Raw genomic sequence first — 45,967 nt, 5'->3', positions numbered from 1 at the left:
CCACCCCCACCCCCCTTAGCGTCGGGTGCTTGTTTTTTTTTAAAAGAAACATCCTGACCACCCCCATTCCTCTGCGCGCCGCCCGCCACCTCTCCCCCGATCGACGGGGGAGAGGAAAGGCGCGAAGTTATGCGGGCTGGCTCCCTTCCTCTCCCTCCGGAGGGGGGAGAGGTGGCGCCGGGAAGCGGCGACGGAGTGGGGGAAGGCGCTGGTCAAACCCGCAGTCGCCGCAAGAATGGCACTACCCTGCGAGCCAGAAAACTTGGACAAGGTGACAATCAGGCCGAAGCTCTGCTTTGGCTTGAGTTGAAAGCCCGCAAACTTGGCGGCTACAAATTCACGCGACAGTTCTCTATCCGACCATACTTTGCAGACTTCGCCTGCCGCGAAAAATGGCTTGTCGTGGAAATCGACGGCCATCAACACGCCGACAGCTCCTATGACTGTCGCCGTGACGATTTCATGCGCGCGCAAGGCTATTCGATCCTGCGTGTTTGGAACCATGACGTCCTGAACCATCGCACTTCCGTCTGCGAAACCATCCTTGCCGCGCTTGATGGCAGGTTGGCCGAGAACGTCGCTGCGGCCGATCTCCGCTTTGTTTTCACCCCCGCCCATTCGATTCAATCTCTTAAAAAACGGACCTATCTCTCATGAAATCTCATGTAAAAGCGGTTGTCATTGGCGGCGGCGTCGTTGGCTGCTCGGTGCTCTACCATCTGGCCAAGGCCGGCTGGACCGACATCATGCTGATCGAGCGGTCCGAGCTCACCTCCGGCTCGTCCTGGCACGCAGCCGGCGGCTTCCACACGCTGAACGGCGATCCCAACGTCGCCAAACTGCAGGCCTATACGGTGCAGCTCTACAAGGAGATCGAGGAAATCTCCGGCCAGTCCTGCTCGCTGCATCTGACCGGCGGCGTGATGATGGCCGATACGCCCGAGCGCATGGATTTTCTGCGCCTGGCCCACGCCAAGGGCCGCTATCTCGGCATGGACACCGAGCTGATCACGCCCTCCGAAGCCAAGGCGATGTTCCCGCTGATGGACGAGACCAATTTCGTCGGCGCCATGTGGGATCCGGTCGAAGGCCATCTCGATCCCTCCGGCACGACGATCGCCTACTCCAAGGCGGCCAAGAAGCTGGGCGCCGAGATCGTGCTGCGCAACCGCGTCGTCGACTTGACGCAGGAAGTTGACGGCACCTGGAACGTCGTCACCGAACAGGGCACCGTCCACGCCGAGCATGTCGTCAACTGCGGCGGCCTGTGGGCGCGCGAGATCGGCCGCATGGTCGGCGTCGAACTGCCGGTGCTGGCCATGGAGCACATGTACCTGCTCACCGAGCCGATGCCCGAGGTCGAGGAATTCAACAAATCGACCGGCCGCGAGATGATCGGCGTGCTCGACTTCAAGGGCGAGATCTACACCCGCCAAGAGCGCAACGGCATCCTGCTCGGCACCTATGAAAAAGCCTGCAAACCCTGGTCGCCGGTCAATACGCCGTGGGATTTCGGCCATGAACTGCTGCCGCCCGACCTCGACCGCATCGCGCCGTCGCTGGAGATCGGCTTCAAGCATTTCCCCGGCATCGAGAAAGCCGGCATCAAGCAGATCATCAACGGCCCCTTCACCTTCGCGCTCGACGGAAATCCGCTGGTCGGGCCGGTGCAGGGCCTGACCAATTTCTGGTGCGCCTGCGCCGTCATGGCCGGCTTCAGCCAGGGCGGCGGCGTCGGCCTCGCGCTGTCCAACTGGATGGTGCATGGCGATCCCGGCTTCGACGTCTGGGGCATGGATGTCGCCCGCTTCGGCGAGTGGGCCGGCCTGCGCTACACCAACGCAAAGGTGCGCGAAAACTATTCGCGCCGCTTCTCCATCCGCTTCCCCAATGAAGAGCTGCCGGCTGCGCGCCCTGCACAAACCACCCCGCTCTATGACACGATGCTCGCCAACAACGCCGTCATGGGCGATAGCTGGGGCCTGGAGACCCCGCTGTGGTTCGCGCCGAAGGGCAAGGAGCCGAAGGACGTCGTCTCCTTCCACCGCTCCAACGATTTCGGTCCTATCGGCGAGGAAGTGCGCGCCACGCGCGAACGCGTCGGCGTCACCGAAATCGCCAACTTCGCCAAATACGAAGTGTCGGGACCTGCGGCTGAGGATTTCCTCAACCGGCTGATGACCAACCGCATGCCGAAGACCGGCCGCATCGTGCTGACGCCGATGATCAACGAGTTCGGCAAGCTGATCGGCGACTTCACCATCGCCAAGGCAGGCGAAGACAGATTTATGATCTGGGGCTCTTCCGCCGCGCAGAAATACCACATGCGCTGGTTCGAAAAGCACCTGCCGAAGGATGGTTCGGTGCGCATCCACCGCTTCGATCAGACGCTCGTCGGCCTGTCGATCGCCGGGCCGAAATCGCGCGACCTCTTGCAGAAGCTGGTCGATGTCGACATCTCGACCAAGGCGTTTCGCTTCATGGATTTCCGCGAAATGGCGGTCGGGGGCGCGCCCTGCATGGTCAACCGCATCACCTATACCGGTGATCTCGGCTATGAAATCTGGATGGCGCCGGCCTATGAGCGCCTGGTCTACAAGGCGATCAAGGACGCCGGCGAGGAGTTCGGCCTCGTCGATTTCGGCATGCGCGCTTTGCTCTCCATGCGCCTGGAGAAGAACTTCCCGACCTGGTACCGCGAGCTGCGGCCGATCTACGGCCCGTTCGAAGGCGGGATGGACCGCTTCATCAAGCTGGAGAAGAACGACTTCATCGGCCGCGAGGCCGCCGCCAAGGAACAGGCGGAAGGACCGAAACTGCGCCGTGTCTCCTTCATCATCGATGCGGCCGACGCCGATGTCATGGGCGACGAGCCGATCTGGGCCAAGGTCGGCAAGGACTATGGCACGGTGGAAAAGCCGCATGGCTATGGCGCGCCGCGCTTCGACATGGCGGGCAAGGAAGTGCGTGGCTCGAAGGCTGCCGAAGGCGCTTCCGCCGTGCGCGGCATCGTCGACCGCGACTGGCGCGTGGTCGGCTGGGTCACCTCGGGCGGTTATGCGCACTATGTGCAGAAGTCGATGGCGCAGGGCTATGTGCCGGCGGCACTCGCCGAGGACGAAAGTGCCGGACTGTTCGAGATCGAGATCCTCGGCCACCGGCGTCCGGCGCGCATCAATGTCGAGGCGCCCTTCGACCCCAGCGGCGAGAAGATGCGGACCTGAAAAGGCGACAGGGAGCGTGAGATCGTGTAAGGGGCCTTCGGCAGTTGGCCGCAGGCATTTTCCCTCGATGAGAAGACGATCCCCTTGCAGTATCTAGAGAAATGGACGGACTGGCTCGGCGAAGGCAAGGTCGGTCCCTTCAACGCCGCACTGGTCTGCGTCGCGGTCTATTGCGTCGTCCAGATCGTGGTGATGGCGCTGCTGTCCCATGTCGTAGGAACCGGTGTCGGCGTCGACGATTCCGAACAGCTGATGTACATGCACTACCTCTGGGCTGGCTATGGCGGCTCGCAGCCGCCGCTCTACACCTGGCTTGCCCGCCTCGTCGCCGCCGTGGTCGGAACGAACATCCTGGCGCTCAAGATCGTGAAGTACCTGCTGATCGGAGCGGCGCTGGCGTCGGTTTTCATCGCTGTCCGCCGCCTGGGCTATTCCAGCCGCGCTGGCGCCGCCGCATTGTTCGGCCTGCTGTTGTTTCCGCAGATGGTGTGGGAGATGCAGCACGCGCTCACCCACTCGATCGCCGCTTTCTGTTTTTCAGTGGTGCTGTTTCTTGCGCTCGTCGAACTGGTGCAGCGGCGTTCGCTGGCCACCTATGTGCTGTTTGGCGTGGCGATGGCCGCCGCCATCCTGTCGAAATACAACAACGCGATCTTTCTCGGCGCGCTGATGCTGTCCACCCTGTCGCTGCGCGAAACGCGCGGCGTCATCCTCAACCGCCGGTTTTCGATCAGCCTTGTCGTGGCGGTGCTGCTTTGCCTGCCGACGCTCTACTGGAACCTGACCTACACCGACCAGTTGCTGTCGCACAGCGGCGGCTTCGGCATGGGCAGAGGAGAAAGCGCCATACAAACCGCATTCTACGGAATGCGCGGACTGGGCAAGGCTATCCTGTATTTCGCCGTGTTGCCGGCCGGCATATTCGTCGCGGCTTTGCTCATCGCATGGAAAAAGCCAGCGCCCGCGCTGCAACCGGCGCCATGGACCGAGAAACTGGTGTGGCGCACCATCGCTTTTGCCCTGGCGATGACCATCGTGCTCGTCCTGGCGAGCGGGACGACGCAATTTCGCGATCGCTGGATGCTTCCCATCCTTGTGTTGCTGCCGGTCGCGCTGGCCTTGCGGATGGATGCCAGAGGCGACAAGGGAAGGAAGGTGCAGGACGTCGTCGTCTTTGTCGGCGCAACGCTTGCCATCCTCGTGCTGCCGGTGACCTGGTACACGCACCTCAATGGCGGCGACAGCCGTGGCAGCATCGTGCGTGTCGACTACCAGTCGCTCTATGGCCAGCTGACGGCAAACGGTCCGGTTCGCACGGCGATATCGAGCTGGCACTGGGTGGGAAATCTGCGTCTTGTCGATCCCGATCTGGTCGTGCTCGACGACGAGATGCCGGACTTAGGCCATTTGCTGATCGAGCCGGCGGTGCTCGTGATGGCCAATGACAAGGAACCTCCCGAGGGCATCCTGCGGGCCTTGAGCGAGGCCGGCTATGTCGCTGACGGCTCGCCGCAGCAGTTGGTCGTCCCGATGCTGTTCGACAGCGAGCCGCCCACCCGCACGCTGACGGTCACGCGGCTGAAGAAAGCGGCCGCGGGCGCAGCGCCACAGTAAGTCGGCAGGGAGGCGTCGGGTGGAGAAACAAGGGTTCGGCCGTCACCGCAAGATCATGCCGTTCGAGCCGGGCTCCGTCGAAGCCTTGCGCGACGCCTCGCGCCAGAAAGCGGCGTCGCTGAACCAGCATGTGCTGGGCTATGGCACGCTGGCTGAAACCGAATGGCAAGCGGCAGGCATCGCCGCGCCCGATCTTGCCGCGATGCGCAAATACCGGCTCGAGCGCCTCCGCGCCGAGTTGAAGCGCCGAAACTATGCCGGCGCGCTGCTCTACGACCCCGTCAACATCCGCTACGCCACCGATTCGACCAACATGCAACTATGGGTCGCGCACAATCCGACCCGCCACTGCTTCGTCGCCACTGAGGGACCCGTGGTGCTGTTCGACTATTTCTCCTGCGAGCATCTGTCGGATCATTCCGGCGTCGTTGACGAGGTGCGGCCGGCAGTGTCGTGGATGTATCTCTATGGCGGCGAGCTGACCGAGCACAAAGTCCGCCGCTGGGCGGCCGGCATCGCCGATCTGGTCAAGGAGCATGGCGGCGGCAACAGCCGCATTGCCGTCGACCACATCAACCCCGAAGGGGTCGAGGAACTCGCCCGCCTCGGCATTTCGATCGGCAATGGCGAAGCGGTGATGGAAAATTCGCGGCTGATCAAATCGCCGGACGAGATCCTCGCCATGCGCCGCGCCATCGTAGCTTGCGAAGCGGCGATGGGTGAAATGGAAAAGGCGCTGACGCCGGGCATTTCCGAAAACGAATTGTGGGCCGAACTGCACCGCGGCAACATTGCGCGCGGCGGCGAATGGATCGAAACCCGGCTGCTTGCCTCGGGGCCGCGCACCAATCCGTGGTTCCAGGAATGCTCGTCGCGGGTGATCGAGGAAGGCGACCTCGTCGCCTTCGACACCGACCTGATCGGTCCCTACGGCTTCTGCGCCGATCTCTCCCGCACCTGGCTTTGCGGTGACGCCAGGCCGTCGAACGAGCAGCGCGACCTGTTCCGCATCGCCGCCGACCAGATCGCCCACAACACGCAATTGATGCAGCCCGGCATATCCTTTCGCGACCTGGTCGAACGCTCCGTGGTGCCGCCGGGAGATTGCTTCCCGACACGCTACGGCGTGCTCTATCACGGCGTCGGCCTGGCCGACGAGTACCCGACCCTGCCGCATGCAAGCGACTGGACGCCGGACACGCCCGACGGCGCGCTGGAGCCGGGAATGGTGCTGTGCGTGGAAAGCTATATCGGCCGTCTCGGCGGCCATGAGGGCGTCAAGATCGAGGAACAGATCCTGATCACCGCGACCGGTAACGAGCAGCTTTCAACCTACAAGCTGGATGCGAGGCTGCTCGGCTGATCCGGCAAGCGCCTCGCGCAGAGCCTTGAGCGTCTTTTCCGGCGTCGTCCTGGCGGTGATGTAGGGCAGGCCTTTGCGCCTTGCCGTCCAGCCGACGACCTTCACGGCGTTTGCCGCAGGTTCGAAACGCTGCGCCAGCGCCCAGCTCTCACAGTCGATGGCAGCTATATCCGCCTTGCCCTCGGCGACCGCGACGATCGAGCCGCGATGGCCACCGCTTTCGCTGCGCGAGGAAAAGATATCCAGGCTTTCGCCGGCGGCCTGCAGATCGCGCGCCAGTGCAATGATGCCCGACATCGAATCGAGGCTGTTGTAGGTAAAACGCGTGCCGCGCATCAGATCGAGCGGCAGCGAGGCTTTGCCATCCGCGGGCGAGCGAACCTCCGGTCCCTCGCCCGTCCGCATCACCAGCGCGCTCGAATAGAGTTCGCCTTCGCCGCCCTCGTAAGCGTCGTAGCTCGGCTGGCCGACCACCTGCACATGCTTGCTCAGGCCGAGTTCCATAGGCCCCCAGCAGGTCTGCGCGAACAGCAGCGCCGGATGCAGCCAAAGCTGGTGATGGTCGAGTTCGTCCGGCGGCAGTGTCGCCGGATCGGGCGCGATCAGTCTGCCCTCGGCGTCGTGGATACCGCCCGGCACCGGCGGCAGGTCGCCATTGCGGCGCACGATTGTCTGCGGCCCATCGACGCCCTCGTGCCGAAAAGCATCGCGCAACGCTGCCCATTGCGCGTCGACCTCGCCGCGCACTTCGGGCCAGTCGTACATCGGCAATGCCGCAACCAAATCACTCATGCCGACACTCAATCATCATGGCTCGGGAAAAGATCGCAAAAACGCGGCGTCCAATCAGAATTGGCCGACACGGGTTCGGGAAGTCCGGGGATTATTCCTTCGGCGGCTCGGCCGGAACCGGCGCGCTGCCAAGCCCGTGGATGCTGCGCGCCCTGATGCGCGGCTTGAACGCCCTGCCCGGCTCGGGCTGGCGGCGCAGCACCGGGTGCACGATCGGCTCCTTGGCCTTGAAGGCGTAGGCTTTGATCAGTGCGAAATAGTTCGGATAGGCGTAGCCATTGTTCATCCGCAGCCACTCGTCGCGGCGGTCCGCAAACAGTTTTGGAAGTCTGTACCAGGCAACCGTCGGCGTCTTGTGGTGGACGAAGTGCAGATTGTTGTTGAGGAACAGGAACGACAGCGGCGAGCGCTCGATGATCACCGTGCGACCTTCAGGGTGCTCGGACCACTGATGTTCGGCGAAAGTCCGGACCGCGATCAGCGACTGGCCGAGCCAGACCGGCACCAGAATGTAGCGCCATACGGGAATGCCGAAGCCGAACTGCACGATCGGCACTACGATGGCGAGGCCGATCGCATGCAGCAGCCATGCCTTGCCGATCACCTTGTCGCCGGCAATCACATGCCTGGCGTCGTCGATGAAGAAACCGATGCAGGACAGCCAGGGGCCGAGGAAGAAACGGCCGGCCATGGTGTTGTTGATCTTGAGCAGGAATTTCATCGTCGGCGGCAGATCATCATGCACCCACAACGCCTGGTAATAGCTCTCGGGATCGTCGAGGGGATCGGTCAGGCGCTCGTCGGCGTGGTGGCGCAAATGAAGCGTCTTGAAGCGACGGAACGGCCAGACCAGGCCGATCGGCAGGAAGACGAAGGCTTCGTTGATGAGCGCGCTGCGCGTCGGATGGCCATGCAGCACTTCGTGCATGATCGACGACTGCAAGGCCAGGATGAAGCCGAGGAGAAAAAGAGCCAGGATCGGATAAGAGGGCCAGAGCAGGAGCCCGGCAGCGAGCCACATTCCGTAACAGAAGAAAGCGAGGACCACGGTCGGCCACTCGATGGCCGCTGAGTCGCGTCGCTTGATGCGCTTGCCTGTCATGCTATCGACCACTGTCCCTCAGTCGCCGGAATTGTTCCTGACAGCATAGTGTCAGGAGAAGCGATTCCGCTCAACGAGACAAAGTGTACAAAATGTTGCGATTGCGCATTTTTGACCGCAGATGTTATGCATTGTAAACAACCCTACGGATTCATTTACGCTGGAAGTGCTGATTCGACGGCTCTGGCGCAAAATTTTTCCTAAGAGAGTGCGGAGAACGAACAGTGGACAAACGGGACCTTTCGGCAATCTTCCGGGAGCGCCTGAAGCTGCTCCTGACACGGTCCGATCTCAACCAGTCAGCTTTCGCGTCAGCAGTCGGCATCGACCGGTCGGCGCTGTCGCAACTGATGTCCGGCGCCTCGACGCGCCTGCCACGCGCCGAAACGCTGCTCAACATCGCCGCCGAATTCAAGATCTCGCTGGACTGGCTGCTCGGCCTCTCCCAGGACGAAGGCGTCACCGGCGAAATCCGCGAAAGCCTGGAGATCGAAGAGGCGCCCGACGGCTTCGACCGCACGCTTTTGGCCAAATGGTTCGCCGAGGCCGCCGGCACCAAGATCCGCTATGTGCCGGCCGGCATTCCAGACCTCCTGCGCACACGCCAGTTGGTCGACTACGAAGCCAACATCACCAACCGCAGCCGTCTGGCGCAGGCCAGCGAGACGCAGTACCGCATCGAGTACAACCGGCGCCCTGAGACCGACATGGAGGTCTGCATGCCGCGCCATACGCTTGAGATCTTTGCCCGCGGCCTGGGCGTCTGGGACCGCTTTCCCGAGGCTGACCGCCGGCAGCAGCTTGCCCATATGGCGACGCTGCTTGACGATCTCTACCCCACCTTCCGCCTGTTCCTCTATGACGGCCGCATGCGCTATTCCATCCCGCTGACCATCTTCGGCCCTTATCGCGCCGCCATCTATGTCGGCGACATGTATGTCGTGCTGAATGCCACCCAGCCGGTACAGGCGCTGACCCAGCATTTCGACAATCTGATCCGGGCCGCCGACATCAACCCGCATGAGGCCGCCGCCTACGCGCGCAATCTGGCCGGCGCGTCATTTCCATCGGGTTCTGCCTGATCGCCAACGCCCCGGAAAGGAGCGCCGCGCGGCATTGCAGGTTGCAAACACATTGACTGGACATAAAGACTTCTTTATATCCTTATTCCATTCAAATATCTGAAAGTCGATCCGATGACCGCGAACAATCCCATCGATGCTCTGCTGGCCGAAAAGGGCGTGCTGCTCGCCGATGGTGCCACCGGCACCAATCTGTTCGCCATGGGTCTGGAGGCCGGCGAAGCGCCGGAGTTGCTGAACGAGACAGCGCCCGACACCATCACCAGCCTGCACCAGAATTTCGTCGACGCCGGCGCCGATATCATCCTCACCAACTCGTTCGGCGGCACCCGCCACCGGCTGAAGCTGCACCATGCGCAGGACCGTGTACGTGCGCTGAACAAGCGCGCCGCCGAGATTGCCCGCGCTGTCGCCGACAAGGCCGGCAGGAAAGTCATCGTCGCCGGCTCGGTCGGCCCGACCGGCGAGTTGCTGGTGCCGCTCGGCGCCATGACCTATGACGAAGCGGTCGAGGCTTTTGCCGAGCAGATCGAGGGTCTCAAGGAAGGCGGCGCCGAAGTCGCCTGGATCGAGACCATGTCTGCGCCGGACGAAATCCGCGCCGCGGCGGAAGCCGCCATTCGCGTCGGCCTGCCCTACACCTATACCGGTTCGTTCGACACTGCCGGCCGCACCATGATGGGCCTGCTGCCCAGGGATATCCACGGCGTCGTCGACGGACTTTCAGAGACGCCGCTCGGTGTCGGCGCCAATTGCGGTGTCGGCGCCTCCGACATCCTGGCCTCGCTGCTCGACATGACCGAGGCGAAGCCGGAAGCGACGGTGATCGTCAAGGGCAATTGCGGCATTCCCGAATTTCGTGGCACCGAGATCCATTATTCCGGCACGCCGGAGCTGATGGCCGACTATGTCCGGCTGGCTGTCGATGGCGGCGCGAAGATCATCGGCGGCTGCTGCGGCACCTCGTTCCAGCACCTTGCCGCCATGCGCAAGGCGCTCGACGCGCACACCAAATCCGAACGCCCGACCGTCGCGGGGATCGTCGAGCGCATCGGTCCGATGCGCAACAAGGTGGCGACGGAAAACACCGCCGAGACCAGCGAAGCCCGCCGCGAACGCCGCCGCAGCCGAGCCTGATATCGAACGGATGTCTCAAAGTGTCTGCGGTTTTGAGACAACAATAGGCATAAACAAAGGCCTAAAACGCCGGCGCGCTTTAGGCCTTATTCGCTGTTTTCAGCGTAACGCGATAGCGCCGTCGTGAAATCCAGGGCGGTGCTGTCGGCGCTTTCATTCATCGTCACCAGGTCACCCGACGACTGCGGATTGCCGATCTGCTCCAGCATGGCACGAAAGCGGTCATTGGTCAGCGCCGACTTTGCGGTATTCCGGGCTGCGTCGACATCATCCATGATGCGCCTGGATTCCGGCGACAGCGTTCCCGACGCCTGCGTGTGTCTCACCGCCGGCGTCGTGTTTCCAATGTTCATGATCTGCAATTCCGGCTCCCCAAGCCCAGTCCCGACCCCATGCAATAATAGCAGGGCATTGCGATCACGTTCCGGAAAAGCCGCGCAATTTAACGATCGGCCGAGCACTCGCTCGGATCCGAAAAAAGGCCGGCAGGGTTTCCCCCGCCGGCCTGCCTCACCCGCCCGTAGCCGGTTCCCCGTATCAGAACGACCCCCGTCTGAAAGGAACCGGCTGTATTGCCACTACCGGTCACCGCCCAGCGCCGAGGCAAGGCGCACAAGCGAAAGGAACTCGGACCTGTACCCAAACGGGTCGGCTCCTCGGGCGGCGGTGGCAATCTCCATGATCTTGTCGTAGCCGAACTTCGCGGTCGCATCCTCGTCGCGCAGCTTCTGGCCGAAGGCGGCGACAGCGACGGAGAAGCGCTGGTCGGTGCTGGCCTGGTCGAAGGACGCGACCTCGTTGGCCGACGTCACCGGCGTGGTGATCAGCTTCGAGACGTCTTCGTTCGGCAGCTTGTAGCGGATTTTCACGAAGGCATATTCGTCGGCATTGGCGACACCGCCATTGTTGACCGTCGCCTGGCCGTAGCGCAGCGGATCCATCTGCTCGCCGCCGCTGCCCTTCGGCGTGATCTCGTAGATGGCGGTCACCGAATGACCGGAGCCGATATCGCCGGCATCGACGCGATCATTGTTGAAGTCCTCGCGGTTCAAGGCGCGGGTTTCATAGCCGATCAGCCGGTACTCCGAGACCTTGTCTGGATTGAACTCGACCTGGATCTTGACGTCCTTGGCGATGGTGAACAGCGTCGAGGAGGCATCCTCGACCAGAACCTTCTCGGCCTCGGCCAGCGTGTCGATATAGGCGGCGGTGCCGTTGCCGTTCTGGGCGATGGTCTGCATCATCTGGTCGTTCAGATTGCCGCGTCCAAAGCCGAACACCGACAGGAAGACGCCGGTCTTGCGCTCCTGCTCGATCAGCCGCTTCAGATCGTCGTCATCGGTCTGGCCGACATTGAAGTCGCCGTCCGTGGCCAGCATCACACGGTTGATGCCATCCTTGACGAAGGACTGCTGGGCAAGCTTGTAGGCTTCCTTGATGCCCGCCTCGCCGGCCGTCGAGCCGCCGGGCGACAGATTGTCGATGGCGTTGAGGATCTTGTCCTTCTCGGTAACCTTGGTCGGCATCAGCACGGTGCCGGCGTCACCGGCATAGGTGACGATCGTGATGGTGTCGTCCGCCTTGAGCTTGCTGACCAGCAGCCGGAAAGCCGACTTGAGCAGCGGCAGCTTGTCAGGCTCGTCCATCGAACCCGAGACGTCGATCAGGAACACCAGATTGGCCTTGGGTTGCTCGACCGGCTTGATGTCGAAGCCCTTGATGGCGACGTGCATCAGCTTGGTGTGCGCGTTCCACGGCGTCGGCATGACGCTGACGGTCGAATTGAACGGCGTCGAAGCCGAGTCCGGCCCCTTCCAGTCATAGGGGAAGTAATTGACCATCTCCTCGACGCGCACCGTGTCGGCCTGCGGCAGGTAGCCCTGCTTCAGCGAGCCGCGGACGAAGGAATAGGAAGCGGTGTCGACGTCGATCGAGAAGGTCGAGACCGGATCCTGAAGCGCTGCATGCACCGGATTGGTCTTGAAATCCTCGACGCGGTCGCGGTTTGGCTCCTGCGGCGCTATCTGGTCGGCCGGCATCGTCGAAGGCTGCGCCAGGTACTTGGATTCGGTCGCGCCGGCCATGCGGTCGACCCGCGCGCCGCCGGCCGGGGCAGCGGTGCCGTCAAGCGAAAACTCGCGGCTCTCAACCGGCGCCGGCTCGGCCAACACGCCGCGCCCCAGCGCATCCTGCTGCGCAGGGGCGACAGCAACGGTCGATTCGGGCTTCGGCGGCGCGGGCGGCGTAAGCGTCGTAGTGGTGTCGCGGCTTCGCACATCGGCGTCGGCCTTCTTGTCGCCTTCAGGCGCCTGCTTGTCTTTTACCGGCGCGTTGATCGCCGGCCCATTGGTTGCCGGCTTGTCGGCCAGCGTCTCAGTGATCTTCTCGTCGCTACCGAACGGCAACGGCTGTTCCCTCAGCATGTGGAAGGTGGCGTATCCGGCGATCGGCAGGGCGACGAGCCCGGCAATGGCTGGCGTGGCGATGAGTTTCTTTTGCATGATCTCGCTCCAGAGCTTTTGTGCTCGCTCTGTGAGACGAAGCCCGCCGACCGATCCTTGGGTGACGGCAGAAATATTTTCCTGATCATAAGCGCGCATGGCGGCTTCGAAGGCGCGTGTCTTCGCGCTCTCGCCCGGCGCCGGTACTGCTGCGTCGCGCAGCCTGTTGAGTTCGTTGTCGTCGACCATGGTCACACTTCCCCGGCTGAACGCATGAACGTCTTCAGCCGTTTCTTCGCTTCATGGATGTGCCAGGAAACCGTCGTCTCCGAGATTGCCATCGCCTCGGCGGCGGCCGCATGGCTCAAACCTTCGCCATAGACAAGAAGTACTGCATCGCGCTGCTTGTCCGGCAATTGCCGCACCGCTGCCCAGAGCGCCTCAGTGGGATCTTCAGGCTCGGCGGATGCCTCTCCCGAAATCATGCTGTAGGCGCCGAAAGCCTCGGTCTTGACGTTTTCGCGCGTCGTCTTGCGCATCATGTCGCGCGCCGCGTTCAGCGTCACGGAATAGAGCCATGTCGTAAACGCGCCGCCGCCGCGATAGTCGCGGATCGCCTTGCCGAGACGGACACAGACCTCCTGGGCGATGTCTTCGGCATCGGCCTTCTTTCCGCACCAGCGATAGGCGGCGCGATAGACGAAGTCGTAGTGCCGCTCCAGCAATTTGCCGAAGGCACCCCTGTCTCCGCCCTTCGCCCGCCCGATCAATTCGGCGTCGGAGGCTTCGCTTTCATCCAGCATCATCGCCATCATTTGCCTGTTGGACGAAGGCTAATGGCCAATCCTTGGGGTTATGGAAAGATTTTTTTCCGAGGCGACGGATGCACGCGCAACAGGTGCGCTGAGATTCAGGTCAGGCCGAGCCGAAAACGATGGATTTCGAGAACCGGAGCGGAGCGTACTTTTGGTACGCGAGCACCGGAAGCACAGAAAGCCGTCGTTTGCAGGCCGGCCTCACCTGAATATCAGCACACCTGGCCCGAGGCCCAGCCGGACGACCAAGCCCACTGAAAATTATAGCCGCCCAGCCAGCCCGTGACATCGACGACTTCGCCGATGAAAAACAGCCCCGGCACGAATTTCGCCTGCATCGTCTTCTGATCGAGCCCGTTGGTATCGACACCGCCAAGCGTGACTTCCGCCGTGCGGTAGCCCTCGGAGCCGGCCGGCTTGATGCGCCAGTCGTTGACGGCGGCTTCGACGGTTTTCATTTGCAAATCTGTCAAATCAGCGAGATTGCCATCGATCCCGCTACGCTCGGCGACCGCTTGCGCAAGGCGCTTCGGCAAATGGTTTGCCAGCACCGTCTGCACCGCTTGCCTGCCGTTGACGCGCCGGGCGGCGCGAAGCAGTTCCGCCACATCCATCCCCGGCAGCATGGCGATGCGGATCTCGTCGCCCTCGCGCCAGTAGGACGATATTTGCAGGATGGAAGGCCCGCTCAAGCCGCGATGCGTAAACAGCATCGCCTCCGAAAACCGCGTCTTGCCGCAGGCGACTTCGGCATCGACGGCATTGCCGGCCAAGGGCGCCAGCCGCTCCAGCGTTCTTGCGTCGAAGGTAAGCGGCACCAGCGCCGGCCGTGTTTCCACCACCGCAAGGCCGAATTGCGCAGCAAGCTCGTAGCCGAAACCGGACGCGCCCATTTTGGGGATCGACTTGCCCCCGCAAGCCACGACCAGAGAATTGCAGGCGACGCTGCCAGTGGAGAGCGTCAGCACAAAACCGTCCGCGGCCTTGCTGACGTTCCTCACCTCGGTCGACAGCGCAAGTTCCACGCCCCCATCCTGCATTTCGGAGACCAGCATGTCGATGATCAGCCGCGCCGAGCCATCGCAAAACAGCTGTCCCAGCGTCTTCTCGTGATAGGCGACGCCGTGGCGTTCGACGAACTCGATGAAATCGCGCTGCGTGTAGCGGCTGAGCGCCGAGATGCAGAAATGCGGATTGCCCGAGATGAAATTCTTCGGGCTCGCATGGATGTTGGTGAAATTGCAGCGGCCGCCGCCGGAGATGCGGATCTTCTCGCCGGGCTTTGCCGCGTGATCGAGCACCAGGACCGAGCGGCCGCGCTTGCCGGCCTCGATGGCGCACATCATTCCGGCCGCACCGGCGCCGATCACCACGACATCATAGGATTGCATCAGGCTGTTCGTTCCCGCTCGACTGGCGCTGTTTTAACAGGCCGCGCCAATCGTGCAGTCTCTACCCGTTCGTTGCGACTTCAGGCAACGCCTCGTTAGATCAGCGTCTCGGCGAACAGCGTCGTCAATCGCTTCCAATGACGTTCGGCGCCGGCCGCGTTGAACACGCTGTGATCCGACACGCACCAGCCATGCGCCATGCCGGCATAGTTTTCGATGACGTGGTCGACTTCCGCCACGCGCAGCGCCTCGGCCAGTCGCGCCGACTGCTCCGGCGGAAAGCTGCGGTCCACCCCAGACGTTCCGACATAGACCCGCGCCTTGATCATTGCAGCCTTGCGGTGCGGACTGTCGGCGGCATCGCTGGCCAGATTGCCGCCATGGAAGCTTGCCGCCGCCACGATGCGATCGGGATAGGTTGCAGCCGCATTCAAGGCCCGCGCCCCGCCCATGCAGTAACCGACGACACCGACCGGTCCGGTGACACCTTCAGCGGTAAGCGTGTCGAGGAACGCCCTGCTGTCGCGGATGGTCATGTCCTGTGTCGTGCCGTGGACCAACGCCGTCAGCGCGACCTTGGTCTCCTCGACGACGAAAGCGGTCTTGGGCTCGAACGGCCCGTAGGGTGCTTTGCGATAGAAAAGATCCGGCACCAGCACGGCATAGCCCTCGCCTGCCAGCCGTTCCGCCATTGCGTCGAGCGCCGGTCGCGGACCGAAAGCGTCCATATAGAGAATGATGCCGGCCCTGGACGAGGAAGCGGTCGCCGAGCGGAACAGCCCGGCTTTCGCCACGCCGTCCCCGGTCTTGATCTCAATGTCCTGCTTCGCCATGGCCCGCTCCGTTAAATGTCGTGCGATACATATAAGCAGGCACCGTCAGGGCAAGCCGTTCCCTGACAATCCCGTTCAACACTTTGTGCGGGCTTTCGACCCGGCTACAGGCCGGCAAACGCCGTCATGTGAAAGGCCTGAACCTCAGGCGGATAGCGATGGGCCGTGCCATACGGACAGGCGTTGCGGTCGAGGCAGCCGCCGTCGCGGCATGGTTCGCCCTTCGATCCCCGCACATGCGCCAGGCAAGCCTGATGAGCGAAACCATCCGCGGAATAGGCGTCAACCGGACAGGATTTCAGGCAAGGTTTTGCAACACAGGCGTCGCAAAGGTGAATCGCTTCGCGACGTTCAGGAAGCGCGATCTCATCCTCGAACAGCAACGCGCCGCGATAGGCATGCCAGAGCCCGTACTGCGGATGCATCAGGATGCCCAGCGGCGACGGTCTCAGCCCCTCCGCTCGCATCGCCCATTGCTGGAACGGCAGATAAGGTCTGTCCGAAGGCGAAACGGCGCGCGCGCCGAATTTCTCCGCCACCGCACCGATCACTGCGCGCGACCATGTGTCGAGCGGATTAGCAATGGTTTGCGGTTGCCGGTCGCGCCAGCGCAGGAAATGCGGCCAGGGTGCCGCTCCCGCCTGCCCCACCAACAGCACGGATTTGGCGGGGGCAACTGAAGGGCCATGCGGCGGCGTTTCGCTTGTTGCGAAATTGAAGCCGCCGCGCAGCATGAGGCCGTCGGCGGAAAGCGCGGCCGCTATCTCGTCAGCCCGGCGCCGCGCAATCATCCCTTCTTGTCCGGGTCGGAGAAAGCGCTCCGCCAGACTTCCTTGTGGATGATGTTGGCGACTTTAGCCCCGCCTGACTCGGGCTCCTTTCAGGTGAAGGCGTCAGCCATCGACGCCTTCTTCGTCGCGATGTAGTCCTTCAGCCCGTCGTCGATGCCCGGATCGAGATACGGCGCCTCGTAGGTCTCCAGCCAGCGGCGGGCGAGTTCGTTGGCGCGCTGCGGCGCTGTTTTCTCCCCCTCGGCCAGCCACTGCTCGTAGGAATTGTTGTCGGCGATGCTGGAGCGATAGAAGGCGGTCTGGAAATTCGCCTGCGTGTGGTCGCAGCCGAGATAGTGGCTGCCCGGGCCGACCTGGCGGATGGCGTCCATCGCCTGGCCGTTTTCCGAGAGGTCGACGCCTTCGGAAAACTTTTGCGTCATGCCGAGCTGGTCGATGTCCATCATGAATTTTTCGTAGCAGGAGGCCAGTCCGCCCTCGAGCCAGCCGGCCGAATGCAGGACGAAATTGGTGCCGGCAAGAATGGTCGAGTTGAGCGTGTTGGCGCTCTCATAGGCGGCCTGCGCGTCCGGAACCTTGGAGGCGCAGAGCGAGCCGCCGGTGCGGAACGGCAGACCGAGCCGGCGGGCAAGCTGTGCGGCGCCGTAGGAAACCAGCGACGGCTCCGGTGTGCCGAAGGTCGGCGCACCAGACTGCATGGAGATCGACGAGGCGAAGGTGCCGAACAGCACCGGCGCGCCGGGACGGATCAACTGCGTGAAAGAGGCGCCGGCCAGCACCTCTGCCAGAACCTGCGTCAGCGTGCCGGCCACCGTGACCGGGCTCATCGCGCCGGCAAGGATGAACGGCGTGACGATGCAAGCCTGGTTGTGACGCGAATAAACCTTCAGCGCGCCCAGCATGGTTTCGTCGAACACCATCGGCGAATTGGCGTTGATCAGGCTGGTCAGCACGGTGTTGTTTTCGACGAAATCGTCGCCGAACACGATCTTGGCCATGGCGACGGTGTCTTCGGCCCGCTCTGGCGCCGTCACCGAACCCATGAACGGTTTGTCCGAATATTTGATGTGGCTGTAGATCATGTCGAGATGGCGTTTGTTGACCGGCACGTCGACCGGCTCGCAAACCGTGCCGCCCGAATGGTGAATCGACGGCGCCATATAGGCGAGCTTCACGAAATTCCGGAAATCCTCGATCGTCGCGTAGCGCCTGACACCGTCGAGATCGCGCACGAAGGGCGGACCATAGACCGGCGCGAAGACCGTGGCGTTGCCGCCGATCTGCACCGAACGTTCGGCGTTGCGCGCATGCTGGGTGTAGATGGGCGGCGCGGTCTTCAGCAGCGAGCGGCAGAGGCCCTTGGGAAAATGCACGCGCTCGCCCTTGACGTCGGCGCCCGCCTCTTTCCAAAGCTGCAGCGCCTCGGCGTCGTCGCGAAAGATGATGCCGATCTCTTCCAGCACCGTATCGGTGTTGTTTTCGATAATCGCCAGGCCTTCCTCGTTGAGGACCTCATAGATGTTGATCTTGCGCTTGATATAGGTGAGCTGGGTGCCCGGTCCGCCGCCCGAGCGCGCCGCCCGCCTTGCAGCCGCGCCGCCGCTGGCAGCACGTCCACGTCGCGCATTGGACGCTTCCTGGTCGACTGACGCGTTTTCACTCATGATCGTTTTTCCCTAAAAACCGTTTGCGGCCGCGTATGGCGGCTTCTCGGCCGGATCGTAGCCATGCACCCTATTCGAAACGGCCCGCCAGCGCCAACGCCTGTCGCAAAATCGACAAGAATTCCAATAGATTTGCGGTCGCTTTCCTTTTGCGGGAAGTCGCAAATCAGCTATGGATACCTGCCCCCGCCGGGTTAGGTATTGACGCGATTATTTTAAGCCGCCGTGGTCGCATCCCGTGCGGCAAGGAGCCCGAGAAAAATGGCCGACGACGAGATCATCCTCTCCGAGCTTTCCGACGACGAGTTGGTGCAGCAGATGCACGACGATCTCTATGACGGGCTGAAGGAAGAGATCGAGGAAGGCACCAACATCCTGCTCGAGCGCGGCTGGGTGCCCTACAAGGTGCTGACCGAAGCTCTGGTCGAAGGCATGCGCATCGTCGGCGAGGACTTTCGCGACGGCATCCTGTTCGTTCCCGAGGTGCTGCTGTCGGCCAACGCCATGAAGGCCGGCATGTTCATCCTGCGCCCGCTGCTGGCCGCCACCGGCGCGCCGAAGCAGGGCAAGATGGTGATCGGCACCGTCAAGGGCGACATCCACGACATCGGCAAGAACCTCGTCGGCATGATGATGGAAGGCGCCGGCTTCGACGTCATCGATCTCGGCATCAACAATGCGGTGGAAAAATACCTCGACGCCATCGAGCAGCACCAGCCCGACATTATCGGCATGTCGGCGCTTTTGACCACGACCATGCCCTACATGAAGGTCGTCATCGACACGATGAAGGAAAAGGGCATCCGCGACGACTATGTCGTCCTGGTCGGCGGCGCGCCGCTCAACGAGGAATTCGGCAAGGCCGTCGGCGCCGATGCCTATTGCCGCGACGCGGCTGTGGCGGTCGAGACCGCGAAGGACTTCATGAAGCGCAAGCATAATATGCGCGCTTCAGCCTGATCTCTTCCGTAAGGCGTCTGGCCCACAATCGAAAGCCGCGCCTTGCAGCGCGGCTTTTTTGTTCCCAGCTATTGGAACGGATGGCTGCGTCAGGGTTTGGTGACGGTGTCGTCGACGGCTTTGGCAGTCGATTTGATATCCCGGCCGACACCACGGACGGTGTTGGCACAGGCCGTAAGCGCCAGGACGCAGGCAAGGATTGCAATCGGCGCAACGCGTAACAGTTTCATGGACGGTTTATCCCTCTCTCGATAGATTCGCCCCACAGCAACGAAGGCCGCTTCGACCGGGTTCCATGGCCAGAATGCAAAAAACGAAACCGAACCAAGACGACAGGCTGCTGGTCATCGCCTGTGGAATGATTGCGCGCGAAGTTTTGGCCGTCAAGGAGCAGCTCAAGCTCGACCATCTCGACCTGACCTGCCTGCCGGCGGAGTTCCATTTCTACCCCGACCGCATCGCACCGGCGATGGACAAGGCGATCGAAAAGGCCAAGGCGGAAGGCTATAGCAACATCTTCGTCGGCTATGCCGATTGCGGTACCGGCGGCATGCTCGACCGGGTCCTGGAGAAGCACGGCGTCGAGCGCATGGCCGGGCCGCACTGCTTTGCCTTCTACCAGGGCATGGACGCCTATGCGAAGGTCGCCGACGACGACATGATGTCGTTCTACATGACCGATTTCCTGTGCCGCCAGTTCGACGCCTTCTTCATGAAGCCGCTCGGCCTCGACAAGCACCCGGAGCTGATCAAGGACTATTTCGGCAACTACCAGAAGCTGATCTACATCGCCCAGACCGACGATCCGGAACTCGACAAAGTCGCCGAGAAGGCCGCGAAGATGCTTGGCCTCGCCTATGAGCGCCGCTCGACGGGCTATGGCGACCTGACGGCCGGAGTGGCGCAGGCCGCCGCCCACGCCTGAAGCGGTTCTTGAGCCGGGACGCTGTCGAGAACAGATGACAGGCCGCCGCGAATGGTTAAGTTGTGAGCCAAAAGCAAACAGGCTGATTCAGCCATCCGAACACGGAACGTCCCGATGACCCCTCGCGTCCTGCTTGCCGCCCTTGGCCTCCTCTGCCTCGTCTTGCCCGCTCGCGCCGACGGCGAGGTGCAGAAGATCATCACGCCTGCCGACAAGGTTCGCCTCGACAAATATGGCGAGACCCGCAAGGCGGCGCTGGCCGAGGCAAAAGCGGGAGACCCGGCTGAGGTCAGCCAACTCGACGCGCTGCTGGCAAAGCCGATAGTGGCCTTTTCCGACAAGGACCTGAGCGGCAACTGGCAATGCCGAACCATCAAGGTGGGCCTGACCGGCCCGCTGGTCATCTATGGCTGGTTCAAGTGCAAGGTCACGGACGATGGCTCCGGCTGGCAGCTGGAAAAGGTCAGCGGCTCGCAACGCACCAAGGGCCGTTTCTTCGACGATAGCGAAAAACGCGCGATCTATCTCGGCTCCGGCTATGTCAATGACAACAAGCCAAAACCCTATGGCAGCGGCCCGGAAAGCGACCAGGTCGGCTATGCCTTCCGCACCAGCGCCAATGAATGGCGCATCGAATTCCCGGCGCCCTACTACGAATCGAAACTCGACATCATCGAGTTCAAGCGCTGATCCGTTGGTCTCTCGCTGGCCGGGCGGTCATCAAGATTTAACCTCGCCCGGCACAGAATTGAGCCGGGCAGCGCACGGCAAATGGTTGCGCGCCGGCAAGAAAGCGTGCCATGGCATCAGCGGTTGAAAAAAGTGCTGCGATCGTCATCGTCACCGAAGGCGGACCGCACATCTGGGCAATCGTCAACGCCATCGCCGACCAGTTCGGTGCTGTCAGCGTCATCCTCGAAAGCCCTGAATCCAAAAAACAATTGCTGCTCGGCCGGGCGCGCCGCCAGGGCTTGTTTTCGGCCATCGGTCAACTCGGCACGATGGTGTTGACGAGGCTCGGCAAGCGCTTCTTCGCTGGCCACGCAGAGCGGCTCATCGCCGATCAGAAGCTTGAGACCGAGCCGAAGCCGGGACAAAAGATCATCCACGTCTCCTCCGCCAACGCAGCCGATTGCCTGCAGGCGATCGCCGACATCCGCCCGGGCGTGGTGCTGCTCGCCGGCTGCCGGCTCTTGTCCCGGCAGACGCTGGCGCAAATGCCCTGCCCGGTGCTCAACTACCACGCCGGCATCGCGCCCAAATACCGCGGCATGAATGGCGGCTACTGGGCGCTGGCCTCCCGCGATCTCCAGAATTTCGGCACCACCGTGCATCTGGTCGACGCCGGCGTCGATACCGGCGGCGTGTTGAAACAGGCGCGCGGCAAGCCGGAGCCCGGCGACACTATTTCGAGCTATGCGTTGCGCCAGGCGGCGTTCTCGCGTGACATCTGCGTCGAGGCGGTCCGCGGTGCCTTGGACGGCAAGCTTGTCACGATCGACCCCGGCCTGCCGTCGAAACAATGGTACCATCCGACGATCTGGTTCTATCTCTGGACCGGCCTGACCAAGCGGGTTTGGTAGCCAGCCTTCCCTCGGAATCTCGCCTTTCTTTTTGCGACGTCCAATAGCGTCGCTTTTGAATGCGCGCGCGTCGTCCCATAACAAGCAGCCCCACTGCGCATCCGGCAATGCTCGCACCTGCTGGACAAAGTGGTGGAGCGTCGTTTCCCTCATGGACGCACGGCGCTCTACAGGGAGTGAGAGAATTCATGGCCGATCTGATCGTCGTCTATTGGCGCGACATCCCCGCCCAGGTCATCGTCAAGAAGGGCCGGCAGAACGCCAAGCGCGAACTGCCGCTGCGCTTCACCGAGGCGATCGATATGTGCGCCATGCGCACCGGCGCCGGCGGCACCGACGATTACCTCGCGGAATGGCGCAAGGCCGATCCGATCCCGGTCGGCGACGACCTCGAAGCCGAGGTCGAGAAGGCATTCAGCGACATCGACGCGAAATACGACCGCGAGCGGCTGGTCGCTGTGGTCAAGGCGGGCGGGAAAGAAAATGTCTGAAACCACTCCTGCCAAAGAGGGGCCAAGGATTACCCAGCCGGTTACCCAGGCCACTCAGGTCAAGAAAGCAGCGCCGAAATCCGACTACAAGCCGGCCGACGTATCGCCGCAGCGGCGCGTGCAGCGCTCGTTTGCCATCAGGCTGTGGTCGATCCGCCATTCGCGATTGCTCGAATGGTTCTACTCCAGATTCGCAGACATGTTCCTGCTGCTCCATCCGCTGTGGAAAGGCCTTGGCTACGGCCGCGTCGAAGCGCCGATCAAGTTCGTTGAAAAACGCGTAAAAGGCTTCATGTTCGACTGCCGCATGTGCGGTCAGTGCATATTGTCCTCGACCGGCATGTCGTGCCCGATGAACTGCCCCAAGCAGCTGCGCAACGGCCCGTGTGGCGGCGTGCGCGCCAACGGCAATTGCGAGGTCGAGCCCGACATGCCTTGCGTCTGGGTCAAGGCCTGGGAAGGTTCGCGGAACATGGAGCATGGCGACAGGATCCTGACCGTTCAGAAGCCGGTCGACCAGTCGCTGCGCGAAACCTCGGCCTGGCTGCGGGTGACGGCGCAGTCGGCAGCGGCCCGTGAACCCGCTGCCAAAGCCAATACCGGAGCGGGCGCGTGATCGGCCGCCAGCGCGATGAAAACCCGGCCGGCATCCATCTGCCGCTAGATCCCCTGCCCGGCCACTCCTCGCGTGGCCGGCTGGAGCGCGTGCTGCGACGCGGCGAATTCGCCGTCACCACCGAGCTCAACCCGCCCGACAGCGCCGATCCCGAAGACGTCTATAACCGCGCGAAAATCTTCGACGGCTGGGTCGACGCCATCAATGCCGTCGATGCCTCCGGCGCCAACTGCCACATGTCCTCGGTCGGCATCTGCGCGCTTTTGACCCGCATGGGCTATGCCCCGATCATGCAGATTGCCTGCCGCGACAGGAACCGCATCGCCATCCAGGGCGACGTGCTGGGCGGTGCGGCGATGGGCGTCGCCAACATGCTGTGCCTCACCGGCGACGGCGTCCAGGCCGGCGACCAGCCCGGCGCCAAGCCTGTCTTCGACCTCGATTCCATGTCGTTGCTGGAAACCTGCCGCATCATGCGCGACAACGGCAAGTTCCTGTCCGGCCGCAAGTTGACGACGCCGCCGCAAATTTTCCTCGGCGCCGCCGTCAACCCCTTCGCGCCACCCTTCGATTTCCGCCCGATCCATCTCGGCAAGAAGATCGCCGCCGGCGCGCAGTTCGTGCAGACGCAGTATTGCTTCGACGTGCCGATGTTCAGAACCTTCATGCAGAGGGCGCGGGACTTGGGGCATACGGAAAAAGTTTTCATCCTGTGCGGCGTCGGCCCGCTGGCTTCGGCCAAGACGGCCAAATGGATCCGCTCCAACGTGCCGGGCATTCATATTCCCGATACCATCATCAAGCGGCTGGAATGCGCGCAGGACCAGAAGAAGGAAGGCAAGCAGCTCTGCACCGACATCATCAACGAGGTGAAGGAAATTCCTGGTGTCTCCGGCATCCATGTGATGGCCTACCGCCAGGAGGAATATGTCGCCGAGATCGTCGATGAATCGGGTGTGCTGAAAGGCCGCCAGCCATGGAAACGTGAGATCCGCCACGACGATCAGATGGTCGCCGACCGGCTCGAGAGCATACTGCACGACGACATTACCGAAACGCAGGTGGATATGGTGAAGACCGCGCACTGACAGCGCGGACGGCCAGCCATTCGCTTGAATGAAACCAGACAACGATATAAAGAAATCTTTATATCAGGCGGAGAGACTTCATGACCCGGACCATCGTCGCCTCGGCGACACGAGAGATCATCATCGGCTTCGACCAGCCTTTCTGCGTCATCGGCGAGCGCATCAACCCGACCGGCCGCAAGAAGCTGGCCGCCGAGATGATCGCCGGCAATTTCGAGACCGTCATCAAGGATGCGCTGGAACAGGCCGCCTGCGGCGCCACCATGCTCGACGTCAATGCCGGCGTCACCTCCGTTAATCCGAACGAAACCGAACCCGGCCTGCTCGTGCAGACGCTGGAGATCGTCCAGGGCCTTGTCGACCTGCCGTTGTCGATCGACTCGTCGGTGACCGCCGCCATCGAGGCAGCGCTCAAGGTCGCCAAGGGCCGGCCGCTGGTCAACTCCGTGACCGGCGAAGAGGAAAAGCTCGAAGCCATCCTGCCGCTGGTCAAGAAGTACAACGTTCCGGTCGTCGCCATCTCCAACGACGAGACCGGCATTTCGATGGATCCGGATGTGCGCTTTGCCGTCGCCAAAAAGATCGTGCAGCGTTGCGCCGATTTCGGCATTCCCGCGCATGACGTCGTCGTCGACCCACTGGTGATGCCGATCGGCGCGCTGGGCGATGCCGGCCGCCAGGTCTTCGCGCTGTTGCGCCGCCTGCGTGAAGAGCTCAAGGTCAACACCACCTGCGGCCTGTCCAACATCTCGTTCGGCCTGCCGCACCGCCACGGCATCAACGCCGCCTTCATCCCGATGGTGATCGGCGCCGGCATGACCTCGGCGATCATGAACCCGGTGCGCCCGCAGGAAATGGAAGCCGTGCGCGGCGCCAATGTGCTCAACGGCACCGACGAGAACTGCACCAACTGGATCAGGACCTACAAGGACTACAAGCCGGCCGAAGGCGGCCAGGCGGTCGCAGCGCCCACCGCGGTTAACGCTCCGGGCGAAGGCGGCGGCAATGGCAATGGCGGTCGCCGTCGCGGCGGCCGTGAAGCCCGCATGGCCAGGGGATAGAGCGAGACAGGACACGGTTTTCTTGACAGATCAAGACCGCACAAGGCCTGAAATGCCGAACTGGCAGGTAATTCTGCGAGTGGCTTTTTGCAGCGTATTTATGCTTTTGGCCGGGTCCTATGCCTTCGGCTATCTGAGTCATGAATACCTCCGGTATTTTGTTCTGTGTATCTACGCCACTGCCTTTCTAATGTTTGTCCTGATCGCATTTCCACTTCTGCTCGGGGCAATTCCCGCAAGGACATTGGACCGGCAAAGACTGGACAATTTCTCCATGTTTTGGCTGCGATGGTATCCGCTGCCGCTCATCGCTTCCTATCTGGCAAGCCTCGCATATGTGAAATCTTTTCCCAGTGCCGGCTTAGTCGAGTAATGAAAATATGAACTCGCCTGCAAACATTACCGATCCGCTCGTGCTGTTCATGCCGTCAGGCAAGCGCGGGCGGTTTCCTGTCGGCACGCCGGTGCTCGACGCCGCGCGCCAGCTCGGTGTCTATGTCGAAAGCGTCTGCGGCGGTCGCGCCACCTGTGGGCGCTGCCAGATCGAGGTGCAGGAAGGCAATTTCGCCAAGCACAAGATCGTCTCGTCCAACGACCACATCTCGCCCAAGGGCGCCAAGGAAGAGCGCTACGAGCGCGTCCGCGGCCTGCCCGAGCGGCGCCGCCTCTCCTGCTCGGCGCAGATCCTCGGCGACCTCGTCATCGACGTGCCGCAGGACACGGTCATCAATGCACAGACCATCCGCAAGGATGCCGACACCCGCGTCATCGCCCGCGATTCAGCGATCCGCATGTGCTATGTCGAGATCGAACAGCCCGACATGCACAAGCCGCTCGGCGATCTCGACCGCCTCAAGATCGCGCTGATGAAGGATTGGGGCTTCAAAAACCTCGAATTTGACTTCTACCTGATGCCGCAGGTGCAGGGCATCTTGCGCAAGGGTAATTGGACCGCCACCGCCGCCATCCACAAGGACGCCGAAAGCGACATCGCCCGCGTCATAGCACTCTGGCCCGGCCTCAAGAACGAAGCCTATGGGCTGGCCTGCGACATCGGCTCGACCACCATCGCCATGCATCTGGTGTCGTTGCTGTCGGGCCGCGTCGCCGCCTCGTCGGGCACGTCGAACCCGCAGATCCGCTTCGGCGAGGATCTGATGAGCCGCGTCTCCTATGTGATGATGAACCCGGACGGCCGCGAAGGCATGACGGTCGCCGTGCGCGAGGCGATCTCGGGCCTGGTCGACAAGGTCTGCGCGGAAGGTAATGTCCAGCGCAACGACATCCTGGATTCCGTCTTTGTCGGCAATCCGATCATGCACCATCTGTTCCTCGGCATCGATCCGACCGAACTCGGCGGCGCGCCCTTCGCGCTCGCCGTCTCGGGCGCGGTGCGCATCAAGGCCTCCGATATCGGCCTGAAGCTCAACCAGGGCGCCCGCCTCTATATGCTGCCCTGTATTGCCGGCCATGTCGGCGCCGATGCGGCGGCGGTGACGCTGTCGGAAGGCCCGCACCGCCAGGACGAGATGATGCTGATCGTCGACGTCGGCACCAATGCCGAGATCGTGCTTGGCAACCGCAAGCGGGTGGTCGCAGCCTCCTCGCCCACCGGCCCGGCCTTCGAGGGCGCCGAAATCTCCGGCGGCCAGCGCGCCGCCCCCGGCGCAATCGAGCGCGTGCGCATCGACCCCGATACGCTGGAGCCGAAATACCGCGTCATCGGCTCTGAACTCTGGTCCGACGATCCCGGCTTCGTCGATAGCGTGCAGGCGACCGGCGTCACCGGCATCTGCGGCTCCGGTATCATCGAGATCGTGGCCGAAATGTACCTCGCCGGCATCATCTCCGAGGATGGAGTGATCGACGGGTCGCTGGCCGAGCGCTCGCCGCGCGTCACGGTCAACGGCCGCACCTTCTCTTATGTCTTGAAGGAAGGCGAACCCAAGATCACCATCACGCAGACCGACGTGCGCGCCATCCAGCTTGCCAAGGCGGCGCTCTATGCAGGCACCAAGCTTTTGATGGAAAAGCAGAACACCGAACACGTCGACCGCATCCATTTCGCCGGCGCGTTCGGCTCGTTCATCGATCCGAAATACGCCATGGTGCTCGGCCTGATCCCGGATTGCGACCTCGACAAGGTCTCGGCCGTCGGCAACGCCGCCGGCGCCGGTGCGCGCATGGCCCTGCTCAATCGTGGCTATCGCCGCGAGATCGAGGACACGGTCAGCCACATCGAGAAGATCGAGACCGCACTGGAGCCGAAATTCCAGGAGCATTTCGTCTACGCCATGGCGCTTCCCAACAAGGTCGATCCGTTCCCGAAACTGTCGGCGGCGGTGAAATTGCCGCCACGCAAGACCGTCAGCCAGGATGGCGTCGCCGGCGACGCCGCCCCGCGCCGGCGTTCGCGTGAAGGCCATGCCGCCAGGCGCAGCCGGGAATAAGCCACCTTACGAAGGCCGCCAATTCGACCAATTTCATTTGTATGCAAATGTTTCCAGATCGCACCGATCTGGAAACCGAAACGCTGTTTTGGCGCAATACGTCCGATACAGACGTGAAGCATTTAACGGACATCGAATGGCGGACCGGACTATTCCGCCGCCACAACGCTCCAAAGGAGAATAGAGATGTTCGAGACCCTCGGCCGTTTTCGTGCGGCCATGAAGAATGCACAGGCCGTGCGCGCCATGAACAACCTGCCACCCGAAATCCAGAAGGACATCGGCTGGCCCGTGTCGCCGCGCATCGACGCCCAGACCAACCTGTCGCGTCTGATCCTGGGCTCGGGCCGCTGATGACCTTCGCCGACAAGTGCAAATTGCTGACTAAGCGCCGGGGCCGCCGCATGGTCCCGGCTGCGACCGACATCAAGCTTCGCGCCGCGCTGCTGCCCCGGCGCTGAGCCGCGCTGCGCAAAACAGCGGACCTGGCTGATCAAACAACCGTGTTGGCTTGGGCCAGAATCTTGACATTTCGGCTGGAGGTACGATCTTCGCGACAGTGGGGGAATTCTCTTAGTCGGCTGCGGCCGAGCTTGTGTAGGCGAATGCCCAGTTTCAAAAGCCACCTCGTTTCCTTCATCCTCCGGCACAGCCGCAAGAAGGCATTTGCCAGCCCGGAAAACCTGCAGCGCTGGATCGCCTATGCCCGCAAGACCGAGGATCATCATCCCCCGGCATTGCTGCGGGAGCGGCTCGATATCACCGAGCGCAGCGTCGATGGCTTCCCTGTCTATGAAATCGCGCCGAAGGCCGGCGAACGCAGGCGCATCCTCTACATGCATGGCGGCGCCTATGTCTTCCAGATCACATCCTATCATTGGGGGTTGATCGCCGAGGTGGCCGAGCGCTTGGGTTTCGGCATCACCGTGCCGATTTATCCCATCGCGCCGGAGCATGATTTCCACGCCATGTTCGGCATGGTCGGCGACGTCTACCGGCAGATGCTGGATGAGACCGACGCTGAAGACATCGTCTTCATGGGCGATTCCGCGGGCGGCAACATGGCCGTCGTGCTGACCATGATGGCGGCTGAGGAAGGCCTGCCCTTGCCGTCGCGCCACGTGCTGATTTCACCCGGCCTCGACATGTCGCTGTCCAACCCCGAAGTGTTCGAGGCGGAACGCAACGATCCGTGGCTCGGCATTTCCGGCGGGCTGGAAGCGATCCGCATGTACAGTGCCGGCATTGATCGCAGCGACTGGCACATCAGCCCGCTCTATGGCGACCTCGCGGTGCTGCCGAAGACCCTGCTTCTGACCGGCTCGCACGACCTGCTCAGCCCCGACAATCTGATCTTCGCCAAAAAGGCGCGCGCTGCCGGCGTCGACGTCGAGGTCGTCTACGAGGAAGGCATGTTCCACGTCTGGCCGCTGATCGAGATGCCGGAGGCGCGTCGCGCCAGGGACAGCATCGTCACCTTCCTTGAAGGTGAGCCAACTGCGCGGCGCACGGCGCGACCCGCTCTCGCGGCGCGCCCCGCCCAAGCAGCGGAATAGCAGAGCAATTCCAGGAAAAGTGTAAAACGGTTTCCCGGGAAAAGCGTGTAGCGCTTTCCCTTGGGAATTGCGTCAAAACAAGGAGTTAAAGCGGCTCGCGTTTCCGTGAAACGGTGAACCGCTCTAGAACTTGCCGGTTTCGCGGAAAAGCTCGAACGTCGCACGGATATGGTCGGCGACGGCCTTGACCGGCGCGCTGGCGTCCGGCGACACCACCATCGCCAGATTGTAGGTGCCGATATCGGGCATGCCGTCCTTCGGGCAAAGCTCGACCATGTCGTTGCCGAGGAATGACTTCGGCAGCGGCGCAACCGCGAGATCCGACATGATGGCGGCGCGCTGGCCTGCCGTGTGGGCGCTCATATAGGCGATGCGGTAATTGCGGCCTTCACGGCTCAGCGCATCGAGCGCGCCGGCCCGCCAGGCGCAGCCCTCTTCCCACAGCGACACCGGCAAAGGCTCGCGCAGATGCGCGCTGCCGCCCTTGGCGCCGGCCCAGACGATCGGCTCGGTGAGCAGCACCTCGGCGCCGAGTGCGCTGGTCTTGTAGGAATTGGTCAGCAGCGTGATGTCGAGCGCCCGGTCGTCCATGCGGCGGCGCAGATTGCTGCTCTGGTCGATGGTGACGTCGACGGCAATCGACGGATGCGACTGCGCGAAACGCTTCAGCACATGCGGCAACACGCGCTCGCCATAGTCGTCCGGCGAGCCGAGCCGCACCACGCCGACGATCTCGGGGATGATGAACTTCGACACCACCTCGCGGTTGATCGACAACAGCCGGCGGGCATAACCGAGCAGCATCTCGCCATCCGTGGTCAGCGTCACCGAGCGCGCATCCCGCGCGAAAACAGAGCGCCCGAGAATGTCCTCGAGCTTCTTGATCTGCATGGAGACCGCCGACGGCGTGCGGAACACCGCATTGGCCGCCGTGGTGAAACTGCCGGTCTCTGCAATGGCCACGAAGGTGCGCAAAACGTCGAGATCGAGCAGCGGCAGCGGATGATTGAGTGGGGCGTTCATCGGGATCGACCTTCAATTTTTCTGATGTGAAGCATCATTCCATTTCGTTTGATTGAACATCAGATTGGGAGGATAGTCAACTCCATCGAAGGCAGGACGTGCCATGGCTCCAACGCTCCTGACACGGAATTGCACTCGATGCGGAATATCCAGGCGACGGAACGCGTTCATGCGGGACGTGCCACAACCAAAGGAGAATGAAATGTCTATCCTGTCATCCATCGGTCGGCTTGCGACCGAATTGAGCGCGGCCCGCGCCCGCTTCCAGACCGAACGTGCGATCCGCTCGCTGCCGATCGAACTGCAGAAGGATATCGGCTGGCCTGAAGCTGCCGACACCAAGACCGGTGCACGCCACGGCGTCGGATCCTGGGCTGGAGCAAAGTAAACCATTGTGTACCTTGTGCTGAAGGCCTGCCGCGCAGACCAGCCCGGCAGGCCTTCTCTATTGGCCCTGCAGGCTTTCTCCAACTTATTTGCACTCAAATGATTTTCAGAGCCGTGTCGCCGCTGCATGGCGCATATGCGTCACTTGCATGGCGCCTCAATGTCGCCGGTAACACACTGTAAGTAATCGTAAATTTTGGGCACCATGCCCAATAATGTCGCAAACGATGTCGCATTTCCATTCAAGCGCTTCGCATTTGCGATTTAGTTTCTGCTCACGCAGGCCTATATCACCGTCAGCAAACGAGCTGCCCCACTCCATCAAGCGAAGGCGACCCGTCTGAGCAACCGATAGGAGATGATGATGAAGCTTTTTGCCCGCCTCTTTGCCCGCCGCGAAATGAACCTGACGACCGCTCTCGAGCGCCAGCGCCTTGCCAATACCATGCCCGGCCAGACCGGTGCCATGAATGCGGTGCGCCTCGGTTTCGTTGCCTGAGATAACGGCTAGCGCTCAGCGCTTCCCTGCCGCTGCCGATAGTCGATAACAGCGCCGCTTCGGCTTGACCGAAGCGGCGTTTCTCATTTTTGGCACCTATGCCGCCGCCACCATGCCCAATCCGTCGGCAGCCCGTGCCTGTCATCCCGGACGATTGCTCATTTGCGACCCATGTCGCAAATATAGTTTCCGCTTAGCCCCCTAGCCGATTGACAGGAATGGTTTTTCCTGATGTCGCTGTGCTGTTCGCGACATCCTGTTCGCGCCATGGCCGCGTGAGGTTCCCTTGAACGCCGTAAAGCATCCGATCAAGCGATCGTTTGTATTCTTCCTTGTCCCGGACTTCACCATGATCGCCTTTGCGACGGCGCTCGACCCGCTGCGCTCGGCCAACCGCATGCTCGGCTATGAGGCCTATCGCTGGCGCCTCGCCAGCATCGACGGCAAGCCGGTGCGCGCCTCCAACGGCGTCGAATGCGCCGTCAACACCTCGCTCGAGGAAGAGCGCAAGAAAATGGCCGGGCCGGATCGGCCGAACATGGCCATCGTCTGCAGCGGCATGAATGTCGAGCGCTACCAGAATAGGTCGGCCTTCGCCTGGCTGCGCGAGGAATACAACAGAGGCGTCGCCGTCGGCGGCCTGTGCACCGGCGCGCATATCCTTGCCGCCGCCGGCCTGCTCTCCAACAAGCGCTGCGCCATCCATTGGGAAAACCTGCCGGGCTTTTCCGAGGCCTTTCCCAAGGCCAACGTCTTTGCCGACCTCTTCGAGATCGACCAGAACATCTACACCTGCGCCGGCGGCACCGCCGCCCTCGACATGATGCTCAAGCTGATCGGCGACGATTTCGACGACAATCTGGTCAACCGCGTGTGCGAGCAGGTGCTGACCGACCGCGTGCGCAGCCCCACCGACCGCCAGCGCCTGCCGCTGCGCGCCCGCCTCGGCGTGCAGAATTCCAAGGTGCTGACCATCATCGAACTGATGGAAGGCAATCTCTCCGAACCGCTGTCGCTGATCGAGATCGCCGACCATGTCGACCTGTCGCGCCGCCAGATCGAGCGCCTGTTCCGCACCGAGATGGGCAGATCCCCTGCCCGCTACTACTTGGAAATCCGCCTCGACCGCGCCCGGCACCTGCTGATCCAGTCCTCGATGCCGGTGGTCGAGGTAGCGGTCGCCTGCGGCTTCGTCTCGGCGTCGCATTTCTCCAAATGCTACCGCGAACTCTATGCCCGCTCGCCGCAGCAGGAGCGCGTCGACCGCAAGCAATTGCTGGCGGCCTGATCCGAAAACGCACTCAGGCTTCGGCGGGCTGCGCCTGTACTGTGCGCATCGCCTCGACGCGGATATCCTCGGTCAGCCGCGCCTTGAGCGCCGAGAACTCCCGGCTGGTCTTCAGCGTATAGTGACGCGGATGCGGCAGGTCGATGGCGACATCCGACTTGATGCGGCCTGGCCGCGCGCTCATCACGATCACCCGCGAAGCCATGAAGATCGCCTCCTCGATGTCGTGGGTGACGAACAGCACTGTCTTCTTGCGCCGCTCCCAGATGCCGAGCAGCAGTTCCTGCATCAGTCCGCGCGTCTGGTTGTCGAGCGCACCGAACGGCTCGTCCAGCAACAGGATTTCGGGGTCGTTGGCCAGCGCCCGGGCGATCGCCGTGCGCTGCTGCATGCCGCCGGACAGCTGCTTTGGCCAATGGTTCTCGAAGCCCTTGAGCCCGACGAGGTCGACATAGGAAGCGACGATCCCGTCTCGCTCCTTTTCGGCCATGCCACGTTCGCGCAGTCCGAAGGCGATATTCTGCGCCACCGTTAGCCACGGAAACAGCGTGTAGGACTGGAACACCATGCCGCGATCCGGTCCCGGCCGCGTCACCGCCTTGCCGTCGAGCAGCACACGGCCTTCGCTCGGCGCTTCCAGGCCGGCAACGATCCTGAGCAGCGTCGACTTCCCGCAGCCGGACGGCCCCAGAATGGTGATGAAGTCGTTGGCCGCGACCGCAAGGTCGACCGGCATCAGCGCCTTGACCGGCTGCCCGCCGCGCACGCCGGCGAAGGTTCGCGAGACGCCTTCGATAAGCAACTTGCTCATGCCAGGCTCCAGGGAAAGAGCCAGCGATTGAACGCCTTGAAGGCGAAGTCGGACAACAGTCCGATCAGCCCGATGACGATGATGCCGAAGATGATCTGCCCTGTCGCCAGCCGCGACTGGCTGTTGATGATCATGTAGCCGATGCCTGAGGACGAACCGATCAGCTCGGCGACGATGACATAGGTCCAAGCCCAGCCGAGCACCAGCCGCAGCGTCTCGGCAATCTCGGGCGCATTGGCCGGCATGATGACCCGTTTGACGATGCCGCTGTTGGTCGAACCCAGCGTATAGGCCGCCTCGACCAGGTCGCGCCGCGTCGAGCCCACCTTGACCGCGACGATCAGGATGATCTGGAACACCGAGCCGACGAAGATGACCAGCAGCTTTTCCAGCTCGCCAATGCCGGCCCACAGGATGAGCAGCGGAATGAAGGCCGAAGCCGGGAGGTAGCGGGCGAAGGAGACGAACGGCTCCAGAAACGCCTCTATTGGTTTCCAGGCGCCCATGGCGATGCCGATCGGCACGGCGACGATCGACGCCAGCAGGAACCCGCCGAAGACCCGCCAGATGGTGATCAATATGTCGAGCCAGAAGCGGTCCTCGACCAGCAGCCGCCAACCATCCCGCAGCATCGACAGCGGGTCGGCGAGGAAGATGCGGTTGACGTGGCCGCCAAGCGTGATCCACGCCCAGAAGGCGACGAACAGCACGAAGAAGGAAATGCCAAGCACGGTTCGAATGCCCGGCGACACCGGATGCAAGGGGCGCATCTTCAGATCGTCCGCATCGTCAAATCATCACTTGTCCAGGAGAGAGCGGCGGCCCTAGGCGCCGCCGCACAATGGTCAAAGGCCGGACTATCAGTTCGCCACCGCGCTGGTGTCGGCCAGCGTGGCAACATCTGGCGCTTCCTTGATCAACCCCATCTGCAGCAGAAGCTCGCCGGCGGTCTTGGAAAAGTCCTGGAATTCCTTGGTGAAGAACTGCTTGTTCTCCGCCTTGTCGGCCCATTTCAGGTATTTCGCCGAATCCTCGAATTCTTTCGCAGACTGCTTCACGTCGGCGCCCATGATTTCGTAGGATCTCTGCGGATCGCTCTTGATCAGGTCGAGCGCTTCGAAATAGCTGTCGGCCAGCGCCTTGGCGGCGTCGGGATTGGCGGTGAGGAATTCAGGCGTGCAGCCGACCGTGTCGAGCACCATCGGGTAGTCGAGCGTGGTCGCCAATATGTGGCCCTGATCGGACTTGTCGCGCACCGCCGAGATGAACGGCTCATAGGTGACCGCCGCATCGTTCTGGCCGGCCAGGAAGGCTTGCGCCGCCGCATCCGGTTCCAGGTTGACGACGGTCACATCCTTGGTCGACAGGCCGTTCTTGTTCAGCACCCAGGCCAGCATGAAATAGGGCGACGTGCCCGGCGCCGAAGACGCGACATTCTTGCCCTTGAGGTCGGCGACGGTCTTGATGTCGTTGCGCACGACAATGCCGTCGGCGCCATAGGATTTGTCGAGCTGGAAGATCTGCTTGGTGGTGACGCCGCTGGCGTTCCACACCAGCCAGGTCTCGACCGTGGTGGCGGCGCATTGCAGATCGCCGCTGGCGATGGCGAGCGGCCGGCTGGCCTGCGGCACCTTCTTCAGGGTCACGTCGAGGCCATGCTTCTCGAAGATGCCGGCCTGCTTGGCGAGCGTCAGCGGCGCAAAGCCGGTCCATCCGCTGATGCCGATGGTGACCGATGTGGCAGCCTCGGCCGGCACGGATATTGCAGCCGCAAGCGCCAATGCCGCGGCAGCGACGATGGTCTTGTTCATGTCGGTTCCCCTTGTTTTTTCGGATGCCGAATTGTGTCACAGACGCCCATGGGCTTGTCAATGAAACCGGCCCTTCACGGCAGCGTGATGATGCGAACGCTAACGCGCATCGAACATCCAGCTGCGGTCGCGCCACATCTTTTCGCCGACCTGGCAGTCGGTCGGCCGGTCCTGCGCCAGCACCACCGGCGGATGCCCGGCCTCCTCGCGCGCCCGTTGCGGCGAAGCGGCGCCGGCCAGCTCCAGCACCAGCTTGCGGCGGATGGCTTCGGGAAACTGCGTCCAGTCATTGACCGGGATCATGAAGGATCCGGGACCGCCGATGACGCAGTCGCTGTAGTAGCGGTCGAGATTGTTGACGTCATAGGCGCCGCCGAACCCGCCGCGCGTCATCAGCGGCAGGCCGTTGATGATGATGCCTTGCTTGACCACCGCGTCTCGGGTGATGTCAACGGGCGCGCCCTGGTTGTTGGGTCCGTCGCCGGAAATATCGATGACGCGCTTTGTCCCCTGAAAACCGCTTTCGGCGAAGAGATCGCTGCCGAATTCCAGCGCGCCGGAAATCGAGGTACGCCGGGCGCTGGCCGGCGCATGGGCGGAAAGCTGCGCGGCCACCCGCTCGGCATCGGCCCGGCTGGCGATCACCGTCCACGGCACGACGACCTGCTGCGTGGTCGCACCCGCCCATTCGACATAGGTGACGGCGACCTTGCCGTAGGCGCCATCGGCGATAGCCTGCAGCACATTGTCGTGCGTCAGCGCCGCCGCATAGCCGTGACGCTGGATTTCGAGTTCGCCCGGCGACATCGACAGCGACACATCGACCGCCAGCACCAGCTCGACGTCGACCGGCTCGGCGGCTTGAACCGGCGGCACCAGCCAGAGCCCCAGCGCCAGTGCGGCGCTGCCTGAAAGGAAATGTCGTGCGCAAGAAAAAGCAGACATGCCCGAAGGTAAGCGAGAATCGGTTGTTGACAAAGCGAAAAGCCCGGCGAGGTGCCGGGCTTTTCGATGTGTTGGTTGGAACCTATGACGCTCAACTCCTCGGCTTCAAATTCTCTGGATCGTAGAGCGGCTTGTAGCCGACGGCAGCCACTTCGACCGGATAGGTCTCGCCGAAATATTCGATGGCGAACTTGCGGCCTTCCTGGGCATGGGCCCAGGGCAGATAGGCGAGGCCGATGTTCTTGCCGATGGTCGGGCCGTAGGCCATCGACGTGGTGAAGGAGCGGCGGCCGAGTTCGTCGACCAGCGTCTCGCCCGTCTTCGGATCCATCACCGGCATGGTGCCCACGGGATAGCGGGCAATGCCTTTCGCATCGACGTTCTCGGTCATCACCAGCGTGCACAGGATCGCCGGCTGGTGTTCGCGGGCGCGGTATTCGACATGTTTGGCCTTGCCGCAGAAGTCGTTCTCCTTGACCTTCGGTCGGGCAAGGTCGGCCTCGAGCAGATTGTACTCGGTCAGAAGGTCGGCGTTCTGCAGGCGCAGGCTCTTTTCCATGCGCCGGGTGTTGGCATAGGTCTCGACGCCGAACGGCATGACCCCCGTTGAGCGCAGCGCGTCCCAAACGGCCAGGCCGTCTTCGTAACGCATATGCAGTTCCCAGCCCTGCTCGCCGACATAAGAGATGCGGAAGGCGGTGACGTCCTTGCCGCCGATCCTGACCGGCTTGATCGCCGCGAACGGGAAGTTCTCGAGCGAGAGACCATCCGGATTTTCGACCACTTTCTGCAGCGTCGCCCGCGCGTTCGGTCCCCAGATGCCGATAGTGACGTATTTTTCCGTCACGTCGGTGATGGTGACGTCAAAGCCTTTGTCCTGCGCGGTGCGCTGCATGTAGCGGAAGTCGCGCGGGCCGGCGTCGGCGCCGTCGATCAGGCGGCAGCGGTCGGCCATGCGGATGACGGTGAAGTCGGCGCGCACCATGCCTTCCTCGTCGAGGAAGTGGGTGTAGATACCCTTGCCGATGTTGTTGTCGCCACCGATCTTGGCCGCGCACAGCCATTCCAGCAGCGCGACATGATCCGGCCCTTCGATGTCGTACATCGAGAAATGCGAGAGGTTGACGATGCCGCAATCCTCGCTCATCGCCAGGTGCTCGGCATTGGACACCCGCCAGAAATGGCGATTGTCCCACTCGTTCTCACGTATGGGAACCCGGTTGCCATACTTCTCCAGCAGATGCTCGTTGGCGGCATAGCCATGCGCGCGCTCCCAGCCGCCCAACTCCATGAAGTAGCCGCCGAGTTCCTTCTCACGCTCCCAGAACGGCGAGCGGCGGATGTTGCGACCTTTGGAGAACGGCTCGCGCGGATGCACCGCTGGATTGTAGACCTTCATCGCCGTCTCGGTGCAGCGATCCCAGATGAACTGCTCTTTCGTCTGGTGCGGATAGAATCGGGCATAGTCGATGGCGTGATGGTCGATTTCCGTGCGGCCGTCCGTCATCCAGTCGGCGATCAGCTTGCCCATGCCGGGGCCGTCCTTGACCCAGATGGCGACGGCGTACCAGAGGCCCCTCACCTTCTGGCTCTCGCCCATGGACGGGCCGCCATCGGCGGTCACCTGCAACAGGCCGTTGAAGGAATGGCTTTCATTGTAGCCGAGTTCGCCCAGGATCGGCGTCAGCTCCATGGCGCGCTCAAGCGGCGCCAGGATCTGCTCCATGTCGAGATCGCGCTGCGACGGTGACAGCCGCGCCTGATCCTTTTCCAGCAAATCGCGCGGATGGCAGAGGCGCGGATTGGTCTCTTCGTAATAACCCCATTCGATCTGCCCGCCCTCGGCGGTCCTGGGGTCGCCGGTGTCGCGCATATAGGCCGAATTGCCTTGGTCGCGCAGCAGCGGCCAGCCGATCTCCTTGCCGGTACCGGCAAACTCATTGTAAGGCCCGAAGAAGGTCAGCGGATGGTCGATCGGCATCACCGGCAGGTCTTCGCCGACCATTTCGGCGATCAGCCGGCCCCAGATGCCGGCGCAGACGATGACATAATCGGCCATGATCGTGCCGCGGTCGGTGACCACGCCCTTGATGCGGCCTTCCTCGACAATGAGGGATTTGGCCGGCGTGTTGGCGAACGACTTCAACTTGCCCGACGCTTCCGCCTGGTCGACCAGCTTGCCGGCGACGGTCTGCGAGCGCGGGATGACCAAGCCGGCGTCCGGATCCCACAGGCCGCCCTGCACCATAGACTCTTCGATCAGCGGGAATTTTTCCTTGATCTCGGCCGGTTCGATCAGCCGGGCGCGGGTGCCGAAGGATTTTGCCGAGGCGATCTTGCGCTTGATCTCGTCCATGCGGCTTTCGTCGCCGACGCGCGCCACTTCGAGGCCGCCAATGCGGGCGTAGTGGCCCATCTTCTCGTAGAAATCGATGGAGTAGAGCGTCGTCCAGCAGGACAGGAAATCATGGCTGGTGGTGTAGCAGAAGTCCGAGGCGTGCGCGGTCGAGCCGATGTCGGTCGGAATGCCCGATTTGTCGATGCCGACAATGTCGGTCCAGCCGCGTTCGATCAGATGATGGGCGATCGATGCGCCGACAATGCCACCCAGGCCGACGATGACGACCTTCGCCTGTTTCGGAAACTCTGCCATTGCCGCGACTCCAAGGGATAAAGCAGGCGTGTCCGCGCCCGTTCGAATGGCGCACAATATGCAGAGGACGTGGATGGAGCTACCGCCTGTTTGCGACACGTCGCGGATGCGACGCGACCCGGCGCGCCGGCGTGCCGCCAGTGGCGATCTATCTCAGGCGAAGGCCCAGATGTCCTCGGCCTGGAAGCCGACCTGATAGCCTGATGTCTTCAGCTTGACCACGACCTGGCCGATTTCGGCGGCCGGCAGCGCGCCGACCTCGACCTTGATCATGCCCGGACGATAGCGCTTGAGATCGAGCTGTTCGAAGACGATCCAGTCGGCGCCCTCGCAATCGACCAGGAAGGCGTCGATATGCGTGATGCCGTTGCGGTCGAGCAGCGTCTGCAGCGTTTCCGACGGCACCTCGATATCCCTCACGTGCGGCGCGAACTTGTTGAAATTGGCGTCGTCCTCGCCCCAGGCATTCTTGCCCGACATCAGATTGGTGTCGGTGACCGACGAGCAGCCGATGAACTCGATCGGCAGCGTGCCGGCCTCGAGTGCCGCGGCATCGAAAGTGTGGACGGTGATCGTGCCCTTGGTCTTCGTCACCGCGACCGGTTCGATGACGAAGCGTTCCGTGTCGGGATAGTTGGCGCGCAACCGCTTCTGATTGTACGGGATCGGCTCGACCAGCACGGCCCGCGCCCGCGGAATGCGGTGCAGCCACGGCGTGACGTCGTCGAACAGCGCGCCGTCGCAAGCGCCGACATTGACCATCTGGAAGGCTTGCCCACCGCCAAACCGCGCCTTCAGCGCCGCCTTGGCCAGGAATTTCGTGCCACGCAACGCGGGCCCGCGATCGAGCAGGCCGGCGGGCAGGCCGAGCGAAAGGGCGATGCGCGCCAGGCCGGAAATGGAACTCATGGCTTATCTCCAGGTATGGCCTGCAAGGCGATGGGTCGCCTTCCATTCAGGCTTGCCGACGCCCACAGCGCCATGATCGGGCCGACGAGCAAAAGGTAGGGCGGCAGAAGGTTCGGGAAGTAGATGCGGGTGTCGTGGATCGGAAAGACGGTGAATTTCGCCAGCACGCCAAGCACCAGTGCTGCAAGCAGGATGCCGGCGCGACGATCGAGCCGGAAGCCGGCGCGGCCGAGCGCAAACCACGCGGCCAGCGCCAGAACCGAGACCCCGACCCAGCTGTTGATGCTGATGGCGCGAATGAAGGATGCGGTAAACGCCTTGAGATAGGCGCCAAGCGAGAACGGCGGCTCGAAGCCATCCATATTGTAGTGCTGCTCGATGCTGGAGAACCACAGATGCGGCCACCAGCCGGGATGTTGGGCCCAGTGCGAAATCGCGAAATAGGCGACGAAGGACGCGGCAAAGCCGGCCAGCGCGCCCCATGCCCGCTGCCGGAAGACCAGCAGCAGCACGGCGAAAATGGCCAGGAACACGATGTTGTCCGGCCGCGCCATGAAGGCCATGAAAAGCAGGACAGCGGTCGCTGCCTCGCGGCCGCGCACATAAGCAAGCAGCCCGCCGAGGAACAGGGCCGAGCACATCAGATCCGGAGTCGAGGCGCGCGCCGCGTCGCCGAAATCGGCCATGATCAGTACCGCGCCGGCCACCGGCGCCAGCGCCAGCGCACCTTCGGTTCGCAGCCACAGCAGCGTGATCATCCCGAACAGCAGCACCGAGACCACCTGCAGCACCCGCATCGCCTCGACCGGCGACATCACCGAACTCATCGTCGAAAGAATCTCGGCGTAGAGGAACTTGATCCGGTACATGCCAAGCAGCGAGTGAAAGTCGGCGGCATTTTGCGCCATATGGCTGCGGAAACCGCCACCATCGTCGGTCAGCGTCTTGTAGTCGGCGGCCGACACGCCGGCCTGGACCGTGCTGTAGGCGTAGTCATGCAATGCCTGCGCATCGGGATAAGCGCCCTCCCCGGCGATTGCGAGATAAGGCAGCATGTCCCAATTGGCGTCGGGCATCGTCCAGCCCATGAACGCCGTCAGCAGGATATAGAGCGAAAACGCGATCGCGCCGATTGGCGCGGCCCATCGCGCATAAGTCCCCTCGCCCCACGCCAGAGCGGCCGCGGTCAGCCGGTCGAGTGTGTTTTGCGGGGCGGGAGACTTGCTCAGCATTGTCGGACTCGGGACTTCGCTCAACGGACTTCTTTTAACGGACTTGGCTTTTGACGAAATGCTTCACGATTCCCACAATGCCGCGCGACAGCAGGCTATCGAAAGCATCGACGAAACGGTCGACATGCTCGCGCTGACAGATCAGCGGCGGCTCGAGACGGATGACGTTGCGGTTGTATTCGGTGAAGGCGACGAGCACGTCATAGTCGCGCAGCAACAGCGCGCCGACGAAGCCCGACAGCGAGCCCTTCAGCTTGTCGTCGAGGACGCTGACGATCGGACGCAGCACCATCGGCAAGGTCTGCGAGAAGTCGTGGAACTCGAGCCCGACCATAAAGCCCTTGCCGCGCACATCCTTGATGATCTTCGGGTACTTCTCCTTCAGCGCCTGCAGACGCTGCAGCAGATAGTCGCCGGTCGTGGCGGCGTTGTCGATCAGCCCCTCATCATAGAGCACGTTGATGCCCTCGATCGCGGTGACGCAGGCCTCGCCCATGCCGCCAAAGGTGGCCATGGCATGGATCATCGCCGTCTTCGGCGTGCCATAGGCCTTCATATAGACCTCGCGCCGGGCGATCATCGCGCCGACCGCCGCCTTGCCGGCGCCGAGCGATTTCGCCAGCGCCGTCACATCGGGCACGACGCCATAATGCTCGAAGGCATAGAAGCGTCCCGAACGGCCATAGCCGCACTGCACTTCGTCCGCCACCCACAACACGCCATACTGGTCGCAGAGCACGCGCAATTTCTGCCAGTATTGCGCCTCTGCCTGGATGATGCCGCCGCCGCCCTGGATTGTCTCAAGCACTATGACGCCGACCTCCGGGTCGGAGCGGAACAGCCGCTCGACCGCTTCGATATCGGCGAACGGAATGCGCACGGTGTTCTCAGCCATCTTGAAGTCCGCGCGGTAGAGCTGGCCGTCGGTGATGCCGAGCACGCCCTTGGTCTTGCCGTGGAAGGAATTCTCGGCATAGACGATTTTTGGCCTCTTCGGCCCGGCGGCGCGCTCGGCGAGCTTCACCGCCGCTTCCATCGCTTCCGAACCCGACGAGCCCAGAAACACCATGTTGAGATCGCCGGGCGAGCATTTGGCGATGTTGTGCGCAAGGGCCGATGCATATTGCGACATGAAGGCGATGGCGATTTCCTGGCGCTTCTCCTCCTGGAATTTGCGCCGGGCCTCCAGGATGCGCGGATGGTTGTGGCCGAAGGCCAGCGAACCGAAGCCGCCGAAGAAGTCGAGAATCTTGCGGCCGTTCTGGTCGATGTAGAACATGCCTTCGGCACGCTCGATCTTGATCTTGTGGAAGCCGAGCAGCTTCATGAAATGCAGCTGGCCCGGATTGAGATGCGCCTTGAACAGGTCGGTCATGCGCGCGACATCCATCGCCTTCGCCTGCTCGACGCTGATCAGGTCGGGCTTGGCGATGGCGGTAGGCGACAACGCCGGCGCGCCGACCATGGTGCGCGCGTTCGTCTGCTCAGGCTTGGCGATGACGGTCATTTCGGAGTTCTCCTGGTCGTCCCACTTATTCGGCGGGGACATGATTGGCGGTGACGGCAAGCCCGTCTTTCTTGGCGCGGTATTCGCTGTAGGCGGCGATCAGCATGTCCTCGTCGCGATATTGCGGCACCCAGCCGAGCTGGCGCTCGGCCTTGGATACGTCGAGCACGCACTCCTCATCGGCGATCAGATATTGTTCGGGATCCATGATCGGCATGTTCATGAGATCGAGCAGGTCGAGAGTGCGCTTGACCGCCCAGCCCGGCGTCGGGATCAGCAGCGATTTCGAGCCGGCATGCTTGATCAGGTCGCCCAGCAATTTCTTCACCGGCGGCGGATTGAGGGAGCCCAGATTATAAGCCTGGTTGGGCACGCCTGCCTTCCAGGCCGAGCGGGCAGCTTCCGCGCAATCGAACACCGAGATGAACTGATAGGGGTTCTTGCCCGAGCCGATCATCGGCACAGGAAAATTCCAGTCGATCAGTTTGAACAGCTTTTCCAGGATCCCGAGCCGGCCGGGACCGATGATCAGACGCGGGCGAAACAGCGAGATCGACATGCCGCGCTTGCGCCATTGCGCGGCGAGTTCCTCGGTCTTCTGCTTCGACCAGCCATATTCGCCGAGCGGCGCGACCGGATGTTCCTCGGTCATCGGCTGGGTGACCGTATGGCCGTAGATCATGTCGGTGGTGTAGTGGACGAGCTTGGACGCGCCGGCCTTGTCCATTGCCTGCATGATGTGTTCGGTGCCGTGGAAATTCACCGGAAAGAAGAAGTCGTGACGCTTGGCCCGCACCTGGATCGGCGACAGCATTTTGGCCGACAGGTTGTAGATCATGTCGTCGGCCTTCAATCCGATGTTGGCCACCGAGGCCGTATCCGTGACATCGCAGGTGACGAAGCGAACGTTGCGATAGTGCGTCAGGTCGCTCTTGACGATGTCGGCAACGACAACCTCTTCACCATCGGCCACAAGCTTCGGGGCAAGATGACGGCCGACGAAGCCGTCGCCGCCGAAAATAACATGTCTCATCGAACGATCTCGTTTGTCTGGATCTTGTCGGGGATGATGGAAGCGGTTTGGTCGTCATGCCCGCGCCCGCCCAAGTCTCGACCGCTTTGCGCGATCAGCACGGTGCCGACGCAGATGAAGGCGATGCCGGCAATGCGCCAGGCATTGAGGTCCTCGCGGAAGATGAAATAGGCGAAGATCGCAACCGCGACATAGGCAAGGCTGAGGAACGGATACGCAAAGCTGAGCTCGACCTTGGACAGCACATAGAGATGCGAAGCCATCGAGATGACGAAGGTGCACAGGCCGAGAAACACCCATGGGCTGAAAACGACCTGCAACAGCCTCAACAGCGGATTGGTGCCTTCGAACGAAATCGGCCCGAGTGACATCATGCCTTGCTTCAGCATCAGCTGCGCGGCGGCATTGGTCATGACCGTGAACAGAATGAAGACGATGTATTTCATATTTTGCACCCGCCACTCGCAACGGTCGTATTACGAACCTGCAAACATTTCATGAAGTCACGACAATGCTTTGAGTAAACCACGGAAATTACGATCTATTCACCATGACTTATTCGGATTGTACCTATTCAGCTGCCTCGACACGCCCTGGCCGGACGTTGAGCTTTTTCGCCGTCCGCAGCCAGAAACTGGACACGAACGCCGGGTCGCGCAGCGCTTCAAGCCGCTGCCAATTCGGGAAGGAGGCCGCGAAAGTATCAGCGCCCATGCGCGCATCCTTGTACGGGTTGACCGCGCCGCCGGCCGCGACCGTGATGCCGTCGAGTTCGCTGAGCAGGGCCAGCGTCCTGTCGCCGCGATTGGGGAAATCCAGCGTCAACGTGAAGCCTGGCCGCGGAAAAGACAGCAGCCCCGGCGAGCGGATCGAGCCGAAGCGCTTCAACACGGTGAGGAAAGAGCCCTGCCCGGCCCGTCGCGCCGCCTCGAGCAGCGCCGGCACGGTCTGGCGCGCGACATTTTCCGGCACCAAGCTCTGGTGCTGGTAGAGACCTTTCGGGCCATACAGCCGATTCCAGTCGCCGACACCATCAAGCGGAAAGAAAAAGCCCTGGTAGCCGGTTTGGCTCGGCCCCGGCGAGCGCCCCTTCTTCCACCGATAGGCGGCGTTGAAGGCGGTGAGGAACGGCCGGTTGAGCACATTGAACGGCGGCTGGAACGGCACTGAAAAACGGGAGCCGGCGCGAGACGCCGCATGCGAGCCATACTCGGCATGATTGCCTGTCAACAACAGGCCGCGCCCGCGGCCATGGCCGCCGGCAAGCTGGTCGATCCAGGCGACGGCATATTCATTGGCCTGGTCGGCGGCCTCGGCCAGTTCGAAGAATTCGCCGAGATCGGCAAACCGCGTTACCTTCTCGGCGATATCGAGCGAATGCACCCGCATCAGCCGGATCGAGGCCGACAGGATCAGGCCGGTCAGCCCCATGCCGCCGATCGTCGCCGCAAACAGCCTTGCATTGTCGGTTGCCGAGCAGGTGTAGGTCCGCCCGTCCGAGCGCAGCAGCGTGAACGACTCGACATGGCAGCCAAAGGTGCCGCGCCGGTGATGGTTCTTGCCATGGACGTCATTGGCGATCGCGCCGCCAAGGGTGACGAACTGGGTGCCTGGGACGACAGTCGGAAAGAAACCGTAAGGTGCAGTGTGCGCAATGATATCGGAGAGGAACACGCCGGCCTCCGCCTCGAGCAGGCCGGTCTCGGCATTGAAGGCGCCGATGCGGTTCAGCGGCCGCATGTCCACGACCGCACCTGGCCCGTTCTGGCAGGAATCACCGTAGGAGCGGCCATTGCCATAGGCGAGCAGAGCGTTCTTTGTCGCCTTGCCGCTTCGCATCAGCGCGATGGCATCGTCGGCCGCGATGGCTCGCTTTGCGGCCGGCGTGGCGAGGCCAAAACTCCGGTACCGTTCGCCGGCCATGCCCTACCAGCCTCCCGCGACCAGAAGGGCGGCGCCGATCACCACGACGATCTGGCTTCGCCAGTCGCGAATGATGAAGATGACCGGATCATCATTCATCTCGTTGCGGCGCGCCAGGATCCAGACCCGCATGGTCAAATACAGCACGATCGGCGCCAGCGGCCAGACCAGCCTGGGATGCGGATAGAGTTCGCGCACGGAGACGCTGTCCATGTAGAGCGCCAGCACCAGCGCCGAGGAGAAGGCCGACGCCATGCCCGCCTGGGCGACGATCTCCTGATCTTCGATGCGGTAGCCGCGACCGGCAATGCGCTCGCCCACCGGAATGGCTGTGGTGCGCAGTTCGACATAGCGCTTCACCAGCGCCAGCGACAGGAAGAAGAAAATCGAGAAGGCGAGCAGCCAGAACGAGACTTCGACCCCGGTCGCCGCAGCACCTGCCAGCACACGCACTGTGTAGAGCCCCGCCAGCGTCAGTACGTCGGCCAGGAGCATGCGCTTGAACGACAGCGAATAGGCTGTGGTCACCACCAGATAGCCGGCGAGCACGCCCAGGAACTCGATCGGCAACAGAAGCCCGGCGGCGATGCCGATCGTCAGCAGAGCGGCCATCGCGCCGAGACCGAACGGTATCGACAGCGCGCCGCTGGCGAAAGGCCGGTTGCGTTTGGTCGGGTGCTTGCGGTCAAGCGCAAGGTCGAAGAAATCGTTGAGGATGTAGATGGCGGAAGCCACGGCGCTGAAGGAGACGAACGCCAGCAGGCATTGCCAGATCATGTTGATGTTGAAGTATTCATGCGACAGCACCATCGGCACCGCTATCAGCGAATTCTTCAGCCACTGATGCACCCGCAGCATCTTGACGAATGTCTTCAATGTCCTTTTCGGCGCCGGCATCCTTTCGGCGCTATGCGCGGCCTGCCAGCGCTTCGCATGGCGGTCGGGCGCCACCACGATGGCGTTGCGT

Annotated in this window: 44 protein-coding genes (1 of these 44 running past the window's edge); 21 read left to right on the top strand and 23 right to left on the bottom strand. The window is 62.6% G+C overall.

Features of this window, described 5'->3' with window-relative positions; genetic code table 11:
- The first annotated feature begins 171 nt into the window (after positions 1-171).
- From NKJ58_RS24030 to NKJ58_RS24015, 4 genes are all read left to right on the top strand, one after another.
- Entirely contained in the window at positions 172-657 is a 486-nt protein-coding gene (locus NKJ58_RS24030; protein ID WP_352853966.1) for an endonuclease domain-containing protein, read from the top strand.
- Entirely contained in the window at positions 654-3,224 is a 2,571-nt protein-coding gene (locus NKJ58_RS24025; RefSeq protein WP_352853965.1) for a GcvT family protein, read from the top strand. Before NKJ58_RS24030 ends, NKJ58_RS24025 begins: the two co-directional genes overlap by 4 nt.
- 84 nt (positions 3,225-3,308) lie before the next feature.
- Positions 3,309-4,838, top strand: a complete 1,530-nt coding sequence (locus NKJ58_RS24020; protein ID WP_352853963.1) for an ArnT family glycosyltransferase — start codon at positions 3,309-3,311, stop codon at positions 4,836-4,838.
- A gap of 55 nt (positions 4,839-4,893) precedes the next feature.
- Positions 4,894-6,201 carry a M24 family metallopeptidase gene (locus NKJ58_RS24015; protein ID WP_352853972.1) on the top strand — a complete coding sequence of 436 codons (1,308 nt, stop codon included), beginning with the start codon at positions 4,894-4,896 and terminating at the stop codon, positions 6,199-6,201.
- Here NKJ58_RS24015 and NKJ58_RS24010 read toward each other — a convergent pair.
- On the bottom strand, positions 6,166-6,993 hold the full coding sequence (locus NKJ58_RS24010) for a phosphate/phosphite/phosphonate ABC transporter substrate-binding protein (RefSeq protein ID WP_352853962.1): 828 nt from the start codon (positions 6,991-6,993) through the stop codon (positions 6,166-6,168). The two genes, NKJ58_RS24015 and NKJ58_RS24010, sit on opposite strands and share 36 nt — an antisense overlap.
- Before the next feature lie 91 nt (positions 6,994-7,084).
- A complete protein-coding gene (locus NKJ58_RS24005) occupies positions 7,085-8,095 on the bottom strand; it encodes a fatty acid desaturase (protein WP_352853960.1) in 1,011 nt (336 codons plus the stop codon).
- A gap of 224 nt (positions 8,096-8,319) precedes the next feature.
- On the opposite strand from NKJ58_RS24005, the gene NKJ58_RS24000 reads away from it, so the two are divergent.
- A complete protein-coding gene (locus tag NKJ58_RS24000; RefSeq protein WP_023681768.1) occupies positions 8,320-9,177 on the top strand; it encodes a helix-turn-helix domain-containing protein in 858 nt (285 codons plus the stop codon).
- A gap of 114 nt (positions 9,178-9,291) precedes the next feature.
- The gene (gene bmt / locus NKJ58_RS23995) at positions 9,292-10,314 is read left to right on the top strand and encodes a betaine--homocysteine S-methyltransferase (protein ID WP_352853959.1); all 1,023 of its coding nucleotides are present in this window, start codon (positions 9,292-9,294) and stop codon (positions 10,312-10,314) included.
- An 86-nt stretch (positions 10,315-10,400) separates the two neighbouring features.
- On the opposite strand, the gene NKJ58_RS23990 is transcribed toward bmt, so the two are convergent.
- The 7 genes from NKJ58_RS23990 to NKJ58_RS23960 form a co-directional block, all read right to left on the bottom strand.
- The gene (locus tag NKJ58_RS23990) at positions 10,401-10,667 is read right to left on the bottom strand and encodes a hypothetical protein (protein WP_352853957.1); all 267 of its coding nucleotides are present in this window, start codon (positions 10,665-10,667) and stop codon (positions 10,401-10,403) included.
- 225 nt (positions 10,668-10,892) lie between these two features.
- Positions 10,893-13,004, bottom strand: coding sequence for a vWA domain-containing protein (locus NKJ58_RS23985; protein ID WP_352853955.1), 2,112 nt, complete (start codon positions 13,002-13,004; stop codon positions 10,893-10,895).
- 2 nt (positions 13,005-13,006) lie between these two features.
- Complete coding sequence (locus NKJ58_RS23980) at positions 13,007-13,567, bottom strand: RNA polymerase sigma factor (RefSeq protein ID WP_023744714.1); 561 nt, start codon at positions 13,565-13,567, stop codon at positions 13,007-13,009.
- Positions 13,568-13,782: 215 nt separating this feature from the next.
- Positions 13,783-14,961, bottom strand: coding sequence for a BaiN/RdsA family NAD(P)/FAD-dependent oxidoreductase (locus tag NKJ58_RS23975; RefSeq protein ID WP_352853953.1), 1,179 nt, complete (start codon positions 14,959-14,961; stop codon positions 13,783-13,785).
- A 95-nt stretch (positions 14,962-15,056) separates the two neighbouring features.
- On the bottom strand, positions 15,057-15,794 hold the full coding sequence (locus tag NKJ58_RS23970; protein ID WP_352497850.1) for a dienelactone hydrolase family protein: 738 nt from the start codon (positions 15,792-15,794) through the stop codon (positions 15,057-15,059).
- A 104-nt stretch (positions 15,795-15,898) separates the two neighbouring features.
- Entirely contained in the window at positions 15,899-16,585 is a 687-nt protein-coding gene (locus tag NKJ58_RS23965; RefSeq protein WP_352497851.1) for a hypothetical protein, read from the bottom strand.
- An 89-nt stretch (positions 16,586-16,674) separates the two neighbouring features.
- Complete coding sequence (locus NKJ58_RS23960) at positions 16,675-18,249, bottom strand: trimethylamine methyltransferase family protein (protein WP_023670403.1); 1,575 nt, start codon at positions 18,247-18,249, stop codon at positions 16,675-16,677.
- A 261-nt stretch (positions 18,250-18,510) separates the two neighbouring features.
- Between NKJ58_RS23960 and NKJ58_RS23955 the strand changes: the two genes are divergently transcribed.
- Positions 18,511-19,209: a cobalamin B12-binding domain-containing protein gene (locus tag NKJ58_RS23955; RefSeq protein ID WP_023670402.1), complete on the top strand. Its 699-nt coding sequence runs from the start codon at positions 18,511-18,513 to the stop codon at positions 19,207-19,209.
- A gap of 89 nt (positions 19,210-19,298) precedes the next feature.
- Here the strand turns inward: NKJ58_RS23955 and NKJ58_RS23950 are convergent, their stop codons facing one another.
- Positions 19,299-19,439, bottom strand: a complete 141-nt coding sequence (locus tag NKJ58_RS23950) for an entericidin A/B family lipoprotein (RefSeq protein ID WP_023670401.1) — start codon at positions 19,437-19,439, stop codon at positions 19,299-19,301.
- A gap of 65 nt (positions 19,440-19,504) precedes the next feature.
- Between NKJ58_RS23950 and NKJ58_RS23945 the strand changes: the two genes are divergently transcribed.
- The 11 genes from NKJ58_RS23945 to NKJ58_RS23895 all read left to right on the top strand — a co-directional run bounded on the left by NKJ58_RS23945 (position 19,505) and on the right by NKJ58_RS23895 (position 28,979).
- Positions 19,505-20,134 carry a DUF1638 domain-containing protein gene (locus tag NKJ58_RS23945; protein WP_352853951.1) on the top strand — a complete coding sequence of 210 codons (630 nt, stop codon included), beginning with the start codon at positions 19,505-19,507 and terminating at the stop codon, positions 20,132-20,134.
- Positions 20,135-20,248: 114 nt separating this feature from the next.
- The gene (locus NKJ58_RS23940) at positions 20,249-20,824 is read left to right on the top strand and encodes a DUF4893 domain-containing protein (RefSeq protein ID WP_023670399.1); all 576 of its coding nucleotides are present in this window, start codon (positions 20,249-20,251) and stop codon (positions 20,822-20,824) included.
- Between the two features lie 110 nt (positions 20,825-20,934).
- On the top strand, positions 20,935-21,717 hold the full coding sequence (locus NKJ58_RS23935) for a formyl transferase (RefSeq protein WP_352519672.1): 783 nt from the start codon (positions 20,935-20,937) through the stop codon (positions 21,715-21,717).
- Between the two features lie 188 nt (positions 21,718-21,905).
- Positions 21,906-22,208 carry a virulence factor gene (locus NKJ58_RS23930; RefSeq protein ID WP_352853949.1) on the top strand — a complete coding sequence of 101 codons (303 nt, stop codon included), beginning with the start codon at positions 21,906-21,908 and terminating at the stop codon, positions 22,206-22,208.
- Entirely contained in the window at positions 22,201-22,824 is a 624-nt protein-coding gene (locus NKJ58_RS23925; RefSeq protein ID WP_352651988.1) for a methylenetetrahydrofolate reductase C-terminal domain-containing protein, read from the top strand. Before NKJ58_RS23930 ends, NKJ58_RS23925 begins: the two co-directional genes overlap by 8 nt.
- A complete protein-coding gene (locus NKJ58_RS23920; RefSeq protein WP_352460720.1) occupies positions 22,821-23,912 on the top strand; it encodes a methylenetetrahydrofolate reductase in 1,092 nt (363 codons plus the stop codon). The genes NKJ58_RS23925 and NKJ58_RS23920 overlap by 4 nt, the downstream gene beginning before the upstream one ends.
- An 80-nt stretch (positions 23,913-23,992) precedes the next feature.
- The gene (locus NKJ58_RS23915) at positions 23,993-24,973 is read left to right on the top strand and encodes a methyltetrahydrofolate cobalamin methyltransferase (protein ID WP_023688111.1); all 981 of its coding nucleotides are present in this window, start codon (positions 23,993-23,995) and stop codon (positions 24,971-24,973) included.
- 22 nt (positions 24,974-24,995) lie between these two features.
- Positions 24,996-25,346: a hypothetical protein gene (locus NKJ58_RS23910; protein WP_156929758.1), complete on the top strand. Its 351-nt coding sequence runs from the start codon at positions 24,996-24,998 to the stop codon at positions 25,344-25,346.
- A 7-nt stretch (positions 25,347-25,353) separates the two neighbouring features.
- A complete protein-coding gene (locus tag NKJ58_RS23905) occupies positions 25,354-27,423 on the top strand; it encodes an ASKHA domain-containing protein (protein WP_352651987.1) in 2,070 nt (689 codons plus the stop codon).
- A gap of 186 nt (positions 27,424-27,609) precedes the next feature.
- The gene (locus NKJ58_RS23900) at positions 27,610-27,777 is read left to right on the top strand and encodes a hypothetical protein (protein WP_196813564.1); all 168 of its coding nucleotides are present in this window, start codon (positions 27,610-27,612) and stop codon (positions 27,775-27,777) included.
- A 251-nt stretch (positions 27,778-28,028) separates the two neighbouring features.
- Complete coding sequence (locus tag NKJ58_RS23895; RefSeq protein ID WP_023818043.1) at positions 28,029-28,979, top strand: alpha/beta hydrolase; 951 nt, start codon at positions 28,029-28,031, stop codon at positions 28,977-28,979.
- A gap of 123 nt (positions 28,980-29,102) precedes the next feature.
- On the opposite strand, the gene NKJ58_RS23890 is transcribed toward NKJ58_RS23895, so the two are convergent.
- Positions 29,103-30,002, bottom strand: coding sequence for a LysR substrate-binding domain-containing protein (locus NKJ58_RS23890; protein WP_023670389.1), 900 nt, complete (start codon positions 30,000-30,002; stop codon positions 29,103-29,105).
- A gap of 202 nt (positions 30,003-30,204) precedes the next feature.
- Here NKJ58_RS23890 and NKJ58_RS23885 point away from each other — a divergent pair, with 202 nt between their 5' ends.
- The 3 genes from NKJ58_RS23885 (at position 30,205) to NKJ58_RS23875 (ending at position 32,176) form a co-directional block, all read left to right on the top strand.
- The gene (locus NKJ58_RS23885) at positions 30,205-30,390 is read left to right on the top strand and encodes a hypothetical protein (protein WP_023681786.1); all 186 of its coding nucleotides are present in this window, start codon (positions 30,205-30,207) and stop codon (positions 30,388-30,390) included.
- 363 nt (positions 30,391-30,753) lie between these two features.
- Positions 30,754-30,888 (top strand): hypothetical protein, encoded by a 135-nt coding sequence (locus NKJ58_RS23880; protein WP_023681787.1) that lies wholly within the window; start codon positions 30,754-30,756, stop codon positions 30,886-30,888.
- A 349-nt stretch (positions 30,889-31,237) separates the two neighbouring features.
- On the top strand, positions 31,238-32,176 hold the full coding sequence (locus NKJ58_RS23875) for a GlxA family transcriptional regulator (RefSeq protein WP_348524244.1): 939 nt from the start codon (positions 31,238-31,240) through the stop codon (positions 32,174-32,176).
- Between the two features lie 13 nt (positions 32,177-32,189).
- Here the strand turns inward: NKJ58_RS23875 and NKJ58_RS23870 are convergent, their stop codons facing one another.
- From NKJ58_RS23870 to NKJ58_RS23815, 12 genes are all read right to left on the bottom strand, one after another.
- A complete protein-coding gene (locus NKJ58_RS23870) occupies positions 32,190-32,987 on the bottom strand; it encodes an ABC transporter ATP-binding protein (protein ID WP_023696446.1) in 798 nt (265 codons plus the stop codon).
- Positions 32,984-33,757, bottom strand: a complete 774-nt coding sequence (locus tag NKJ58_RS23865) for an ABC transporter permease (protein ID WP_023688107.1) — start codon at positions 33,755-33,757, stop codon at positions 32,984-32,986. The genes NKJ58_RS23870 and NKJ58_RS23865 overlap by 4 nt, the downstream gene beginning before the upstream one ends.
- A gap of 90 nt (positions 33,758-33,847) precedes the next feature.
- Entirely contained in the window at positions 33,848-34,798 is a 951-nt protein-coding gene (locus tag NKJ58_RS23860; RefSeq protein ID WP_023825777.1) for an ABC transporter substrate-binding protein, read from the bottom strand.
- Between the two features lie 99 nt (positions 34,799-34,897).
- A complete protein-coding gene (locus NKJ58_RS23855) occupies positions 34,898-35,743 on the bottom strand; it encodes a DUF1194 domain-containing protein (RefSeq protein WP_023681790.1) in 846 nt (281 codons plus the stop codon).
- Between the two features lie 91 nt (positions 35,744-35,834).
- Entirely contained in the window at positions 35,835-38,396 is a 2,562-nt protein-coding gene (locus NKJ58_RS23850; RefSeq protein WP_023714351.1) for a GcvT family protein, read from the bottom strand.
- 153 nt (positions 38,397-38,549) lie between these two features.
- The gene (locus NKJ58_RS23845; RefSeq protein ID WP_023670377.1) at positions 38,550-39,305 is read right to left on the bottom strand and encodes an FkbM family methyltransferase; all 756 of its coding nucleotides are present in this window, start codon (positions 39,303-39,305) and stop codon (positions 38,550-38,552) included.
- Positions 39,302-40,537, bottom strand: a complete 1,236-nt coding sequence (locus NKJ58_RS23840) for a hypothetical protein (protein ID WP_352853945.1) — start codon at positions 40,535-40,537, stop codon at positions 39,302-39,304. Before NKJ58_RS23840 ends, NKJ58_RS23845 begins: the two co-directional genes overlap by 4 nt.
- A gap of 34 nt (positions 40,538-40,571) precedes the next feature.
- Positions 40,572-42,002, bottom strand: coding sequence for an aspartate aminotransferase family protein (locus tag NKJ58_RS23835; RefSeq protein ID WP_352519687.1), 1,431 nt, complete (start codon positions 42,000-42,002; stop codon positions 40,572-40,574).
- A 67-nt stretch (positions 42,003-42,069) separates the two neighbouring features.
- Positions 42,070-43,077: an NAD-dependent epimerase/dehydratase family protein gene (locus tag NKJ58_RS23830; protein ID WP_023670374.1), complete on the bottom strand. Its 1,008-nt coding sequence runs from the start codon at positions 43,075-43,077 to the stop codon at positions 42,070-42,072.
- Positions 43,074-43,523: an EamA family transporter gene (locus tag NKJ58_RS23825; RefSeq protein WP_023670373.1), complete on the bottom strand. Its 450-nt coding sequence runs from the start codon at positions 43,521-43,523 to the stop codon at positions 43,074-43,076. Before NKJ58_RS23825 ends, NKJ58_RS23830 begins: the two co-directional genes overlap by 4 nt.
- Before the next feature lie 124 nt (positions 43,524-43,647).
- A complete protein-coding gene (locus tag NKJ58_RS23820; protein ID WP_023706098.1) occupies positions 43,648-45,000 on the bottom strand; it encodes an FAD-binding oxidoreductase in 1,353 nt (450 codons plus the stop codon).
- Between the two features lie 3 nt (positions 45,001-45,003).
- Positions 45,004-45,967, bottom strand: the 3' portion of a protein-coding gene (locus tag NKJ58_RS23815) for a UbiA family prenyltransferase (protein ID WP_352519664.1). It continues 470 nt past the right edge of the window; the window shows 964 of its 1,434 coding nt (coding positions 471-1,434); its start codon lies beyond the right edge, outside the window; it ends in the stop codon at positions 45,004-45,006.

The sequence above is a fragment of the Mesorhizobium sp. M0139 genome, from assembly GCF_040322455.1.
Classification (GTDB): Bacteria; Pseudomonadota; Alphaproteobacteria; order Rhizobiales; family Rhizobiaceae; genus Mesorhizobium.
The sequence above is the reverse complement of the archived record's forward strand: the minus strand, read 5'-3'. Positions and strand labels throughout refer to the sequence as shown.

Coding starts and splice junctions, on each gene's coding strand:
- NKJ58_RS23840 (WP_352853945.1), bottom strand. CDS start 40,537: ATGCTGAGCAAGTCTCCCGCCCCGCAAAACACACTCGACCGGCTGACC.
- NKJ58_RS23925 (WP_352651988.1), top strand. CDS start 22,201: ATGTCTGAAACCACTCCTGCCAAAGAGGGGCCAAGGATTACCCAGCCG.
- NKJ58_RS23990 (WP_352853957.1), bottom strand. CDS start 10,667: ATGAACATTGGAAACACGACGCCGGCGGTGAGACACACGCAGGCGTCG.
- NKJ58_RS23860 (WP_023825777.1), bottom strand. CDS start 34,798: ATGAACAAGACCATCGTCGCTGCCGCGGCATTGGCGCTTGCGGCTGCA.
- NKJ58_RS23945 (WP_352853951.1), top strand. CDS start 19,505: ATGGCCAGAATGCAAAAAACGAAACCGAACCAAGACGACAGGCTGCTG.
- NKJ58_RS23825 (WP_023670373.1), bottom strand. CDS start 43,523: ATGAAATACATCGTCTTCATTCTGTTCACGGTCATGACCAATGCCGCC.
- NKJ58_RS23880 (WP_023681787.1), top strand. CDS start 30,754: ATGAAGCTTTTTGCCCGCCTCTTTGCCCGCCGCGAAATGAACCTGACG.
- NKJ58_RS23875 (WP_348524244.1), top strand. CDS start 31,238: ATGATCGCCTTTGCGACGGCGCTCGACCCGCTGCGCTCGGCCAACCGC.
- NKJ58_RS24005 (WP_352853960.1), bottom strand. CDS start 8,095: ATGACAGGCAAGCGCATCAAGCGACGCGACTCAGCGGCCATCGAGTGG.
- NKJ58_RS23965 (WP_352497851.1), bottom strand. CDS start 16,585: ATGATTGCGCGGCGCCGGGCTGACGAGATAGCGGCCGCGCTTTCCGCC.
- NKJ58_RS23980 (WP_023744714.1), bottom strand. CDS start 13,567: ATGGCGATGATGCTGGATGAAAGCGAAGCCTCCGACGCCGAATTGATC.
- NKJ58_RS23870 (WP_023696446.1), bottom strand. CDS start 32,987: ATGAGCAAGTTGCTTATCGAAGGCGTCTCGCGAACCTTCGCCGGCGTG.
- NKJ58_RS23975 (WP_352853953.1), bottom strand. CDS start 14,961: ATGCAATCCTATGATGTCGTGGTGATCGGCGCCGGTGCGGCCGGAATG.
- NKJ58_RS23960 (WP_023670403.1), bottom strand. CDS start 18,249: ATGAGTGAAAACGCGTCAGTCGACCAGGAAGCGTCCAATGCGCGACGT.
- NKJ58_RS23855 (WP_023681790.1), bottom strand. CDS start 35,743: ATGTCTGCTTTTTCTTGCGCACGACATTTCCTTTCAGGCAGCGCCGCA.
- NKJ58_RS23905 (WP_352651987.1), top strand. CDS start 25,354: ATGAACTCGCCTGCAAACATTACCGATCCGCTCGTGCTGTTCATGCCG.
- NKJ58_RS23940 (WP_023670399.1), top strand. CDS start 20,249: ATGACCCCTCGCGTCCTGCTTGCCGCCCTTGGCCTCCTCTGCCTCGTC.
- NKJ58_RS23955 (WP_023670402.1), top strand. CDS start 18,511: ATGGCCGACGACGAGATCATCCTCTCCGAGCTTTCCGACGACGAGTTG.
- NKJ58_RS23935 (WP_352519672.1), top strand. CDS start 20,935: ATGGCATCAGCGGTTGAAAAAAGTGCTGCGATCGTCATCGTCACCGAA.
- NKJ58_RS23900 (WP_196813564.1), top strand. CDS start 27,610: ATGTTCGAGACCCTCGGCCGTTTTCGTGCGGCCATGAAGAATGCACAG.
- NKJ58_RS23885 (WP_023681786.1), top strand. CDS start 30,205: ATGTCTATCCTGTCATCCATCGGTCGGCTTGCGACCGAATTGAGCGCG.
- NKJ58_RS23950 (WP_023670401.1), bottom strand. CDS start 19,439: ATGAAACTGTTACGCGTTGCGCCGATTGCAATCCTTGCCTGCGTCCTG.
- NKJ58_RS23985 (WP_352853955.1), bottom strand. CDS start 13,004: ATGGTCGACGACAACGAACTCAACAGGCTGCGCGACGCAGCAGTACCG.
- NKJ58_RS23865 (WP_023688107.1), bottom strand. CDS start 33,757: ATGCGCCCCTTGCATCCGGTGTCGCCGGGCATTCGAACCGTGCTTGGC.
- NKJ58_RS23890 (WP_023670389.1), bottom strand. CDS start 30,002: ATGAACGCCCCACTCAATCATCCGCTGCCGCTGCTCGATCTCGACGTT.
- NKJ58_RS23830 (WP_023670374.1), bottom strand. CDS start 43,077: ATGAGACATGTTATTTTCGGCGGCGACGGCTTCGTCGGCCGTCATCTT.
- bmt (WP_352853959.1), top strand. CDS start 9,292: ATGACCGCGAACAATCCCATCGATGCTCTGCTGGCCGAAAAGGGCGTG.
- NKJ58_RS23845 (WP_023670377.1), bottom strand. CDS start 39,305: ATGAGTTCCATTTCCGGCCTGGCGCGCATCGCCCTTTCGCTCGGCCTG.
- NKJ58_RS23895 (WP_023818043.1), top strand. CDS start 28,029: ATGCCCAGTTTCAAAAGCCACCTCGTTTCCTTCATCCTCCGGCACAGC.
- NKJ58_RS24015 (WP_352853972.1), top strand. CDS start 4,894: ATGCCGTTCGAGCCGGGCTCCGTCGAAGCCTTGCGCGACGCCTCGCGC.
- NKJ58_RS23835 (WP_352519687.1), bottom strand. CDS start 42,002: ATGGTCGGCGCGCCGGCGTTGTCGCCTACCGCCATCGCCAAGCCCGAC.
- NKJ58_RS23820 (WP_023706098.1), bottom strand. CDS start 45,000: ATGGCCGGCGAACGGTACCGGAGTTTTGGCCTCGCCACGCCGGCCGCA.
- NKJ58_RS24025 (WP_352853965.1), top strand. CDS start 654: ATGAAATCTCATGTAAAAGCGGTTGTCATTGGCGGCGGCGTCGTTGGC.
- NKJ58_RS23970 (WP_352497850.1), bottom strand. CDS start 15,794: ATGGCGAAGCAGGACATTGAGATCAAGACCGGGGACGGCGTGGCGAAA.
- NKJ58_RS23850 (WP_023714351.1), bottom strand. CDS start 38,396: ATGGCAGAGTTTCCGAAACAGGCGAAGGTCGTCATCGTCGGCCTGGGT.
- NKJ58_RS23930 (WP_352853949.1), top strand. CDS start 21,906: ATGGCCGATCTGATCGTCGTCTATTGGCGCGACATCCCCGCCCAGGTC.
- NKJ58_RS24010 (WP_352853962.1), bottom strand. CDS start 6,993: ATGAGTGATTTGGTTGCGGCATTGCCGATGTACGACTGGCCCGAAGTG.
- NKJ58_RS23915 (WP_023688111.1), top strand. CDS start 23,993: ATGACCCGGACCATCGTCGCCTCGGCGACACGAGAGATCATCATCGGC.